This is a genomic window from Bradyrhizobium sp. JYMT SZCCT0180 (assembly GCF_018130165.1).
Lineage (GTDB): Bacteria > Pseudomonadota > Alphaproteobacteria > Rhizobiales > Xanthobacteraceae > Bradyrhizobium.
The window spans coordinates 56086-111412 of sequence record NZ_JAFCLZ010000004.1 but is presented as its reverse complement, the minus strand read 5'-3'; the positions used below and the strand labels follow the sequence as shown (position 1 = coordinate 111412).

Annotated in this window: 59 protein-coding genes and 1 tRNA gene (2 of these 60 running past the window's edge); 31 read left to right on the top strand and 29 right to left on the bottom strand. The window is 63.2% G+C overall.

What is annotated here, in order from left to right; genetic code table 11:
• The 4 genes from lptB to JQ641_RS07465 all read right to left on the bottom strand — a co-directional run.
• Positions 1-1020: the 5' portion of an LPS export ABC transporter ATP-binding protein gene (gene lptB, locus JQ641_RS07480; protein ID WP_211995365.1), read on the bottom strand. 12 nt of this gene lie to the left of the window's left edge; the window shows 1020 of its 1032 coding nt (coding positions 1-1020); it begins with the start codon at positions 1018-1020; the stop codon falls past the left edge of the window.
• Positions 1021-1209: 189 nt separating this feature from the next.
• Positions 1210-1917, bottom strand: coding sequence for an LptA/OstA family protein (locus tag JQ641_RS07475; RefSeq protein ID WP_211995364.1), 708 nt, complete (start codon positions 1915-1917; stop codon positions 1210-1212).
• Positions 1914-2657, bottom strand: coding sequence for an LPS export ABC transporter periplasmic protein LptC (lptC, locus tag JQ641_RS07470; RefSeq protein ID WP_211995363.1), 744 nt, complete (start codon positions 2655-2657; stop codon positions 1914-1916). The genes JQ641_RS07475 and lptC overlap by 4 nt, the downstream gene beginning before the upstream one ends.
• Before the next feature lie 140 nt (positions 2658-2797).
• On the bottom strand, positions 2798-3424 hold the full coding sequence (locus tag JQ641_RS07465; protein ID WP_211995362.1) for a ribonuclease D: 627 nt from the start codon (positions 3422-3424) through the stop codon (positions 2798-2800).
• Positions 3425-3587: 163 nt separating this feature from the next.
• On the opposite strand from JQ641_RS07465, the gene JQ641_RS07460 reads away from it, so the two are divergent.
• The 4 genes from JQ641_RS07460 to JQ641_RS07445 all read left to right on the top strand — a co-directional run bounded on the left by JQ641_RS07460 (position 3588) and on the right by JQ641_RS07445 (position 6615).
• Complete coding sequence (locus tag JQ641_RS07460) at positions 3588-4397, top strand: NYN domain-containing protein (protein ID WP_211995361.1); 810 nt, start codon at positions 3588-3590, stop codon at positions 4395-4397.
• Positions 4398-4480: 83 nt separating this feature from the next.
• A complete protein-coding gene (locus tag JQ641_RS07455) occupies positions 4481-4738 on the top strand; it encodes a type II toxin-antitoxin system ParD family antitoxin (protein WP_211995360.1) in 258 nt (85 codons plus the stop codon).
• Entirely contained in the window at positions 4735-5034 is a 300-nt protein-coding gene (locus JQ641_RS07450) for a type II toxin-antitoxin system RelE/ParE family toxin (protein ID WP_211995359.1), read from the top strand. Before JQ641_RS07455 ends, JQ641_RS07450 begins: the two co-directional genes overlap by 4 nt.
• Before the next feature lie 309 nt (positions 5035-5343).
• Entirely contained in the window at positions 5344-6615 is a 1272-nt protein-coding gene (locus JQ641_RS07445; protein WP_211995358.1) for an MFS transporter, read from the top strand.
• 96 nt (positions 6616-6711) lie between these two features.
• Here the strand turns inward: JQ641_RS07445 and JQ641_RS07440 are convergent.
• Positions 6712-6798, bottom strand: a tRNA-Leu gene (locus tag JQ641_RS07440).
• 225 nt (positions 6799-7023) lie between these two features.
• Between JQ641_RS07440 and JQ641_RS07435 the strand changes: the two genes are divergently transcribed.
• Positions 7024-7992 (top strand): complex I NDUFA9 subunit family protein, encoded by a 969-nt coding sequence (locus tag JQ641_RS07435; protein ID WP_211995552.1) that lies wholly within the window; start codon positions 7024-7026, stop codon positions 7990-7992.
• 138 nt (positions 7993-8130) lie between these two features.
• On the opposite strand, the gene JQ641_RS07430 is transcribed toward JQ641_RS07435, so the two are convergent.
• The gene (locus tag JQ641_RS07430; protein WP_211995357.1) at positions 8131-8937 is read right to left on the bottom strand and encodes an undecaprenyl-diphosphate phosphatase; all 807 of its coding nucleotides are present in this window, start codon (positions 8935-8937) and stop codon (positions 8131-8133) included.
• A gap of 355 nt (positions 8938-9292) precedes the next feature.
• Between JQ641_RS07430 and JQ641_RS07425 the strand changes: the two genes are divergently transcribed.
• The 3 genes from JQ641_RS07425 to JQ641_RS07415 all read left to right on the top strand — a co-directional run bounded on the left by JQ641_RS07425 (position 9293) and on the right by JQ641_RS07415 (position 12086).
• The gene (locus JQ641_RS07425; RefSeq protein ID WP_211995356.1) at positions 9293-9985 is read left to right on the top strand and encodes a glutathione S-transferase family protein; all 693 of its coding nucleotides are present in this window, start codon (positions 9293-9295) and stop codon (positions 9983-9985) included.
• Positions 9934-11118 carry a tRNA epoxyqueuosine(34) reductase QueG gene (gene queG / locus JQ641_RS07420; RefSeq protein WP_211995355.1) on the top strand — a complete coding sequence of 395 codons (1185 nt, stop codon included), beginning with the start codon at positions 9934-9936 and terminating at the stop codon, positions 11116-11118. The genes JQ641_RS07425 and queG overlap by 52 nt, the downstream gene beginning before the upstream one ends.
• Positions 11119-11288: 170 nt before the next feature.
• The gene (locus tag JQ641_RS07415; RefSeq protein WP_211995354.1) at positions 11289-12086 is read left to right on the top strand and encodes an acyl-CoA thioesterase domain-containing protein; all 798 of its coding nucleotides are present in this window, start codon (positions 11289-11291) and stop codon (positions 12084-12086) included.
• A gap of 120 nt (positions 12087-12206) precedes the next feature.
• Here JQ641_RS07415 and JQ641_RS07410 read toward each other — a convergent pair whose 3' ends face one another.
• Both JQ641_RS07410 and JQ641_RS07405 read right to left on the bottom strand, forming a co-directional pair.
• Complete coding sequence (locus JQ641_RS07410; protein ID WP_211995353.1) at positions 12207-12677, bottom strand: nuclear transport factor 2 family protein; 471 nt, start codon at positions 12675-12677, stop codon at positions 12207-12209.
• Positions 12678-12839: 162 nt separating this feature from the next.
• Positions 12840-13673 (bottom strand): alpha/beta hydrolase, encoded by an 834-nt coding sequence (locus JQ641_RS07405; RefSeq protein WP_211995352.1) that lies wholly within the window; start codon positions 13671-13673, stop codon positions 12840-12842.
• Positions 13674-13923: 250 nt separating this feature from the next.
• On the opposite strand from JQ641_RS07405, the gene infC reads away from it, so the two are divergent.
• Positions 13924-14463: a translation initiation factor IF-3 gene (gene infC, locus JQ641_RS07400; RefSeq protein WP_211995551.1), complete on the top strand. Its 540-nt coding sequence runs from the start codon at positions 13924-13926 to the stop codon at positions 14461-14463.
• Between the two features lie 70 nt (positions 14464-14533).
• Here the strand turns inward: infC and JQ641_RS07395 are convergent, their stop codons facing one another.
• Together JQ641_RS07395 and JQ641_RS07390 are read right to left on the bottom strand one after the other, a co-directional pair.
• The gene (locus tag JQ641_RS07395; protein ID WP_211995351.1) at positions 14534-15523 is read right to left on the bottom strand and encodes a Gfo/Idh/MocA family protein; all 990 of its coding nucleotides are present in this window, start codon (positions 15521-15523) and stop codon (positions 14534-14536) included.
• Positions 15524-15597: 74 nt separating this feature from the next.
• Entirely contained in the window at positions 15598-16017 is a 420-nt protein-coding gene (locus JQ641_RS07390; RefSeq protein WP_211995350.1) for a hypothetical protein, read from the bottom strand.
• 265 nt (positions 16018-16282) lie between these two features.
• Here JQ641_RS07390 and rpmI point away from each other — a divergent pair, with 265 nt between their 5' ends.
• On the top strand, positions 16283-16483 hold the full coding sequence (rpmI, locus tag JQ641_RS07385) for a 50S ribosomal protein L35 (protein WP_008539890.1): 201 nt from the start codon (positions 16283-16285) through the stop codon (positions 16481-16483).
• An 80-nt stretch (positions 16484-16563) separates the two neighbouring features.
• Positions 16564-16923, top strand: coding sequence for a 50S ribosomal protein L20 (gene rplT / locus JQ641_RS07380; RefSeq protein ID WP_192736192.1), 360 nt, complete (start codon positions 16564-16566; stop codon positions 16921-16923).
• A gap of 38 nt (positions 16924-16961) precedes the next feature.
• Here the strand turns inward: rplT and JQ641_RS07375 are convergent, their stop codons facing one another.
• The gene (locus JQ641_RS07375; RefSeq protein ID WP_211995349.1) at positions 16962-17366 is read right to left on the bottom strand and encodes a hypothetical protein; all 405 of its coding nucleotides are present in this window, start codon (positions 17364-17366) and stop codon (positions 16962-16964) included.
• 146 nt (positions 17367-17512) lie between these two features.
• Here JQ641_RS07375 and pheS point away from each other — a divergent pair, with 146 nt between their 5' ends.
• The 4 genes from pheS (at position 17513) to JQ641_RS07355 (ending at position 22487) form a co-directional block, all read left to right on the top strand.
• Positions 17513-18595 (top strand): phenylalanine--tRNA ligase subunit alpha, encoded by a 1083-nt coding sequence (gene pheS, locus JQ641_RS07370; RefSeq protein ID WP_211995348.1) that lies wholly within the window; start codon positions 17513-17515, stop codon positions 18593-18595.
• Between the two features lie 195 nt (positions 18596-18790).
• A complete protein-coding gene (locus JQ641_RS07365) occupies positions 18791-19237 on the top strand; it encodes an endonuclease domain-containing protein (protein WP_211995347.1) in 447 nt (148 codons plus the stop codon).
• Entirely contained in the window at positions 19234-21657 is a 2424-nt protein-coding gene (gene pheT, locus JQ641_RS07360) for a phenylalanine--tRNA ligase subunit beta (protein WP_211995346.1), read from the top strand. The genes JQ641_RS07365 and pheT overlap by 4 nt, the downstream gene beginning before the upstream one ends.
• Before the next feature lie 59 nt (positions 21658-21716).
• A complete protein-coding gene (locus tag JQ641_RS07355; protein WP_211995345.1) occupies positions 21717-22487 on the top strand; it encodes a sulfite exporter TauE/SafE family protein in 771 nt (256 codons plus the stop codon).
• A gap of 55 nt (positions 22488-22542) precedes the next feature.
• Here the strand turns inward: JQ641_RS07355 and JQ641_RS07350 are convergent, their stop codons facing one another.
• The 4 genes from JQ641_RS07350 to JQ641_RS07335 all read right to left on the bottom strand — a co-directional run bounded on the left by JQ641_RS07350 (position 22543) and on the right by JQ641_RS07335 (position 25570).
• Positions 22543-23055: an SRPBCC family protein gene (locus tag JQ641_RS07350; RefSeq protein ID WP_211995344.1), complete on the bottom strand. Its 513-nt coding sequence runs from the start codon at positions 23053-23055 to the stop codon at positions 22543-22545.
• Positions 23036-23395, bottom strand: a complete 360-nt coding sequence (locus JQ641_RS07345) for an ArsR/SmtB family transcription factor (protein ID WP_211995343.1) — start codon at positions 23393-23395, stop codon at positions 23036-23038. Before JQ641_RS07345 ends, JQ641_RS07350 begins: the two co-directional genes overlap by 20 nt.
• A 76-nt stretch (positions 23396-23471) precedes the next feature.
• Positions 23472-24152: a Dph6-related ATP pyrophosphatase gene (locus tag JQ641_RS07340; protein WP_211995342.1), complete on the bottom strand. Its 681-nt coding sequence runs from the start codon at positions 24150-24152 to the stop codon at positions 23472-23474.
• Entirely contained in the window at positions 24152-25570 is a 1419-nt protein-coding gene (locus tag JQ641_RS07335; RefSeq protein ID WP_211995341.1) for a flavin monoamine oxidase family protein, read from the bottom strand. The genes JQ641_RS07340 and JQ641_RS07335 overlap by 1 nt, the downstream gene beginning before the upstream one ends.
• Positions 25571-25755: 185 nt before the next feature.
• On the opposite strand from JQ641_RS07335, the gene JQ641_RS07330 reads away from it, so the two are divergent.
• Positions 25756-26748 carry a YiiX/YebB-like N1pC/P60 family cysteine hydrolase gene (locus tag JQ641_RS07330; RefSeq protein ID WP_211995340.1) on the top strand — a complete coding sequence of 331 codons (993 nt, stop codon included), beginning with the start codon at positions 25756-25758 and terminating at the stop codon, positions 26746-26748.
• Positions 26749-26913: 165 nt separating this feature from the next.
• Here the strand turns inward: JQ641_RS07330 and JQ641_RS07325 are convergent, their stop codons facing one another.
• Positions 26914-29058, bottom strand: coding sequence for a TonB-dependent receptor (locus JQ641_RS07325; RefSeq protein WP_211995339.1), 2145 nt, complete (start codon positions 29056-29058; stop codon positions 26914-26916).
• Positions 29059-29244: 186 nt separating this feature from the next.
• Between JQ641_RS07325 and nikR the strand changes: the two genes are divergently transcribed.
• Positions 29245-29694 carry a nickel-responsive transcriptional regulator NikR gene (nikR, locus tag JQ641_RS07320; protein ID WP_211995338.1) on the top strand — a complete coding sequence of 150 codons (450 nt, stop codon included), beginning with the start codon at positions 29245-29247 and terminating at the stop codon, positions 29692-29694.
• 109 nt (positions 29695-29803) lie between these two features.
• On the opposite strand, the gene JQ641_RS07315 is transcribed toward nikR, so the two are convergent.
• Both JQ641_RS07315 and JQ641_RS07310 read right to left on the bottom strand, forming a co-directional pair.
• Entirely contained in the window at positions 29804-30751 is a 948-nt protein-coding gene (locus JQ641_RS07315) for a hydroxymethylglutaryl-CoA lyase (protein ID WP_211995337.1), read from the bottom strand.
• 7 nt (positions 30752-30758) lie between these two features.
• Positions 30759-31922 (bottom strand): CaiB/BaiF CoA transferase family protein, encoded by a 1164-nt coding sequence (locus JQ641_RS07310; protein WP_211995336.1) that lies wholly within the window; start codon positions 31920-31922, stop codon positions 30759-30761.
• Positions 31923-32152: 230 nt separating this feature from the next.
• Here JQ641_RS07310 and JQ641_RS07305 point away from each other — a divergent pair, with 230 nt between their 5' ends.
• Positions 32153-32905: a sulfate transporter family protein gene (locus JQ641_RS07305; RefSeq protein ID WP_211995335.1), complete on the top strand. Its 753-nt coding sequence runs from the start codon at positions 32153-32155 to the stop codon at positions 32903-32905.
• A 164-nt stretch (positions 32906-33069) separates the two neighbouring features.
• Here JQ641_RS07305 and nth read toward each other — a convergent pair whose 3' ends face one another.
• On the bottom strand, positions 33070-33858 hold the full coding sequence (gene nth, locus JQ641_RS07300; RefSeq protein ID WP_211995334.1) for an endonuclease III: 789 nt from the start codon (positions 33856-33858) through the stop codon (positions 33070-33072).
• Positions 33859-33880: 22 nt separating this feature from the next.
• Between nth and JQ641_RS07295 the strand changes: the two genes are divergently transcribed.
• From JQ641_RS07295 to JQ641_RS07275, 5 genes are all read left to right on the top strand, one after another.
• Complete coding sequence (locus tag JQ641_RS07295) at positions 33881-34402, top strand: DUF2244 domain-containing protein (RefSeq protein WP_211995333.1); 522 nt, start codon at positions 33881-33883, stop codon at positions 34400-34402.
• Positions 34403-34457: 55 nt separating this feature from the next.
• Positions 34458-35354, top strand: coding sequence for a methylated-DNA--[protein]-cysteine S-methyltransferase (locus JQ641_RS07290; RefSeq protein ID WP_211995550.1), 897 nt, complete (start codon positions 34458-34460; stop codon positions 35352-35354).
• A 229-nt stretch (positions 35355-35583) separates the two neighbouring features.
• Positions 35584-36147: an anthrone oxygenase family protein gene (locus JQ641_RS07285; RefSeq protein ID WP_211995332.1), complete on the top strand. Its 564-nt coding sequence runs from the start codon at positions 35584-35586 to the stop codon at positions 36145-36147.
• A gap of 74 nt (positions 36148-36221) precedes the next feature.
• The gene (gene gpmI, locus JQ641_RS07280; protein ID WP_211995331.1) at positions 36222-37754 is read left to right on the top strand and encodes a 2,3-bisphosphoglycerate-independent phosphoglycerate mutase; all 1533 of its coding nucleotides are present in this window, start codon (positions 36222-36224) and stop codon (positions 37752-37754) included.
• Between the two features lie 43 nt (positions 37755-37797).
• Positions 37798-38259, top strand: a complete 462-nt coding sequence (locus JQ641_RS07275) for a GNAT family N-acetyltransferase (protein WP_211995330.1) — start codon at positions 37798-37800, stop codon at positions 38257-38259.
• A 46-nt stretch (positions 38260-38305) separates the two neighbouring features.
• Here JQ641_RS07275 and dapB read toward each other — a convergent pair whose 3' ends face one another.
• The 7 genes from dapB to dnaK all read right to left on the bottom strand — a co-directional run bounded on the left by dapB (position 38306) and on the right by dnaK (position 44910).
• Complete coding sequence (dapB, locus tag JQ641_RS07270) at positions 38306-39121, bottom strand: 4-hydroxy-tetrahydrodipicolinate reductase (RefSeq protein WP_211995329.1); 816 nt, start codon at positions 39119-39121, stop codon at positions 38306-38308.
• A 142-nt stretch (positions 39122-39263) separates the two neighbouring features.
• On the bottom strand, positions 39264-39566 hold the full coding sequence (locus JQ641_RS07265) for a DUF1330 domain-containing protein (RefSeq protein ID WP_211995328.1): 303 nt from the start codon (positions 39564-39566) through the stop codon (positions 39264-39266).
• Between the two features lie 33 nt (positions 39567-39599).
• On the bottom strand, positions 39600-40310 hold the full coding sequence (pyrF, locus tag JQ641_RS07260; protein ID WP_211995327.1) for an orotidine-5'-phosphate decarboxylase: 711 nt from the start codon (positions 40308-40310) through the stop codon (positions 39600-39602).
• A 6-nt stretch (positions 40311-40316) separates the two neighbouring features.
• Positions 40317-40895 carry an NADPH-dependent FMN reductase gene (locus JQ641_RS07255; RefSeq protein WP_211995326.1) on the bottom strand — a complete coding sequence of 193 codons (579 nt, stop codon included), beginning with the start codon at positions 40893-40895 and terminating at the stop codon, positions 40317-40319.
• Positions 40896-41032: 137 nt separating this feature from the next.
• Complete coding sequence (locus JQ641_RS07250) at positions 41033-41635, bottom strand: class I SAM-dependent methyltransferase (protein WP_192736168.1); 603 nt, start codon at positions 41633-41635, stop codon at positions 41033-41035.
• Between the two features lie 91 nt (positions 41636-41726).
• Positions 41727-42866 carry a molecular chaperone DnaJ gene (dnaJ, locus tag JQ641_RS07245; RefSeq protein ID WP_192736167.1) on the bottom strand — a complete coding sequence of 380 codons (1140 nt, stop codon included), beginning with the start codon at positions 42864-42866 and terminating at the stop codon, positions 41727-41729.
• 142 nt (positions 42867-43008) lie between these two features.
• Positions 43009-44910: a molecular chaperone DnaK gene (dnaK, locus tag JQ641_RS07240; protein WP_192736166.1), complete on the bottom strand. Its 1902-nt coding sequence runs from the start codon at positions 44908-44910 to the stop codon at positions 43009-43011.
• A 557-nt stretch (positions 44911-45467) separates the two neighbouring features.
• On the opposite strand from dnaK, the gene JQ641_RS07235 reads away from it, so the two are divergent.
• From JQ641_RS07235 to JQ641_RS07225, 3 genes are all read left to right on the top strand, one after another.
• Positions 45468-46403 carry a hypothetical protein gene (locus JQ641_RS07235; protein ID WP_211995325.1) on the top strand — a complete coding sequence of 312 codons (936 nt, stop codon included), beginning with the start codon at positions 45468-45470 and terminating at the stop codon, positions 46401-46403.
• A 113-nt stretch (positions 46404-46516) separates the two neighbouring features.
• Positions 46517-47242, top strand: a complete 726-nt coding sequence (pncA, locus tag JQ641_RS07230) for a bifunctional nicotinamidase/pyrazinamidase (RefSeq protein WP_211995324.1) — start codon at positions 46517-46519, stop codon at positions 47240-47242.
• A gap of 26 nt (positions 47243-47268) precedes the next feature.
• On the top strand, positions 47269-48120 hold the full coding sequence (locus JQ641_RS07225) for a helix-turn-helix domain-containing protein (RefSeq protein ID WP_211995323.1): 852 nt from the start codon (positions 47269-47271) through the stop codon (positions 48118-48120).
• 21 nt (positions 48121-48141) lie between these two features.
• Here JQ641_RS07225 and JQ641_RS07220 read toward each other — a convergent pair whose 3' ends face one another.
• Positions 48142-48945 carry an APH(3'') family aminoglycoside O-phosphotransferase gene (locus JQ641_RS07220; RefSeq protein ID WP_211995322.1) on the bottom strand — a complete coding sequence of 268 codons (804 nt, stop codon included), beginning with the start codon at positions 48943-48945 and terminating at the stop codon, positions 48142-48144.
• A 165-nt stretch (positions 48946-49110) separates the two neighbouring features.
• Between JQ641_RS07220 and JQ641_RS07215 the strand changes: the two genes are divergently transcribed.
• Complete coding sequence (locus JQ641_RS07215; protein ID WP_211995321.1) at positions 49111-49539, top strand: VOC family protein; 429 nt, start codon at positions 49111-49113, stop codon at positions 49537-49539.
• 187 nt (positions 49540-49726) lie between these two features.
• Here the strand turns inward: JQ641_RS07215 and grpE are convergent, their stop codons facing one another.
• Both grpE and hrcA read right to left on the bottom strand, forming a co-directional pair.
• A complete protein-coding gene (gene grpE / locus JQ641_RS07210; protein WP_211995320.1) occupies positions 49727-50323 on the bottom strand; it encodes a nucleotide exchange factor GrpE in 597 nt (198 codons plus the stop codon).
• A 183-nt stretch (positions 50324-50506) separates the two neighbouring features.
• Positions 50507-51595: a heat-inducible transcriptional repressor HrcA gene (gene hrcA, locus JQ641_RS07205; protein WP_192736160.1), complete on the bottom strand. Its 1089-nt coding sequence runs from the start codon at positions 51593-51595 to the stop codon at positions 50507-50509.
• 158 nt (positions 51596-51753) lie between these two features.
• Between hrcA and rph the strand changes: the two genes are divergently transcribed.
• The 4 genes from rph to JQ641_RS07185 all read left to right on the top strand — a co-directional run.
• On the top strand, positions 51754-52467 hold the full coding sequence (gene rph / locus JQ641_RS07200; protein ID WP_192736159.1) for a ribonuclease PH: 714 nt from the start codon (positions 51754-51756) through the stop codon (positions 52465-52467).
• An 11-nt stretch (positions 52468-52478) separates the two neighbouring features.
• Complete coding sequence (gene rdgB / locus JQ641_RS07195; RefSeq protein WP_211995319.1) at positions 52479-53108, top strand: RdgB/HAM1 family non-canonical purine NTP pyrophosphatase; 630 nt, start codon at positions 52479-52481, stop codon at positions 53106-53108.
• A complete protein-coding gene (hemW, locus tag JQ641_RS07190) occupies positions 53101-54282 on the top strand; it encodes a radical SAM family heme chaperone HemW (protein WP_249150256.1) in 1182 nt (393 codons plus the stop codon). The genes rdgB and hemW overlap by 8 nt, the downstream gene beginning before the upstream one ends.
• A gap of 213 nt (positions 54283-54495) precedes the next feature.
• A protein-coding gene (locus JQ641_RS07185) for an aminotransferase class I/II-fold pyridoxal phosphate-dependent enzyme (protein ID WP_211995318.1) crosses the window boundary here: on the top strand, positions 54496-55327 show its 5' portion. It continues 284 nt past the right edge of the window; 832 of the gene's 1116 nt are visible here — the first part of the coding sequence; its start codon is at positions 54496-54498; the stop codon falls past the right edge of the window.

The window sequence follows — 55327 nt, the reverse complement described above, 5'->3', positions numbered from 1 at the left end:
TTCCTCGCCAAGGTAAAGACGGCGTACATCCGGATCGTTGACGATGTCGTCCGGACTGCCTTCAGTCAAGATTTCCCCGGCATAGACGATGTAGGCGCGGTCGGTCAGGCCGAGCGTTTCACGCACATTGTGGTCGGTGATCAGGACGCCGATGCCGCGATTGGTGAGATGGCGCACCAGGTCCTGAATGTCGCCGACCGCGATCGGATCGATGCCGGCGAACGGCTCGTCGAGCAGCATGTAGTTCGGACGCGTCGCCAGCGCGCGCGCGATCTCGACGCGGCGGCGCTCGCCGCCGGACAGCGCGATCGACGGCGATTTACGCAAGCGCGCGATGTTGAATTCATCGAGCAGCGAATCGAGTTCGGCCTCGCGCTTCTTCCTCGAGGGTTCCACCACCTCGAGCACCGCGCGAATATTCTGTTCCACCGTGAGGCCGCGGAAGATCGACGCTTCCTGCGGCAGATAGCCGATGCCGAGCCGCGCGCGCTGATACATCGGCAGCTTCGTGACGTCATGGCCGTCGAGTTCGATGGCGCCGCGGTCGGCCTTGATCAGCCCGGTGATCATGTAGAACACCGTGGTCTTGCCGGCGCCGTTCGGCCCGAGCAAACCCACGGCCTCACCGCGGCGAACATAGATGCTGACGCCGCGCACGACCTTGCGGGTGCCAAAGCTTTTTTCCACGCTGTGCACGGCGAGATAGCCCGGCCGCTGGATCAGACGGGGCGCAGCGGCGCCATTGGTCCTGGATTGGTTCTTTGGGGCTTGGGTCTTGGGGGCCTGCGCGCGCGGGCGCGGTTCCTCGTACGGCGGTTCCACCGCGTGCTCCGGCGGCTGGGGCAATTCCAACCCGGTCAGCGGGACGGTACGCGCCATCGGCGGCGCATCGCGCACCGGGTTCGTCAGCATGTCGCCAAAGGAATCGCCGAGCGCGGTGATGTCCTCGCGCGAACGCGCAAATCCTGCCGGCCCGCGCTTTGCGGGGCGTCGACGGAACATGCCGAGTAAATCCACCATCCCGCTTCGCTTAGCCTTTCACGGTGATCCCGCGCCACCCGCCGGCGAATCGATCCGCCTGCAAAGCATGAATGAATGGATGTTCCGTGCCCAGTGGAACACCTTGCCGCGCCCGCCCAGTAGATACAGCCTCGGAACCCCGGCTTCAACCGTGCGAGCCCAAGATAATAATTAAGGCTTTGATCTGTCTTACTTTTTCCCAGGAAGCAGCATGGGCAGGCCCGGCTTCGCGCCGCCCGGCGCCGGCGCCGCTCCCGGCCCGCAGCCCTGCGAGCTCTGGTCGAACATGCCCTGTACCTTGCCGCTGTCGGATTCCACCCGCGACACACCGGTCGTCATGTCCACCTTCAGGCGGTCGCCGCGCAACACGTTCTTGCACTGGGTCAGCACGACCTGGCCACCCGGTCCGCCCGCCATGGTCATGAGATTGGCCCTGGTATCGAAGATGGCGGTGTCGCCGGTTACGATCTGATCCTTTTGCGTGATGACGACATTGCCCTTGGCTTCCAAGCGGCGGATCGACGAACTGCCGCCAGGCCCCGGAGAAGCGGCCTGCATCGGCGCGGTCTTGGCGCCCTTCGCATTGGCCGCAGGCGGCGTGGCTGGCGTCCCCCCAGCTTGATCGTAGAACACGACCAGCGTTTTCGACGTCATGGTGGTGTCGCCCTGCACGACTTTCACGTTGCCGGCAAAGGTCGCCTCTTTTTTCTTGTCGCGCATCTCCAGCGACGCGGCTTCGATCTGGATCGGCTGATCGCGGTTCTGCGAAAAGCCCTGCATCGCGTTGGGCACGCCCGACATCGCGCTTTGCGCAAGGGCGGCACCCGGCGCGATCAGCGCAAACGCCAACGCCGCCTGAGCCAGACTGCGCGAGAAAAACATCTTCATGAAAATCATTTCGTGCTGGAAGATTTGCCGGAGACGGATCGCGTCTTCGGCTGTGGAGCAACGGGTTCGGGCGCCGGCGCAGGCTGAGCGGGCGCAACGTCATCACCCAGTTTGTCCAAATTCATCACGACATTGCCTTCGAACCGCACCACCTCGCCGCTGTTGAGGATTCTGAGCCTGTCGGCGACGAGCGTTCCATTCAGCAGTTTGACGTCGACATGTTCATCCGAGGTTACCGTGCCCTTGTTGATGTCGATATAGGCCTGCGACAGGCGGGCTTCATAGCCGGTGGAGGATTGCAGGAAGATATCCTTACGCAGATCGAGCAATTGCTGCTTGCTGTCGTAATAGCCGGTGCGGGCATCCATCGTCACCGTGCTCTTGTCTTCCAGCATCACCTTGGCGCGCGGCGCCTTGAGTTCCATATGGTCGGGATCGGTCAGATCCTGGATCGCGGCCTTGGCCCAGACTTCGTACGGCCGCTGGTCGGTCGAAAAGCCGGCGAGATGCGGCGATTCCATCGTAATCTTGGTGCCGGAAACCACCAGATTGCCGATGTCGACCGGGAGCTTCGGCAACAGCATCCGGAACGGATTGAAAACCGACACGGCGACGATGCTCGCCATCGCCAGCACCACTGCCGACGGCACCGCGATCCGCAGCACCCGTACCATCCGGCTGTGGCGCGCCGCGCTGGCAAAGCGCGCCTCCATTCCGGCGACGTAGGCTGGGTTCTGTGACGAGTTCACCGCTGCTCCAGAGCGAGGTTAGCCCGCCATTGTAGCCGGGATTGCCTCACGATGCAGCCCGGACCTCGCTTTACCAGTGTGACCGAAACGGGGCGTAAACACCCCCAAGCACCCCGGGGACTGCTTCAAATCGCCCCGGTTCAGGAATGCGCGAAAATATCCTCGAGCTCCCAGCCGCCGAGGTCGAGCCTGGCCCGGGTCGGCAGGAAATCGAAACAGGCCTGCGCCAGTTCGGTGCGGCCCTCGCGCGCCAGCATGGCGTTGAGCCGTTCACGCAGGCCATGCAGATGCAGCACGTCGGAAGCCGCATAGGCGAGCTGCGCCTCGCTGAGGCTGGCCGAGCCCCAGTCGCTCGACTGCTGCTGCTTCGACAGGTCGATATTGAGCACCTCGCGCACCAGGTCCTTCAGGCCATGCCGGTCGGTATAGGTGCGGCTCAGCCGCGAGGCGATCTTGGTGCAATAGACCGGCTGCGGCATCACGCCGAAGGCGTTGTAGAGGGCGGCCAGATCAAAGCGGGCGAAGTGGAAGATCTTGATGACCTTGGGATTGGCGAGCAGCGCCTTCAGGTTCGGCGCGTCGCTGTGGTCCTTGCCGTAGTCCTTGGGGATCTGGATCACGTCGGCGGTGCCGTCGCCATTCGACATCTGCACCACGCAAAGCCGGTCGCGATGCGGGTTGAGCCCCATGGTCTCGGTATCGATCGCAACCGAATCCGTGTAGCGGGAAAGATCCGGCAGATCGCCGCGATGCAGGCGGATGGTCATGGCGTTGGGAACCTCTTCGAATCGGCAGAGCGTAAAGTCCTAAGGTAACGTCGAAATCGCCGCCAAACGAGGGTCCGGCCCGCCAAATCGCGTACTTTATGCGGCCTTTTCCAGAATCGGCGGAGTTGCGTCAATATGGCCGCGACCACAAAAGGGGGCACCGATGAAAGCCGAACAGCAGCGATTGCCCCGTTTTGCCGTGCTGATCGATGCCGACAACACCTCGCCGCTGATTGCCGGCGGCTTGTTCGAGGAAGTCGCGAAATTCGGCGAGGCCAGCGTCCGCCGTATTTGCGGTGATTTTTCCGGGCCGCACCTCAAATCATGGTCCGAGATCCTGCAAAAGCACGCCATCGATCCGTACCAGCAGTTTGCCTACACCAAGGGCAAGAATGCATCTGACATCGCGCTGGTCATCGACGCCATGGACCTGCTGCACAGCGGACGGTTCGACGGCTTTTGCCTGGTGTCATCAGACAGTGATTTTACGCGCCTTGCCTCCCGCATGCGCGAGCAAGGCGCCGATGTCTACGGATTTGGCGCCCAGAAGACGCCGGAGAGTTTCAGGCAGGCCTGCCGCCGATTTATTTACACGGAGAATCTTTTGCCGGCGGCGGCGACGACCTCCAACGCGGAGACACCATCCAAGCCGGTTTCGCTCCAGCCTCGGAGTGCCGCTATTCCAATATTGAAAAAGGCCATTTCGCAGATCGAGGGCGAGGACGGATGGGTTTCGCTGGGGCAGGTGGGCACGCAACTTTCAAACCTGTTCTCTGATTTCGACCAGCGCTCATACGGCCATAGCAAACTCATCGATCTGGTCCGGAAGACGGACGCCTTCGACGTCGAAAGGATCGATAGCGGGCATGTGCGGATCAGGGCCAAGGTCGCCAGCCGCGGTCCGAAAGGCAAGGTTCAGGTCGCGCAAGAACCAGCAAACACAAAATCGCGAAAACAACCCCATGCAAAGTAGAATGGGAGCCTGCAATCTGCTTGAAAAACGGGCAATCCAATAATAGTTATTGGCACTGAAGGCGGGAAGGCCGGAGATCAAGCATGGCGGTGAGCGCAGATTTGGGAGAGGTGCTGGAAAGCTTCGTGACTAAGCTCGTGGCATCCGGCCGCTACCATTCTAAAAGCGAAGTGCTGCGCGAAGGCGTGCGGCTCATTCAAGAACGCGAAGCAAGGTTGGCCGCGCTCGACGCGTCGATCGCGCGTGGCCTTGCTGACGCGGATGCCGGCCGGGTGAAGCCAAGTTCCGAGGTGTTTGACCGCCTGGAAGCGAAATTGGCGGTCAAACCGGATCGCAAGTGATCGTCGTCGTCACGGCCGAGGCCGAGGCCGATCTGGAGCAAATCGCGGCGTATGTCGCTGAGCAAAGCGCGCAGAGCGCGCTCACTCTGGTCCGCGAGTTGCGGGAGAGATGCGAGTCATTGCTGGACGCCCCGCGTGGCTACCCATTGGTGCCGCGCTACGAGCATCTCGGCATTCGACGCCGTCCCTTCGGCCGGTTTCTGATTTTCTACCGCGTCAGTCAGGATGCGATTGAAGTCATCCATATCCTTCACGGCGCGCGAGATTATGAGCGCCTGCTATTTCCTGAGGAATAATGCGCCACGACGCGAAAGTTCTTGCGCAGACCTATTGCAGTCTAGCTGTCGATGCACCGCGCCGGAGAGATCGAAGACTTCTAATCACATCGCCGTGACAACCAACGCAATTCTGCATTCTTTCGGAGTAATCTTTCGCTGCGTTGCTTTGCGTTTAGACAACCTCTCGCCGGATTTTAGCGCTTGATCATCGCCACCGGCCTCGGCTTGCGCCGCCCGCGTGAATCGCATCTGTCCAGCTCATATGCTCCCGGCCATGCGGCGTCCGTCCGGCGCTCCGCACGGCATCGCTCCCGACGAAAGAATGTCATGACCGAACAAATCCCGGCAGCGCCGATCGAGGAACAGTCGGAGCAGCAGCGCGGCTTTTCGCGCTACCAGTCATTCCTCATTGCGCTGCTGGCGTTCGCGCAGTTCACGATCATTCTCGACTTCATCATCATGTCGCCGCTCGGCGCCATCCTGATGCCCGCGCTAAATATTTCCGCCGGGCAATTCGGCGTGGCGGTTTCGGCCTACGCGTTCAGCGCCGGCATTTCGGGCATCCTCGCGGCCGGGTTTGCCGATCGATTCGATCGCAAGCGCCTGCTGCTGTTTTTCTACGCCGGCTTCACCTTGGGAACGCTGCTTTGCGCGCTGGCGCCGAACTATCATTTGCTTCTGCTCGGCCGAATCGTGACCGGACTGTTCGGCGGCGTGATTGGCGCCGTGGTGCTCGCCATCGTCACCGACCTGTTTCCGCTGCACCTGCGCGGCCGTGTGATGGGTTTCGTGCAAACCGCCTTCGCCGCCAGCCAGGTACTCGGCATTCCGGCCGGACTCTTTCTCGCCAACCACTGGGGCTGGCACGTCTCTTTCGGTGCGATCGTCGGCCTGTCACTCGTCGCGATGGCCGCGATCCTGCTCGTGATGCGGCCGGTGAACGCGCATCTCCAACTAAAGCAGGACAGGAACGCGTTCCGGCACCTGATCGCGACCGTCGGACAGCCGCGCTATACGCTGGCTTTCGCGGTGACGACGCTGCTGTCGACCGGCGGCTTCATGCTGATGCCATTCGGAAGCGCCTTCACCGTGCATAATCTCGGCATCGACATCCTGCATCTTCCGACCATCTATCTCGTTTCCGGCGTTTTCAGCATTTTCATCGGGCCGCTGGTCGGACGGGCGAGCGACGCGTTCGGAAAATTCCCGACCTTTGCGTTCGGCAGCGCCGTTTCGGTGGTCATGGTGCTGATCTACACGCATCTCGGCCACGTCAGCCTGACGACCGCGATCATCGTCAACGTCCTGATGTTCGTCGGCATCTTTTCACGCATGATCCCGTCGCAGGCGCTGATTTCAGCGATACCCGACGCCAGCCAGCGCGGTTCGTTCAGCGCGGTCAGCGCGTCCCTGCAGCAACTCTCCGGCGGGCTCGGATCGGTGTTCGCCGCCGCGATCATCGCGCAAAACCCGGACGGCACGCTCCGGCATTTCGATTGGCTGGGCTACGTCGTGGTCGCGACGTCGATCCTCTCGCTGATCATGATGTACTTCGTGCAGAAGTCGGTCGCTAGTCAGGCCGCGAAGCGCATGGTCTGAGGTTTGGGCGTTCCGCCAGCCGCGGCGCCCCGGCAGCGAGCGTCCGGTTTTGGGACCGGTCAGCCCGCCTTCAGCGATCTCATGGGCATGGGCAAATGGTGCCCAGGAAAGGACTCGAACCTTCACGGCCGTTAAGCCACTGGCACCTGAAGCCAGCGCGTCTACCAATTCCACCACCTGGGCCCGGGCGGGTTAGTAAGGATCAGTCGCGAGCTTGTCAAATTGATGAATTGCGGGCTGGGCCATAAAATTTTGGCCCATCGCCCTTGCGGAAAACCGGAGCCCACTTTTCCGGGGCGTTGTGCAAATATGCTGTACAGCGACAGCGGGTTGGCGTATCGCGAATCCGCTAAATTCGCCCACGATCTCTCGAATTTGACCGCAGGAATGGACCCGGCAATGGACCCGATGGCATCGAACCAGGAAACGCTCGTCACGATCTTCGGCGGATCGGGCTTTCTGGGCCGAAACGTGGTCCGGGCGCTGGCCAAGCGCGATTATCGCATCCGGGTGGCGGTGCGGCGGCCGGAGCTGGCCGGGCATCTGCAGCCGCTTGGCAGGGTCGGCCAGATCCACGCCGTACAGGCCAATTTGCGCTATCCGGCCTCGGTCGAGGCCGCCATGCGGGATTCCCAGATCGCGATCAACCTGGTCGGCATCCTGGCCGAGGGCGGCGCGCAGTCCTTTGACGCCGTGCAGGCCAAGGGTCCCGAGACGATCGCCCGGGCCGTCGCCGCCGCCGGCGGGCGGATGGTGCATGTCTCTGCGATCGGCGCCGACGAGAACTCGCCGTCGGGCTATGGCCGCTCCAAGGCCGCCGGCGAAAAGGCCGTGCTCGCTGCCGTGCCCTCCGCCACCATCCTGCGGCCGTCGGTCGTGTTTGGCCCTGAGGATCAATTCACCAACCGTTTTGCAGCGCTCGGGCGGATGTCGCCGGCGCTGCCGCTGATCGGCGGTGGGGTGACGCGGATGCAACCGGTCTATGTCGGCGACGTCGCGACCGCGGTCGCCGAGGCCGTCGATGGCAACGCAAAGCCAGGCGCGACCTATGAGCTCGGCGGGCCGGAGGTGCTGACCATGCGCGAGATCATGGAAATCATCCTTAGCATCACCGAACGCAAGCGTGCGCTGGTTTCGCTGCCGTTCGGCCTGGCGAAGCTGAACGCACTGTTCCTGCAATTCGCACCGGGCGCGCTGAAACTGACGCCGGATCAGGTCGCCATGCTGCGCTCGGACAATGTGGTGTCGGATGCGGCGAAGGTCGCAGGGCTGACGCTGGAAGGGCTCGGCATCGCACCCGATTCGTTGGAAGCGATCGCCCCGCAGTATCTCTGGCGCTTCCGCGCCGCGGGCCAGTTCCAGAGGAAGGCAGTTTAGTTCGTCGTCCCGGCGAAGGCCGGGACCCATACGCCGCGGCCAAAATTGCCGAAAAAGGAAGATAACGACCAGCGCGCAAACCCAATGTCCGCTGGTGGTTATGGGTCCCGGCCTTCGCCGGGACGACCCACGGATGAATTACCGTCCCAGCGCCAGCGCGATCAGGCCGACCGTGCCGATGATCACGCGCCACCACGCGAAAAACGTAAAGCCGTGGCGCGTAACGTACGTCAGGAAGGTCTTGACCACGATCATCGCGGTGATGAAGGAGACCACGAAGCCGATCGCGACGACGCCGATGTGGTCGGTCGTCATCTCGCCGCGGTTCTTGTAGAAATCGTAGGCGAACGCACCGATCATGGTCGGGATCGCCAGGAAGAACGAAAATTCCGCCGCCGACCGCTTGTCACCGCCGAGCAACATCGCCGCCACGATGCTGGCGCCCGAGCGCGACACGCCGGGAATCATCGCCACGCACTGCGCGATGCCGATCCACAGATACATCATGAGCGGATACCGCGTGGCGTCGTCCTCGTGCGGTTTGAGCTCGAGCTGATCGACCCACAACAGGACTGCGCCACCGACAATCAGCGAGAAACACACCACCCACGGATTGAACAGCAGTTCCTTGATGTATTTGCCGCCGATCAGGCCGACGATGACAGCCGGTAGGAACGCCACCAGCACGCCGATGACGAAGCGCCGGTCGTCGGGATTGGAGAACATCCCGAGCGCGACCCGCCACAATTTGCTGAAATAGAGCACCACGATCGCGAGAATCGCGCCGAGCTGAATCAGAACGACAAAACTCTGCCAGAAAGCGCCCTCACCGAGGCCAAAGAAGCGTTGCGCCAGCAGCAGATGGCCGGTCGAGGAAACCGGTATGAATTCCGTCACACCCTCGATGATGCCGAGAATCACCGCCCGCACTGCATCTGACATCATGATTGGGTCCGTTCCGATCGAAAAAGCCGGGCCCTTCTCGCCTATTCGAACCCATCTCGCAATCGCAAAAAAACAGCAAACACCGGTTGCCTCGTGTGCAGGCTCGGCTATAGCGTTTCGAGCGAACCGATACCGGATCGCGTAGCAATCTGTTGCGCAGATTGCGTAAACTTATCTGCGGTGAAAAGCGCGTCGAAACAAGGGATTTCGGGCTCCCTTCTGATTTCAATCGGGACCCGAATAGGCTCTAGTATCTCCGTTCGATGACGCGGCCTTGAAGAGATTGAGAGTTTCTTAAGCGCCGCGAACTAACCCCAATGATTCCTAATCTAAAGACTTCCAAGTCAAGGACTTCATGTACACGCTGCACCATCATCCGTTCTGTCCGCATTCGCGCTTCATTCGCCTGATCCTCGGCGAACACGGCCTCGATTTGCGCCTGGTGGAAGAACGGGTCTGGGAACGTCGCGAGGCGTTTCTCGCGCTCAACCCCGCGGGCACCACGCCGGTCCTGATCGCCGAAGGTTATCCCGCGATACCCGGCGTCGGCATCATCGCCGAATATCTCGACGAGGTGCATGGCCCCAGCGCCGACGAGCGGCGGATGCTGCCGGTCTCGATGGGCGAGCGCATCGAGGTGCGCCGCCTGATGGCATGGTTCAACGAGAAGTTTTTCGAGGAGGCCTCCAATCCGCTGGTGACCGAGCGCATCTACAAGCGCTTCATGAGCGAGGAGAATGGCGGCGGCGCCCCGGCGGCCGACGTGATCCGCGCGGCCAAGGTCAATGTGCGCTATCATCTGGCCTATATCGGCTGGCTGGCGCAGACCCGGAACTTCCTTGCCGGCGACCGGCTGACCTACGCGGACCTCGCCGCCGCGGCGCATCTTTCGGCGATCGATTATCTGGGCGACGTGCCATGGAGCGAGGACGACGCGGCAAAGGCGTGGTACGCGCGGGTGAAATCCCGCCCGTCGTTCCGCCCGTTGCTGAGCGAATGGCTGGCCGGCGTACCGGCGTCGCAGAGCTACGTGGACCTCGACTTCTGAACAAGGCCGTCAAGCTCTCCGGCGAAGACCTCAAGGCCGCGCTGGCGCATGAAGCGCGCGCGCTCGGCTTCGATAGCATCGGCGTCACCGGTCCCGAAGCGATCGCTCAGGCCGGCATGCATTTTCGCGAATTCCTTCAGACCGGCGCCCATGGCGACATGGACTGGCTCGCCGCCAGCCCCGAGCGCCGCACCGATCCGCGCGTGTTGTGGCCCGGCGTGCGCTCGGTGATCATGCTCGGCGTCAATTACGGGCCAGATGAAAATCCGCTGCACATTCTCGAAAAGCGCACGCGCGGTGCGATCTCGGTCTATGCGCAAGGTGACGACTATCACGATTTGATCAAGAAGCGCCTCAAGGCGCTCGCGCGATGGCTGGTCGCGATGTCGGGCGACGAAGTCAAAGTGTTCGTCGATACCGCGGCCGTGATGGAAAAGCCGCTGGCGCAGGCGGCTGGATTGGGCTGGCAGGGCAAGCACACCAATCTGGTGTCGCGCGAATTTGGATCATGGCTGTTTCTCGGCGCGATCTACACCGCCTCCGACCTGCCGCGCGATGAGGCGGACGCCGATCGTTGCGGCTCCTGCCGCGCGTGCCAGGACATCTGCCCGACCGCAGCATTCCCGGCGCCCTACAAGCTCGACGCGCGCCGCTGCATTTCCTATCTCACGATCGAAAACAAGGGCCCGATCCCGCGCGAATTCCGTAAGGCGATCGGCAACCGCATCTATGGCTGCGACGATTGCCTCGCGATATGCCCGTGGAACAAGTTCGCGCAACAAGGGCGCGAGACAAAACTCGCCGCCCGCACGGAATTGCGCGCACCGCCACTTTCGGAATTGGCCCGGCTCGACGACGGCGCGTTTCGCGCGCTGTTTGCGAAATCGCCGGTCAAGCGTATCGGGCGCGACCGCTTCATTCGCAATGTGCTGATTGCGGTCGGCAACTCCGGCGATGCATCACTGGCGCATGAGGCGGAACGACTGCTTGACGACGAAAGCGCGCTGGTGCGGGGCGCGGCGGCCTGGGCGCTGTCGCAGCTGATGCCACCGGAAGCCTTTGCCGCACTGGCGAACCGCGCAGCAGCCGGCGAGACCGACGCAGGCGTTCGCGCGGAATGGGTGGATAGCTGACGGTGCCAGTTCCTCATCCTGAGGAGCGGCGACTTCGCCGCGTCTCGAAGGATGCAGGCCCGTCTGTGGCCTCATGGTTCGAGACGCGCGAAGACGCGCTCCTCACCATGAGGGTCATCGTTCCGTGCACTCTTGATTTTATCGCGCGGTTTCCGTCATGTTCGCCGGTCATGACAAACCAGCCCTTCTTCGCCAAAAACGGCGACGCCTTCATCCCCAATCCAGTTTCGAACGGTCCGTGGGACCCGAGCTCGATGCATGGTCGCGTCGTGGTCGGCCTTCTGGCCCACGTGATCGAGGAGCGCCACGGCTCCGACGAGTTCGTGCCGGCACGGCTGACGGTCGACATGTTCCGCCTGCCGGACATCCACACACCGGTGGAGGTCACCACGCGGCTGATCCGCGAGGGCCTGCGGATCAAGGTGGTGGAAGCCGAGTTTTTCTCCGGCACCACCCGAATGGCGCGCGCGTCCTGCCAGTTGTTGCGCCGGACGGAAAATGCGCCGGGCAATGTCTGGTCGCCGTCGAACTGGGACGCGCCGCTGCCCGAAACGATCCCGGCGCCGACCGACCCCAAGCTCGGCATGAACGGCAAATGGACGACCAGGCCGATCGCAGGCCACATGGGCTCGCTCGGCCCGCGGCGATTGTGGATGAGCGAGGTCCGTGAGCTGGTCGAGGGCGTGCCGGTGTCGCCCTTCGTCCATGTCGCCACCGGCGCGGATTTTGCGAGCCCGTTTGCCAATGCGGGCGATAAGGGCCTCGGCTACATCAACAGCGACGTCACATTGTATCTGCACCGGCTGCCGGTGACGCGATGGATCGGCTTCGACGTCGTCAACCATCACGCCAGCGACGGCGTCGCCATCGGCGAGTGCTGGCTCTATGACGAAAAAGGCCCGATCGGCACGTCGACGGTGGCCGCATTGGCGCAGAAGAAGCCGATGACGAACGTGCCGCCGCCGTAATTCCTCCCGTCGTTCCCCGATGCGCAATTGCGCATCTGAGGGCATCGCGCAGCGATGAACCCGGGACCTCGAGATTCCGGGTTCGATGCTTTGCATCGCCCCGGAATGACGGCTGCGCCGTCACTCCACCAAATGCCGCGCCATCTCGGGCCGCGCCTTCAGCGCGGCGCCCTGCTTGGCGACGATCTTGGCGATGCGCTCCGGCGCGAAATTCAGCTGGACGAAAGCCGGCGCGGTGTTGGCGACCTCGTGGTATTCGAGAATCCTGCCGTCGCGCAGCCGCATGATCGACACGCCCTCGAACATCGCCCGCGCGCCCTTGGCGTCCGGCAGCGTCGAGCGGTAGCTGAACGTATAGCGCGCATAGAGCGTCTTGCCGTCGCTGACGGGGCTATGCATGTCCCAGCGAAAATCGGTGGCCGTGCGATAGAACCAGTCGTCGATCAGCTCGGCGATTTTAACGCGGCCGGCGAAGGCGCCGTAGAACACGTCGTGATAGACGCCGTCCTCGGTGAACAATTCGGCGAATGCCTTGCCGTTGTGCTGTTCGACGCCGTCGCAGAACGCGCGCAGCAGCTCCGATGTGTTCATGGGGTTTTCTCCCGGCCTATCCTTGTCATGCCCCGCGAAGGCGGGGCATCCAGTATTCCAGAGAGCGTGAGATGAATCGAGATGTCCCGGCGTACTGGATCGTCCGCTCCAGTGCGCAATTGCGCACAAGGCGGACGATGACACCGTAGTTGTGGTGAGAACTTACCCGATCTCCGCCACCGCGGCGATCATCCGCGCAATATCCTGCGGCCGCGACAGGCGGTGATCGCCGTCCTGGATCATGGTCAGCACCACGTCCTCGCTCGGCAGCCGCTGCGCCAATGCGAACGCGTGCTGCCACGGCACGTCAGGATCCTGCGCGCCCTGCAGGATGCGGACGGGGCAACCGACCTCGATGGCGCTGCCGAGCAGGAGGTGATTGCGGCCGTCCTCGATCAGCGCCCGCGTGATCGGGTAGGGCGCGCCGTCGCCATATTGTGACGGCCGCATCCAGACACCCTTGGTCTGGATCTCCTGCTGAATTTCGGGCGTAAAGTTGTTCCACATCAACTGCTCGGTGAAGTCGGGCGCCGGTGCGATCAGCACCAGTCCCGCCAAGCTCGCCTGGCTCGCTTGCGATGCCGGGCTCGCTTGCGATGCCGCCGGGCTCGCTTCCCGCTTTGCGATCTCGCGCGCCAGCAGCAGCGCCATCCAGCCGCCCATCGACGAGCCGATCACGACCTGGGGGCCGCGACAAAACCGCGCGAACACGGCAACGCTCTCCTCCAGCCAGCGCCCGATGGTGCCGTCGATGAAGGCGCCGCCGGATTCGCCATGGCCGGAATAGTCGAACCGGACGCAGGCGCGACCCTGTTCGGCGGCCCAGGCATCCAGCGCCAGCGCCTTGGTGCCCTTCATGTCGGAGTTGAACCCACCCAGCCAGATCAGGCCGGGAGTACCTCCGGCCCGGGCCCGCACCGCGATTTTGCGCTTGTCCTCGCCGCTACCCACCTCGATGAAGGCCGGTTCCTGATCGTTTACCGCTGAATTGGTCATGGATTCGCTACTCTTGCCCGCTGCTTTGTCGGCGAGCCCATCTCTTGGGTCAACCACCGGTCAACTGCGCGCAAACGCACAGGCAATCTCGGGGCTGTCCTTGCAGAACCTGCCGCTGCGCTATATTTGCCGGGCGTGACCAAAATGCCTCGCATTTGACGGTTTTCGAGCGCAGACAGCGAGTTCGCTTGCTCAGCGCCGCGTATTGCTTCAAAATATAGCCTTCCTTCACAGCATTGGAGAATTACCCATTCGCCGTCCCAACAGAGCCCCGCCCGCTGCAGCCAAAGACGGGCCGCGCACCAATGATGAAATCCGCAACGCGCAGATCCAGCTGATCGATCAGAACGGCACCAACCACGGAACGGTCGAGACCGTGGTGGCCGTCAAGATGGCCGTTGAGGCCGGCATGGATCTTGTCGAGATTTCGCCGAACAATAATCCTCCCGTTTGCAAGATCATGGACTACGGGAAGTTCAAATATTCCGCGCAGAAAAAAGCCGCTGAGGCCCGCAAGAAGCAGAAGGTCGTCGAGATCAAGGAGATCAAGCTGCGGCCGATGATCGACGATCACGATTACGACGTGAAGATGCGCGCGATGCAGCGGTTCTTCGAGGAAGGCGACAAGGTCAAGATCACCTTGCGTTACCGCGGCCGCGAAATGGCCCACCAGGAGATCGGCACCAAGCTCCTGGACAAGGTCAAGGCCGACGTCGCCGAGTTCGCCAAGGTCGAGCAGGACGCGCGATTCGAGGGCCGCCAGGTCGTTATGGTGCTGGCACCGCGCTGATCGGCAATACGCGTTCAATCGATAGCGAAACACGCCCTTGGAATTGATCCGGGGGCGTTTTCAATTGGCGTCACGCCTCGACTTCCACATCCCGGCGTTCTCGGCCCGAGATCATGGCGGCATCGATGCACGCAATGATGTGCCGGCCGTAGGCGCCGGTAACAGGCACATCCGCGTCATGAACGATCGCAGCCGCCATCGCCTGCCATTCCCTGACGACGGCGTTCTGCATCCAGGCAGGATCATGGGAGTTCGGAACGTCGGTCCACTTTCCATTCTGTCCGATGGCAACCCCGCGATCGAAGTCGATGCGCAGCGTTCCGCGCTCGCAGACGAGGTCTATGTCGAAAGTTCCGCCACCGTCCCGGAAGCCGATGCTGGCCACCTGGGCGAACCGGCCGTCGGTAAAGCGCAGCAGCATCATGGCGCTGTCATCGGCTTTTTGATCGTGAAACGACGTGCTGACCGCGGCCGAAACCGACCCGACCCGGCCATTCATCAGCCAGACGAGCTGGTCCAGCGCATGGATCCCGGCGGTCAGCAGCATGCCGCCGCCGGTTAAGGGATCGAGGTGCCAGCCACGGCGGTTCTGCTCCATCCAGATTTTCTGCAGCAAACTCGACCCCGTCACGGGCCTGCCGAGTTCACCGCGATCCAGGATTTCGCGCGCGACGAGGCAGGGCCACACGAAATGCATGATCTGCCCGACCATCAATTTGCGCCGGCCGGTTTCGGCGGCCGCGATGATGCGGCTGCATTCGGCCACCGACAGCGCCATCGGCTTTTCCAGCAACACGTGCTTGCCGGCCTGCAGCGCGGCCACCGCCAGCTCGCAATGCAAATGATGCGGGGCCGTGATCGCGACGGCGTCGACCGACTTGTCAGCCAGCATTGCGCGCCAATCGCCATATGGCCTGCCGCCATGTTCGGCGGCGAAAACTTCGGCGAGCGCCAGTTCCTCAGCGCACACCGCGACGATGCTGACATCCGGAACGGCCGCAATCGCACGCGCATGAAAGGCGCCGAAAAATCCGGCGCCCAGAATACCTACTCCCAGCATCAGACGTCCCTTGATCGAGCCGCGTCGTTCGCGCGTGTCGTCAAGCTACAGCCAATGCGGCGGATACGGCAAAGTCAGCTGCGCGTGGCCTGCCAGGTACCGCTGCAGCGATCGCCGGTGATGATGCCGCTCCATGAGCCGGCGCCGCTGGTGCCGGCGAGCCGGCCGCCGCCGCTGGCCTTGGATGCGCCAACCGACACATTGACGGCAACCGCGCCGCCACGGCTGACCGAGCCGGAGACCCTGCCGCCGCCTGCCGATGACACCCGGGTTCCCGTCACTTGGAACGGGACGCTGTAGCCGGAACTGCAATTGCCCCGCTTGGTGGCGAACACCACGTTCCAGGTGCCGTTGTAGGCGCCTGAGGCCCTGGCCGCGTCGGCGGAGGAGGGCACCGCGGTCACGGCAAGCGCCGCGAACACGGGGAGCCAGCGCAGGGTCGAAAAGCGGGAAAAGGCGGGGAGGCGGCAAATGGAACGATGAAATCTGGTCATTTTGGTCCTGCCAGGGCTGAGACTGGGATCACATCAACGACTACGTCACAGCACAGGGTTTACCGGTTCAACGTTGCAAACATGCGTCTGGTCTGCCATAAGCCCAGCCTTCATCGCCCGGCTGATTAAGGGCTGCCGTGTCGATGACCCCGTGCGGGTGGTTTCGTTTTCGAAAAAACCTGAGCACTATCAACGCTCTAACGAGCATTTTAAGCCGCAGAAGCGTCCCTCGGGGCGCGTTTTCCTGTGGCCATAGGAGAGCCAAATGCCCAAGCTGAAGACCAAGTCAGGCGCTAAAAAGCGCTTCAAGGTGACTGCCACCGGCAAAGTGATGCACGCCCAGCGCGGCAAGCGCCACGGCATGATCAAGCGGACGAAGAAGCAGATTCGTCAGCTCCGCGGCACGCGCGTGCTGTTCAAGACCGACGGCGACAACGTCAAGAAGTACTTCTTGCCGAACGCCTGATCGCGCTCGCATTTCCGATTTAGCCGGCCGCGTGCGCGCGGCAATCCGTCACCTGATTTCAGATTTTAAGGATAGCAGTCATGTCTCGCGTCAAACGCGGTGTGACCTCTCACGCCAAGCACAAGAAAGTCTACAAGGCCGCCAAGGGCTTTTCCGGCCGCCGCAAGAACACCATCCGCGCCGCCAAGGCCGCGGTCGAAAAGGCCGGGCAATATGCCTTCCGTGACCGCAAGCGCAAGAAGCGCACGTTCCGCGCGCTTTGGATCCAGCGCATCAATGCTGCGGTCCGCCCCTTCGGCATGACCTACAGCGTCTTTATCAACGGCCTCTCGAAGTCGGGCATCACGGTGGACCGCAAGGTGCTGTCGGATCTCGCCATCACCGAGCCGGCGGCGTTCCAGGCGATCGCTGAAAAGGCCAAGGCTGCGCTCGCAGCCTGAGGTTCCAAGGTACCTGAAACGGCACCCGACTTGAGGCGTCAGCGAGCCCGTGCAGGGCTCGCGGCTTTCAGTGCTCGCTGCGAGTAGCGCTGGGCGACTTTCGCCCGGCAGAATGCCGCGAACGAAATATACATCGTTCCCTCTTCGTGGCTGAACTTGCGGTCGCAGGCATCCTTTTCGCGCTGATAGGCCTTTTTCTGCTGCGCCTTGAGGCGGGCGAGGAAGTCGCCCTCGCATCTCTCTTCAACGGCGTCGGTGAGCCCGACGTCGCCGGTAGCCCCGCCTGAGCAGGCCGAGGCGATTTGCATGGCACGGTTGCAGCTCGCCGTCTTCATCGCCGTCACGACGTCGTCCCTGGACTTCGCCGGACAATCTTCGGCAGCGGCAGGTGCGGCAAACGACAGAACGAGGGCCAGAACGGCCACTCCAGGTCCAAAACGCATCAATTGCTCCTTCTCGAACTCACCCGTGAGTAGAGCGTGCGGGATCAAGGGTTCAAATGCCCCCTGCTCCAGTTACGGGCTTTTTGCTTGACGTTTCAGCCCGGGAGCGGCGACAACCGGCGGCCTTTTGCGAAAGAGATTTGACCGTGTCCGACCTCACCACACTCGAACAGACCATCCTCACCGATATCGCCGGCGCCGCCGACGAAGCCGCGCTCGAAGCGGTGCGCGTTGCCGCGCTCGGCAAGAAGGGATCGATCTCGGCGCTGCTGGCAACGCTCGGCAAAATGGCGCCGGACGAACGCAAGACCCAGGGCGCCGCGATCAACGTCGCCAAGGACAAGGTCACGCAGGCGCTGACCGCGCGCCGCGATATCCTCAAATCGGCAGCGCTCGACGCCCGCCTCGCTTCCGAGACCATCGACGTCACGCTGCCGCTGCGCGACGCGGTGGCCGAGCAGGGCCGCATCCATCCGCTGAGCCAGGTGATGGATGAGCTGACATCGATCTTCGCCGACATGGGATTTGCGATCGCCGAAGGTCCGGATATCGAGACCGACGACTACAACTTCACCAAGCTGAATTTCCCCGAAGGCCATCCGGCGCGGGAGATGCACGACACGTTCTTCTTCAATCCGAAGGAAGACAATTCGCGCATGCTGCTCCGCACCCACACCTCGCCGGTGCAGGTGCGCACCATGCTGAACCAGAAGCCGCCGATCCGCGTGGTCTGCCCGGGCCGCACCTATCGCATCGATTCCGACGCGACGCATACGCCGCAGTTCCACCAGGTCGAAGGCCTCGTCATCGACAAGGGCTCGCATCTCGGCCACCTCAAATGGATCCTGCACGAGTTCTGCAAGGCGTTCTTCGAGGTCGATCACATCAACATGCGGTTCCGGCCGTCGTTCTTCCCGTTCACCGAGCCCTCGCTCGAGGTCGACATCCAGTGCCGGCGCGACAAGGGTGAAATCCGGTTCGGCGAAGGCGAGGACTGGCTGGAGATTCTCGGCTGCGGCATGGTGCATCCGAACGTGCTGCGCGCCTGCGGCATCGATCCCGACGTCTATCAGGGCTTCGCCTGGGGCATGGGCATCGATCGCATCGCGATGCTCAAATATGGCATGTCCGATCTCAGGCAGCTGTTCGACAGCGACGTGCGCTGGCTCAGCCATTACGGCTTCAAGCCCCTCGACATCCCGACGCTGGCGGGAGGATTGAGCACGTGACTCCCATAGGGACCGCCGTCGCGGAGAGAGCCCCCACCCTAACCCTCCCCCGCAAGCGGGAGAGGGAATGGACCGCGCTTGGGGTAAATAGCGAGCGTCTCAGTGATACGAATCGCGCCGCGCGACAGGTCAAGACCCCCTCTCCCGCTTGCGGGGGAGGGTTGGGGTGGGGGTCTCTCCACGCCGGAGGTGTCTATGGTTGATCCAGAAAATCCCACTTGGAACGTCTCGAAGAAACTCCGCACGCACGCGCGCGAACTCAGAAAGAATTCCACCGACGCTGAACGAATCCTCTGGTCCGAACTCCGCGATAACAGGCTGAACGGAACAGGCTTCCGGCGCCAGGTGCCGATCAAAAACTACATCATCGACTTCGCCTGTCATTCGGCCAGGTTAGCTATCGAGCTCGATGGCGGGCAACATTATTCGGATAAGGGCGAGCAGGCTGACGCCGCACGCTCAGCCGTTATCGAAGCGAGAGGCTTCAAGGTCCTCCGATTCAGCAACCTCGACGTCATGACGAATCGCGCAGGCGTCCTTGAAACAATTGCCGCCGCCGTCGCGGAGAGAGCCCCCACCCCAACCCTCCCCCGAAAGCGGGAGAGGGAGCCGACCATCCGCGTGGAGAAAAAGCAGCCATGAAATTCACGCTCTCCTGGCTGAAGGAACATCTCGACACCGACGAACCCCTGGAAAAGCTCGCCGACAAGCTCACCATGATCGGGCTTGAGGTCGAGCAGATCGAGGACAAAGCGAAGGCGCTGGCGCCGTTCTCGATTGCGCGGGTGATTTCGGCCGAGCAGCATCCGAATGCGGATCGCCTGCGCGTTTGCATGGTCGATACCGGCGCAAAAAACGAACAAGGCTTGGGCGCACCGGTGCAGGTGGTCTGCGGCGCGCCGAACGCGCGCGCCGGCCTGATCAGCGTGTTCTCGCCTCCGGGCACGTTCATTCCCGGCAAGAACATCACGCTTGGCGTCGGCACCATCAGAGGCGTCGAGAGCCGCGGCATGCTGTGCTCGGCGGCCGAACTGCAGATTTCCGAAGACCATGACGGCATCATGGAGCTGCCGGCCGATGCGCCCGTCGGTACGCCCTACGCGCAATGGGCCGGGCTCGGCGATCCCATGATCGAGATCAACCTGACGCCGAACCGGCAGGATTGCACCGGCGTGCATGGCATCGCCCGCGATCTTTCCGCCGCCGACATGGGCAAGTTCAGGGATCCCGGTATCCGCCCGATCAAGGGTGAGTTCCCCTGTCCGGTGACGGTGACGGTGGAAGACGCCACGCTGTGCCCGGGATTTGCGCTGCGGCTGGTGCGCGGCGTCAAGAACGGCCCGTCGCCCGAATGGCTGCAGAAGCGCCTGACCTCGATCGGACTGCGTCCGATCAACACGCTGGTCGATATCACCAATTTCATGACCTATGACCGCGCCCGGCCGCTGCATGTGTTCGACGCCAAAAAGGTGACAGGCAATCTCACCGTGCGCCGCGCGCGCGACGGCGAGAGCCTTCTGGCGCTCGACGGCCGCACCTACACGCTCGATCCCGGCATCTGCGTGATCGCGGACGAGCATGGCGTGGAGTCACTGGCCGGCATCATGGGCGGCGAAGCCTCCGGCTGCGACGAGAACACCACCGACGTGCTGATCGAATCGGCGCTGTGGAACGAGATCAACATCGCACAGACCGGCCGCAAGCTCGGCGTCAATTCGGACGCGCGCTATCGCTTCGAACGCGGGGTCGATCCGGCCTTCATGGTGCCTGGGCTCGAGCTCGCGACCAAAATGGTGATGGAACTGTGCGGCGGCACGCCGTCGGAGAACGTCGTTGTCGGCAACCCCTTCGGCGAAGATCGCGTGATCGACTTCCCGCTCAGCGAGGTCAAGCGCCTCGCCGCCATCGAAGTGCCGCTGGTCGAGATGAAGCGCATCCTCAGCCATCTCGGCTTCATGGTGGCCGGCAGCGGTCCGGTCGTGAAGATCGCTGTGCCATCCTGGCGTACGGATATCGGAGGCAAGGCCGATATCGTCGAGGAGATCGTGCGCATCGTCGGCGTCGACAAGGTGCCGATGACGCCGTTCGAGCGCGGTGACGCGCCGCGCAAGCCGGTGCTCACCACGATCCAGCTCCGCACCCGCCGCGCCAAGCGCGCACTGGCCGCCCGCGGCATGGTCGAGGCGGTGACGTGGTCGTTCATTTCAAAACCTGCGGCCGAATTGTTCAGCGGCGGACAGGCCGAGCTCGCGCTCGCCAATCCGATCGCATCTGATCTCTCCGACATGCGCCCGAGCCTGCTGCCCGGCCTGATCGCCGCCGCGCAGGCCAATGCCAATCGCGGCTCGTCCGATGTCGCGCTGTTCGAGGTCGGCCAGGTCTTCAAGGGCGACAAGCCGGAAGACCAGCTGGTCGCGGCTTCCGGCGTGCGCCACGGCTTTGCCTCGGCAAAGGGCATGGGACGGCACTGGTCCGGCTCGGCGGAGGTCGATGCGCTCGACGCCAAGGCCGACGCGTTCGCGGTGCTCGCGGCTGCCGGCGCGCCGATGCAGGCGCTGCAGATCGTACCTGGTGGTGCGAGCTGGCTGCATCCGGGACGTTCCGGCACCATCCAGATCGGTCCGCAAAACGTGCTCGGCTATTTCGGCGAGCTGCATCCGCGCACGCTGGAGGCGCTCGGCGCCGACGGGCCGCTGATCGCGTTCGAAGTGATCCTCGATCGCGTTCCCGACGCCAAGCAGAAGCCGACCCGCGCCAAGCCGGTGCTGGAACTTTCCGCGTTCCAGCCGGTGTCGCGCGATTTTGCCTTCATCGTCGATCGCGCCGTCAAGGCGGGCGATATCGTGCGCGCCGCGCAGGGTATCGACAAGAAGCTGATCACTGCTGTCACCGTGTTCGACGTCTACGAGGGCAAGGGCATCGACGAGGCCAAGAAGTCGGTCGCGATTGCCGTGACCATCCAGCCGCGCGAAAAGACGCTCACCGACCAGGAGATCGACGCGGTGGCGGCGAAGATCGTGGCCGAGGTGACCAAGAAGACCGGCGGCACCTTGCGCGCTTGATGCCGAACGGCGTGAGCGGTTCGGACATCACGCCCAAAAACACGTTCTAGAAACAGAACATGAGCCTCGAAGGCCTGATCCCCGCCAGCGTCAGCCTCACCGCCGCAATCGCGATCTGCGCGATTGCGTTCGTGTCCGGCTTGGCGCGCGGGTTTTCCGGTTTCGGCTCCGCGCTGATCTTCATGCCGCTGGCGAGCAGCATGGCGGCGCCGCAGCTGGTAGCGGCACTGCTGCTGATCATCGACTTCATCGCAGCCGCGCCGCTGGTCCCGAACGCGTGGAAACAGGCCGATCGCCGGGCAACCGCGGTGATGGTGTTCGGCGCCCTGATCGGCGTTCCCATCGGCACCTATTTCCTGAGCCGGCTCGAGCCGGTCACCACCCGCTGGATCATTTCCGCCTTCGTGTTTGCGCTGCTCTTGCTGCTGCTTTCCGGCTGGCGCTACCGGGGCAAGGACCACGCAAGTATTTCGGTCGGCATCGGCGGCGTATCCGGCTTTTGCAGCGGGCTGGCGCAGACCGGCGGGCCTCCGATCGTCGGCTATTGGCTCGGCCGGCCGATCGCCTCCAACATCGCACGGGCGAACATCCTGCTGTTCTTCGGCGCCTCGGATTTGTTCTCGGTCGTCAGCTACAGCCTGACCGGGCTGATCACGATGGAAGCGATCAAGTTTTCGCTGGTGGTCGGACCAATCTACGGCATCGGCGTCTGGCTCGGCGCCTCCCTGTTCGGCCGCGCCAGCGAGTCATTGTTCCGCGCGATCTGCTACGCACTGATCGCGATGGCCGTGATCGCCGGCCTGCCGCTGCTGGATGGCGTGCTGCGCTAACGGCCGCACGATTCCAAATTCTGCGTCGTCCCGGCGAACGCCGGGACGACGAAATTTATTCCAGCACTAGATCGCCATCGCGTTCGACGTGCTGCGCCAGTTTATCGAGGGTCTGATACCCGAATTCGACCGCGCCGAATCCGATCCCCGCGTCGCGCTGAGCCTTCGTCGGATGCAACTGCCGCAAAGTGATGACGGTCTTGCCATCGCTCTGCTCATCGAACGTGATGGTGGTGCGGAATATGCCGGGATCGTTGTCTTTGTCGGCGCCATGATCGATCTCGATCAAATGCGGCCTCTCGATGCGCCGGAACTGCATCCGGTTCGTATATCGCTTGCCGTCGGGCGCGATCATATCGAACCGCCATTCGCCGTTGACGCGGATATCCATTGACTTTGTCTCGACCTTAAAGCCGGCCGGACCAAACCATTGGGGGAGATGACGCGGATCAGTCCAGGCGGAGAAAACGAGCTCTCGCGGCGCGTTGATCACGCGCGAGAGGACGATCTCCCGATCGAGAGCCCAAGTGGACAGCGGCGCATCATTTTCACTTGCGTTTGCGGACATTGGACTTCTCCCTTTTCTTCAGTTTCTCGACGTACATTTCCAGTCGATCCAGTCGTTGCTCCCAGATCTCTCTTTGGGTCGCCAACCAGACCTCGACCGTTGCGAGAGCTTCCGTCTGCAATGAGCACATCCTGACGCGACCGGTCTTCTCGGACGTCACGAGGCCGCTGCTCTCCAGAATGCGGATGTGTTTCATCAGGCTCGGCAGCGCCATTTCGAACGGCTTCGCCAGCTCTCCGACGGATGCCTCGCCATCACATAGTCGCATGACGATCGCCCGACGGGTCGCGTCGGACAGGGCCCCGAAAACGTGGTCGAGCTGCGTTGATTGGTTAGCCATAAAGCTAACTATAGTGGGGACACAGAGGCGTGTCAATAACGGTTAGCCATACGGCTAACTAATGGTGAGCATAGCTTTATGAGTTCGCGGTCTGGATCACCAGATCGCAATAGGCGTAGCCGTCGCGCTCGACGTGCTCACCGGTGCTGACGGAAAGACGATGCGAGAACATCGGTCCCGCCACCACGCAGGTGTGGAATTCGCCGTTCTCGCCGCAAGGATCGACGCTATCAGGCAGGTCCGCCAACAGTTGCGTATCGAATTTGCGGCCCGCGAATTCGGCCGCGAGCTTTTTCATGTCGACGGTCGCAAGATAGGCTTCCAGACCACATTCCATCATCGCCCGCGCCAGTTCGGGCGTCGGCCGGTCCCAGAGCGGAAAGATTGGTGTGATGCCGGTGCCGGCGAGTTTCGCTTCGCGATAGGCCCGGATATCGCGCAAGAACAAGTCGCCGAAGATCATATGCGTGACGCCGTCGGCGACCGCTTGCGCGACCGCTTCGCCCATCCGGGCCTCATAGATCTCGTTCGGGCAAGGATAGGGGATCGGCACGATCCGTTGCGGCAGGCCTGCGGCTTCGCATTGCGCCTGCAGGATCTCCTGCCGCACGCCGTGGATCGAAACGCGGCCGAACGTCTCCGTCACGGTGGTCAGCGCGCCCACCACATCGAATTCGCCCGCGCGCCGCGCTTCGTGCAGCGCAAACGCGCTGTCCTTGCCGCTCGACCAGGAGATCAGCGCCTTCGGTCGCGCCATCAGTTGAACTGCGAGGATGGCATTGCCGCTTTCGGCTCCGGGGCGCGGCGCCGCTGCTTCGGTGGCGGCGCCGCCGGTTCGGGATCTCTCAACGCGCCGATCCTGCGCAACGCCGCTTCGGCGGCGCGCTCGCCGCTTTCCCAGGCTCCGTCGATCGTGCCCCACAAGGTCTCATGCGTGGCTTCGCCGGCCAGGTACATGCAGCCGAACGGCTCGGTCAGAACCTTTCGCGACGCCTGCGCGCCCGGCCCGGCCGCGGACATCGCGCCGAGCGCGAATGGCGCGGCGTTCCAGCGCGTCGCACTCGACTTCTTCACCGCCGCCGCAATCTCGCTGCCGTACAGCTTGGTCAACCACTCCACCGCAAACGCGATCATGGCCTTCTCGCCCTGCGCGGAGAGATCGCGGCCGAACGAGCCTGCGACGTCGATCGAACACAGCGAAGATGACCCCATATTGGCGTACAGCAAGGCGGTGCGCGTCGAGTTGCTCTGCTCGATGATGATGTCGTCGCGGGCGAGCCCCAGCGGATTGCCCGGCATTTGCAGCGCGATGCGGTCATAGCTGCCGAGGCTCAGTTTGGCGGCGGCATCCAGCGTGCGTTTGGGGATGTCGGGCGTGAATTTGATGTTGCCCGCCGCCAGCACGTTGCTCGAGACCGTCACGACGGCGGCGCGCGCGACGATCTTGCCGGACGGCGTTTCCACCGCAACGTCGCGGCTGCCCCAGGAAATTCGGTTCGCGGGCGTCGACAGCGCCAACGGCACCTGCTCGCCGAGTTTCGTGATCAGCGTACCGAGCCCCTGACGGCAGGCGATCGCGGTGTTGCGATCCTGCGCGCGGACCTTGTCGACAACGGAGATATCCTTCAGGTCCTTGCCGGCGAAATTGGCGCCGAGCACGAATTCGGCGGTGCCGGCCCAGTCGCCGAGGTCCTTCGGCAGCGCCGAGGCGCAGGAGACGTCGAGCCGGCGCGAAGCCTCGTCGATGGCGCGGTTGGCGCGCACCAAAGCTGCAAGAAACTCCTCGGTCTCGCCGGCGCGGGCGTTGCGGCGGCCGATACGGATTTTCTGGCCCGACGGCGCGGTGATGATCTCGAGCCCGGCGGATCGCGCCAGCTTGATCATCGGGTTGGTTTCGGGATTGTGCATCCAGCGTGCGCCGCGATCGTACGGCACCTCGAAGGTGGTGGTGTCGGTCTGGCAGCGCCCGCCGATCTGGCCCGCCGCTTCCACCACGATCACCTTGCGGTTCGCTGCCATGATCCGCCGCGCCGCAGCAATGCCGGCGGCGCCGGCGCCGATCACGACAATGTCAGCCTCGCGGGGCAGCGGCGCGGCCCCTGCCCGCCCACCGAAAACCGGCATCGCCGCCAGGCCAGCGGACGCCGAGAGGAAATCGCGGCGAGTCATTGTCATGTCATGGTTTCCGGGGCCTTGAAGCAAAGAGAACAGCTAGCGAACTCTGCCGCATCTCACCGTGCGCAGCAACACTCATGGTAAATCAATCATGATTGACCGGCTTCACGCATGAACTAAATTGAAACGGCTTGCGACCATGCTAATGGAACATAAAAGCGGTCAAAGAACCGCGGGGGGATTTCATGGGCGTAATGCTCGATACGATTGGCCAGTTGATTGCGGGCTACCTGCAGAAGGAAGTCCCGGGCTATGAACCGTTCACGCCCAGTGACCCCGAGCATCTGCGCGGCGTCATCGAGCCCGGCGACGTGCTGCTGGTCGAAGGCAACAACCGCATTTCCGGCATCATCAAATACCTCACGCAATCGACCTGGTCGCACGCCGCGCTCTATGTCGGCCCGATCGACGGCGCGACGGAACCGGACGGCGAACCGCACGTCCTGATCGAGGCCAATATCGGCGAAGGCGTGACCTCGGCGCCGCTGTCGAAATATTATCCCTATCACACCCGCCTCTGCCGTCCGGTCGGACTGTCCTATGAGGACCGCATCACGGTGTGCCGCTACGCCATCAACCGGATCGGCTTCGGCTACGACACCAAGAACATCGTCGACCTGGCGCGATATCTGTTCCCGCTGCCGGTGCCGCAGCGCTGGCGGCGGCGCCTGATCGCGTTCGGTTCCGGCGATCCAACCAAAATCATCTGCTCGGCGCTGATCGCGCAGGCGTTCGACGCCGTGCGATATCCGATCCTGCCCAAGATCACGCGCGCCGCCTCGCGAAAGGCCCGGCGCGAAATTCTCCACATTCGCGATTCGTCGCTCTACATGCCGCGCGATTTCGATATCTCGCCCTATTTCGAAGTCGTCAAACCCACCATCGTGCATGGCTTCGACTATCTGGCCTTGCATTGGGCCGACAAGCAGAAGCCGCTCCAGGAGGTAGCGGGCGAATTCGGTGTGTTTCCAGAAGTCGGGTCGCCGTCGCTTGTTCCTGAAGAGATTGACGAAGCGGCGCCGCTTCCGGTTTCGGCTGAAGAAGTGATCGAGGTCGCGGTAGCGACCATGGTCGAACGCGTGACCGTGTCGGAGCATTACCTCGCCGTGGAGTACGTCCAGGTCCGCTCGCCGGAACGCCGCGCCCGACGGCGCGGCAAGGCATTCGAGGCGGCGTAAGTTCTAACGCATATTCCAGTTGGCTTCATCCTTCGAGACGCCGCTTTGCGGCTCCTCAGGATGAGGTCTACTTGCTCAGGATGACGTCTTAGACCCTCATGGTGAGGAGCGCGGCAAAGCCGCGCGTCTCGAACCACGAGGCCCGATTGGCGGCATCGGAATGCGCTAGAATCTCCCCGCCAACGTCAGTCGCACCGCCAGCGGCTCTGCCGGATGCACATGGCGGTCCGCAACACCGTCGATCGGCTCGCCCGGCAACCGCGACAGATAATAATACTCAATCTGGTTGGTCTTCGCGTTGAACAGATTGAGCACGTCGAGCTGCAGGCGTATGCCGCTGTCGAATCGGTAGCCCGCCCGCGCATTGAAGATCAGGGATGACAGCGAACGCACGCTGTCGTCCTCGATCAGCGGACGCGGTCCGAAATAGCGTCCCTTCAGCGCGCCGAACCAGCCCGTCTCATGGCCGAAGGTGACGGCGCCACTCGCAATCCAGGCCGGTGCACCGGGGATGCGATCGCCCGCGGCATCGAAGTCGGTAAAGCGGGCGCGTGTATACGCAACATCCAGATCGAACGTCAGCCAGGGCACCGGCTTGTACTTGTTGGTCCACTCCACGCCGACCCGGCGGCTCGGCCGGCTGGCCTCGGTGGTGCCGGCATCGCCGACGAACAGCAACTCGGAATCGAAGTCGAGCATGAAGACCGCGACCGAACTTGTGAGGCCTTCGACCGCCTTGGTACGGATTCCGAGTTCGGCGCCTTTCGACCGCACCAGCAGCGGCACGCGATCCTGCGGCGTTACCTTGTCGACCGGATCGACCGTGATCGTCGCACCACGGATGTCGTTGGAGTGCAGGCCGTAGCCGGCATTGCCGAAAAACTCCGTCTTGTACCAGGGCCCAAGCACGATGCCGGCCTTCGGGCTCGCCATCGAAGCCTGCGCATTGCCGGAGTTTTCAGGCGTGTCGCTCCGAACGCTGCCGGCAAAGACATCCTCGCGAATGCCGACAGTGGTACGCAGCCAGTCTGTCCAGCGCGTGGTGCTGTCCATCCAGACGCCGACATTGCCTTCCCTTACGCGGTCCTCGCGCACGGTTGAAAGCCAGCCTCGCTGCTGCGTCTTGAACAGGCCGACATGGATATCGTCATAACGGCTTTGCAGACCGACGCGCGTTTGGGTCTCTAGCCCGCCGAGGCGCCAATCGAAGGCGTGCCGTGCATCGAAGCCGCCGAGGGTGCGGCTGTCGAGCTGGTTGAACTGGTCGCCATTGACGGGGTCGTCGAGGAAATAGGTGAAGTTGTTGTAGAGCTGCAGGTTGGATCGGACGACATAGGCATTGATCTTGCTCTGCCCGTATTCGCTCGAATGCGCAAAATTGCCGGACAGGCTGAAGCGGCTGGCCACGCCGCCGTCGGTCGGATCGAGCGTACCGAAGCGGCCGATCACGCCCTGGTCGATGGCGCGCTGCGCGACCTGGTCGGTCGAATTCCAGGCGTTGGAATAGGCCATGGCCGTCAGCGTCAATCCGTCGGTCGCGGTACCCTGGCTGTAGCGCATGACGCCGTTGATCTTGCGCACATCGTCCGGCACGTCCCATGGACCGTTGTACTTGACCCCTTCGATGGCGGAGAGCAGCGTGCCCGCACCGACCGTGACTGAACCGGCGGCCACCCCGCGCCGATATCCGAAGCTGCCAACGGTGAGCTCCGCCAGATTTTTCGGCAGTCTGGTGAGGTAGTCGATTTCGACCGACCCGGCGGAGCTGAAGTCGCCGACATCGGCAAAATACGGACCCTTGCGGACATTCAGCGACTGGATCAGCTCAGGGATCAGAAAGTTGATATCGGCGTAGCCTTGTCCGTGGCCATGCGTCGGCATGTTGACGGGCATGCCGTCTACCTTGATGGACAGATCAGTTCCGTGGTCAAGGTTGAAGCCGCGCAGAAAATACTGGTTGGCTTTGCCCTCTCCGGAATGCTGGGTGATAATCAGCCCGGGCACGGCCTCCAGCGCCTCCCCGGGCCGCAGAAACGGAACGGCATTCACTTCCGCGCCGCTGATGCGCACGGCGCTGGCGGCGGTGGGCTGCAAGGCAGCAACGCCATCGGATGACGTATCAGGCGCCACGCCGCTGGCGCCCGCAATTGCCGGCTGGTTCGAGTTGATGGCCGTTCTGTTCCGCGCGCCACGATTTTGCGACGGTTTTGACCGGGCGGCCCGCTTGGGCGTCGGGTCTGATGCGGTGATGGTGACAGGCGGGAGCTGGCCAGGTTGAGCCGCCCGCTCTTGTGCCTCGGCCGGGAGCATCAGGACAGCAGAAGAAGCCGTAGCGGAAAATACCCGCAACAAGACTCTACGCACCGCCTTGCCCCCGCATGATAACTGCTACAGTCCGAGAACGACTGCGCTACACCTAACCCGGCCCCTCACGCTAGCAAGCCCGGTATGACGATACAATAAGAATATCATACTGCCGAAACCACGGAATCCCAGATGCAACGGATCACCATCACGATCGAAGACGATCTGCTCGCCGAGATCGACGCCGCAGCCGAAGCGCGCGGCTACCAGAACCGCTCCGAGATCATCCGCGACCTCGCCCGATCAGGCCTGCAGCAAAGCGCCGAGGACGCCGCGCCGTCAGGGCAATGCGTCGCCGCGCTGGTTTATGTCTACGACCACGCCGCGCGCGACCTCTCGAAACGGCTGGTGCAGAATTTCCACGGCCATCACGATCTGTCGCTGGCGACGCTGCACGTCCATCTCGACGACGACAGCTGCATGGAGGTGACGGCCCTGAAGGGCGCCTCCGGCGAGGTCCGGCATTTCGCCGACCACATCATCGCCGAGCGCGGCGTACGCTACGGCCGCGTGGTGATGATCCCGACAGCAGCGGCGGACAAGAAGCCGAAGGCGCGTAAGCACGCCCACAAGCACGACTAGGAGTGAGGACCGTAGGGTGGGCAAAGCAAAGCGTGCCCACCATTCAGAGCGCGGCACTAGATGGTGGGCACGGCGCAAGCGCGCCTTTGCCCACCCTACAAGTTCTAAGTCACGCCGCCTTGGCCGCCGTTCCGCACGGCAATCCAGCACGCGCCATGCCGCCATAGAGCTGCTCGTCCGGCATTTCCGATTTCAGGATTCCGCGCACCGCGACCAGTTTTTCGATATCGATGCCGGTGGCAAAACCCTTGCTCTCGCACAGGAACACGAGATCCTCGAACACGACATTGCCGGTCGCGCCCGGTGCGAACGGGCAGCCGCCGAGGCCCCCCAGCGATCCGTCGAGCACCCGCGCGCCGGCATCGAGCGCTGCCGAGGCGTTGGCGATGCCCATGCCGCGGGTATCGTGCAGATGAATGCAGACGGGTTTTGATCCCGCGATCTTCACCACGGCCGCCGTTAGTTCGCCGACCTGCCTCGGCCCGGCATAGCCGACCGTATCGGCGACCGCGACCATGTCGACACCGGCCTCGAACAGCTTTTCTGCAATCCTGATCACTTCCTTCGGATCGACGGCACCGACGATCGAACAGCCCAGCGCCATCGAGATCGCAGCATTCACGACAGGCTTATGCGCAGTGGCGTCGCGCAATTCACAAAGCCGCTTGACGTTGGCGATCGCGGATTCTCTGCTGCGATTGGCATTGGCCTGGCTGTGTTCTTCGGTCGCCGAGACCACGGTGGCGACTTCAGCCACGCCTGATGCCAGCGCCTCGTTGACGCCGCGCTCGTTCAGCGTCAGCGCGATGCCATAGGCGCCCGGCAGCGACGCGATGGTCGCGATAATGTCGCGCACATCGGTGAATTGCGGAAAGGTTTTCGCGGGCAGGAACGAGCCGACCTCGAAATGGCGCACGCCAGCGGCATATTCGTCGCGGATCCAGCGCTGCTTGGCGGCAGTGGACGGAAACTTCTTCACCAGCTGCAGCCCGTCGCGCAGGCCCACTTCGCGCAGAATGATCTTGTTGTCGGGATAGACGTCCTGAAGACGGGTCATGGCAGCCTCACGCAGCGTTATCGGTTGAAGTTTGTTTGTTCAGTTCGGCTCTCACAGCCTCGGTGTCGGCGCCAAGCACAGGAACATGCAGCCCTTCGCCGATATTGCCGCCGTTCCATTCCACCGGCAATGCGGGCACGCGGAACGGCGCGCCATCGGCGTTGAAATTGTTGACGAGCCCGCCGGGGCGCAGCACATGCGGGTCTTGCAGCAAATCCTCAGGCCGGTTGATCGGCGAGAAGCAGATGTTCAGCGCGTCAAGCCTGGCTGACAGCTCGGTGACGTTCCAGCCTTTGACCATTTCGGCGACGCGCGGAATGATCCGGTCCCGCGCCATGATCCGCTCCGTTGTGTTGGTCAAGGTCGGATCATCCAGAAATTCGATTAGCCCAAATTCGCGGCAGAAACTCTGCCAGTGACCTTCGGTGACCACGCCGATGAAGATGCGGCCACCACCGGCGGTGTCGAAGATATCGTAGATCGGCCAGGCATGTTCGCGCTCCGGCATCGAGCGCGGCTTGCGGCCGGTCATTTCATACTCGACCATGTGCTGCGCGACGAGAAACAGGCAGTTCTCGAACAGCCCTATCCTGATATCGGCGCCGTCCTTGTTGCCACCGCGCTTCTGGTAGAGCGCGGCGAGAATCGCGATCACGCCGAACATGCCGCCCATGATGTCGTTGGCGGAAGAACCGACCCGCTGTGGTTTGGTTTGCGTCCCGGTCATCGCGGCGAGCCCCGACATCATCTGCACGACCTCGTCGAGCGCCGGACGATGCTCATAGGGGCCGGACAAGAATCCCTTGTGGCCGGCCACGATCAGATGCGGATGCTTGCGGCGCAACTCCTCGGTTCCGAGGCCCTGCTTTTCAAGCGCACCGTCGCGAAAATTCTCCACGAACACGTCGGCGCTAGCGAGCAGCCGGTCCATGGTCTCGCGATCCTCCGCCCTGGAGAGATCGAGCACGACGCTGCGCTTGCCGCGGTTGAACAGCGGGAAGAACGAGACCCCCATGCCCCCTAAGCTGCGGGTCTTGTCGCCGACCGGCGGTTCGACCTTGATCACCTCGGCGCCGAGTTGCGCGAGGATCATGCCGCAGGTCGGACCCATCACCATATGGGTCATCTCAATGACCCTCACGCCCTCAAGCGGCAGTCCCGTCCCGGTCATGGCTTCTCCCTTGCGCCCTGTCTTGGGGATCAGACTAAGCCCTCAGGACTTGCCGGGAAAACATAATCTGCCTGATCGTGCCGTCACGGCTGCATAACGCAAATGCACGGGCGGGATCGCTGCCGGCGTTCCTAACTCGGGTCTGCCCAGGTCTTCTGCACAGGTCTTGCCGAAGCCCGATTGCATCTCTACCTCTCGCGAGGGTTTTTTCGCGAGAAACAGAGGCCATCATGCTGGACGCCGCCGTCAAGGCGCTTTCCCAAATCCTGTCGCCGCCGATGCGCACCATTCTGTGGCGCTCGATCGGGCTGGCGCTGGTGCTGATCACCGTGCTGGCAATCGGACTGCAGCGACTGCTGAGCTGGTTCGCCGAATATGGCGAGGTCTGGGCAGAAGGCCTGCTCGGGCCAGGCTTCCACACGCCGCTGAACATCCTGGCCTGGATCGTCTCGATCGCGGCCGGGCTCGGCGTCGTGCTCGGCGGCATCTTCCTGATGCCGGCGATCACCTCGCTGGTCGCCAGCGTATTCGTCGACGACGTCGCCGACCATGTCGAGCGCGAGCATTATCCGGCAGACAAGCCCGGCTCCGCGCTGCCGCTTGGGGTCGCTATCCCCGAAGGCATCAAGACGGCGTTGCTGACCATCCTGGTCTATCTGATCGCACTGCCCTTCGTGCTGTTCGCCGGGGCCGGCTTCCTGATTTTCTTCTTCGCCACCGCCTGGCTCTTGGGCCGGGAATATTTCGAGCTCGCGGCGATGCGTTTCCGCTCGCCCGCCGAAGCCAAGGCGATGCGCAAGGACAATGCGGCGACCGTGTTCACCGCGGGGCTCTTCATCGCGGCCTTTGTCTCGATCCCGATCGTCAACCTGGCGACGCCGCTGTTCGGCATGGCCTTCATGGTCCACATGCATAAGCGCTTGAGCGGCTCCCGGCCGGAGCTGATCGAGCCTTCGCGGCGCACCGGGATGCCGGTGGTCTAACCCCTCATGGTGACGAGCGCGGCTTCGCGCGTCTCGAACCATGAGGCCCCGATCTCGCCCGTGGCCATCCTTCGAGACGCCGCTTTGCGGCTCCCTCGGTGAGCGCAAAAGCGCTCATCCGGGGATGAGGGCGAGCAAGCGGGGCGAGGTAAGAACCACAAACCTCACACCGTCTTCTCCGGCCACCTGCAGAGATCGTTGATCAAACACACATCGCAGCGCGGCTTGCGCGCGAGGCAAATGTAGCGGCCGTGCAGGATCAGCCAGTGGTGGGCGTGCAGCATGAACTCGGACGGGATGATCTTTTCCAGTCCGAGCTCGACCTCGAGCACGTTGTTGCCGGGCGCCATTCCCGTGCGGTTGCCGAGCCGGAACACGTGGGTATCCACCGCCATCGTATGCTCGCCGAAGGCCATGTTGAGCACGACATTGGCCGTCTTGCGGCCGGCGCCGGGCAGCGACTCGATCTCGGCGCGGGTGCGCGGCACCTCACTGCCGAACTCGGCGATCAGTTTTTCCGACAACGCGATGACGTTCTTGGCCTTGTTCCGATAAAGCCCGATGGTCTTGATGTAGTCGCGCACGGTGTCCTCGCCGAGCGCCAGCATCTTCTCGGGCGTGTCGGCCACCGCGAACATGGGGCGCGTCGCGCGGTTGACGCCGGCGTCGGTCGCCTGCGCCGACAGCACCACGGCGACCAGCAGCGTGTAGGGGTTGAGATGTTCGAGCTCGCCCTTCGGCTCCGGATTGGCGTTCCGAAAGCGGCTGAACGCCTCGTGCACCTCGGCCGAGGTCCAGGGTTTTGGCTTTGCTGTTCGCTTCGCCACGGGCTTGGCGGACGCTTCGGCCGGCTTCCTGGCCGTGGCCTTTTTGGCTGTTTTCCTTGCGGTTTTGCTTGGCACAGATGGAACGCTTGGTTTTTTGGCAGCTTTAGCGCGGATGATTTTGGCCATGATCCGGGTATACTGACCCGCGATGACCGCAAGCAACGACTTTGATCGGGATGTTGACCAGCCGAAGCTGTTTTCGGCGCGACTGACGCCGCATCGTTCGCTCAACCGCACCGGCTTCCTGGTGCTGATGGCGTTCCTTTGCGCGGTGAGCTTTGTCGCGGGCGTCGCGTTCCTGTTGATGGGCGCCTGGCCGGTGTTCGGATTCTTCGGGCTCGATGTGCTCGTGATCTACTGGGCGTTCCGGGTCAATTTCCGCAGCGCCAATGCGTCGGAGGAAATCACGGTGACGCCGTCGGAGCTGCGGGTGCGCCGGGTCAGCCATCGCGGCCATGTGGTGGAATGGGTGCTCAATCCGCTCTGGGTGCGGCTGGACCAGACCGGCGATCCCGAATTCGGCATCGAGCGGCTTTATCTGGTCTCGCGCGGCCGCCGCGTCTCGGTCGGGTATTTTTTGGGGCCGGACGAAAAGGCAAGCTTTGCCAAGGCTTTACTGGCCGCGCTACAAGCCGCCAAACGCGGCATCACGTATAATCCCATAACGTGAATCCGTATCGGAAATCGGGTGGTTTGGAGGTCGGATGAGCCCTAAATCTGATCCCATGATGACACTTGCCATACATGACCAGCGCCTGGCCAAGCCGGGCCCCCAGAACGCCGCGCTGCGCGACTATGATTCCGTGCGCCGCGCCATCGCCTTCATCTCGGAACATTGGCGCGCGCAGCCGACCATCGAAGCGATGGCGGATGCCGCCTCGGTGACCCCTGATGAATTGCACCTTCTGTTCCGCCGCTGGGCCGGGCTGACGCCAAAGGACTTCATGCAGGCGCTGACGCTCGATCACGCCAAGGGATTGTTGCGCGACTCGGCGAGCGTGCTCGACGCCGCGCTCGACTCGGGGCTGTCGGGTCCGGGCCGCTTGCACGATCTGTTCGTGACGCATGAGGCAATGTCGCCGGGCGAATGGAAGAACGGCGGCGCCGGCATGACGCTGCGCTACGGATTCCATCCCTCGCCGTTCGGCACCGCCATTGTGATCGCCAGCGGCCGCGGCCTTGCGGGGCTTGCCTTCGCCGATCCCGGCGAGGAGCCGGCATCTTTCGCCGACATGAAGCGGCGCTGGCCGAACGCGACCTATGTCGAGGATCGTGACGGCACGGCCGGCCTCGCGCAGCGCATCTTCGACACCAAGTTGTGGCGGCCGGACCAGCCGCTGCGCGTGGTCCTGATCGGTACCGACTTCGAGGTGCGGGTGTGGGAGACCTTGCTGAAGATCCCGATGGGCCGCGCGGTCTGCTATTCCGACATCGCCAACAAGATCAAGAATCCAAAAGCCTCTCGCGCTGTTGGTGCCGCGGTCGGCCGCAACCCGGTATCGTTCGTGGTGCCCTGCCATCGCGCACTCGGCAAGGGCGGCGCGCTCACCGGCTATCACTGGGGCATCACCCGCAAGCAGGCGATGCTGGGCTGGGAAGCCGGCCAGGTCGGGCTGCACTAGACTGGTAGATTCGTAGGATGGGTGGAGCCAACGGGTCGCGCGAATGCGCGCCCGATGACAGGCTCCGCGATACCCATCAAGAGCTTGCGACGAAGCTGATGGGTTTCGCTCCGCTCTACCCATCCTACGCTGTCACTCGCGTGAGATGTGCGCATGTAAAAAATGTGAGGTGACAGGCCGCGACGCAAACCCTAGCATCGCCTGATCAGGATGGTGACCGCGGATTTTCATGACAATGCAATTCCTGCGGCTGTCCTGTCTTGCACTCTCGGTTCTTGCCGCTGCGCTGGTCGCCGGATTCTTCTACGCCTATCATTGCTCTGTCATGCCGGGTCTCGCCGCGACCGATGCGGTATCGGCGATCAAGGCGATGCAGGGGATCAACGCGGTCGTTCGTAACGCCGTTTTCGCGTTCAGCTTTTTCGGGACGTTGGCGTTCGGAACTCTCGCTATCCTTTTGCTGATCGGTGCGGGCGGCTGGCCGCTGGCGCTCGCCCTTCTCGGCACAGCCATTTATGGCCTCGGCGCATTCTTCGTGACGCTGCGTTTCAGCGTGCCGTTGAACGAAGGTCTTGCAACCGTCGTACCGACCACGGAGAACGCCGCCGCGATCTGGCGGGCCTATCTTGAACCCTGGATGTTCTGGAATGCGCTGCGCATGGTCATGTCCGCGCTGACGCTGGCGGCATTCACGGCAAGCCTCGTCATGCTGATCGCACGCGCGCCGGGCGGCGGCCTCCGATTCCCCATGGCTGATATGTCGGCCAAGCAGAGCACCCGGCCGGAACACTGACGGCGGGCGTCGATTGACGATCGCGTATCGATCGCTCACAACCACGCCCGGGGTAAACAGCGAAAGGCCCGTCGATGCAGAAGCGCCGCCCGGTGATGCTAGCGATATTGGATGGTTGGGGTTGGCGGGAGGATCCGGCCGACAATGCTGTTCGGCAGGCCAGGACACCTAATTTCGATCGCCTGTGGAACGCGGGCCCGCGCGCCTTCCTGAGAACGTCGGGACGGGATGTCGGGCTACCCGATGGGCAGATGGGCAATTCCGAAGTCGGGCACCTGAACATCGGCGCGGGCCGCGTGGTGATGCAGGACCTGCCGCGGATCAACGACGCCATTACGTCCGGCGAAATCAAATCCGCGACGGCGCTCACCGCCCTGGTCCAGTCGCTGAAGCAGAGCGGCGGCACCTGTCATCTGATCGGCCTGGTGTCACCGGGCGGCGTCCATTCCCATCAGGACCACGTCGCCGCACTGGCCAAGATCCTCGCCGAGCATGGCGTGCCGGCGGTCGTACACGCACTCACGGACGGACGCGATACGCCGCCGCGATCGGGAGCCGATGATTTGAAGCGGCTGGCCGCGGCGCTGCCGCCACAGGTTCCGATCGCAACCGTCGTCGGGCGATACTATGCGATGGACCGCGACAAACGCTGGGAACGCGTTGGCAAAGCCTATGACGCCATCGTCGAGGCCGAAGGCCCGCATTTTGCCGACGCGCAATCGGCAATGTCAGATGCCTATGCGCATGATGTCACCGACGAGTTCGTCGTGCCGTCGGTGATCGGCAATTACGCGGGCATCAAAGATGGCGACGGCGTGCTGAGCTTCAACTTTCGCGCCGACCGCGTCCGCGAGATTCTCGGTGCGATGCTCGATCCGTCGTTTGACGGCTTCAAGCGCAGACGCAGCGTCCGGTACGCCGGCGCGGTTGGAATGACGCAATACAGCTCTGATCTGGACCGGCTGATGCAGACGATATTTCCGCCGCAGGCGTTTCCAAACATCCTGGGCGAAGTCACGTCAGCGGCAAACCGGACGCAAGTGCGGATGGCCGAAACGGAGAAATATCCGCACGTCACCTATTTTCTCAACGGTGGACGGGAAGAGCCTTTTCCCGGCGAAGACCGCATCATGGTGCCCTCGCCCAAGGTCGCGACCTATGACCTGCAGCCGGAAATGTCGGCTGTCGAGCTGACGGCGAAGGCCGTGGAGGCAATCGACTCGGGCAAGTACGATTTGATCGTGCTGAACTACGCCAATCCGGACATGGTCGGCCACACGGGAGACCTCAAGGCTGCAATCAAAGCGGTCGAAACCGTCGATACCGCGCTCGGGAAAATCTCGGAGGCGATCGAGCGATCCGGCGGCGCGCTGCTGGTGACCGCCGACCACGGCAACTGCGAAATGATGCGCGACCCCGCAACCGGCGGTCCGCATACGGCTCACACGACCAACCCGGTGCCCCTGCTGCTGCAGGGCGGCGGCGGCGCGACATTGGCGGAAGGCCGGCTGGCGGATATTGCGCCGACACTGCTCGACCTGATGCAATTGCCGAAACCGGCCGACATGACCGGCATGTCGTTGCTGCGGCCGAACAAGCAAGGCTAGGGCACGGAATCGCTCATGCGACCTTGGGGAGCGGAGTCGACCGATGGAATGCACAATCCGGCCGGCGCGTGAGGGTGACGCCAACGAAATAAGCGCGGTCATTATCCGTACACTGCGCGAAACCAATGCGAAGGACTATTCGAGTGAGATCATCGAGAGGATCGAGCACAGCTTTAGTCCAAGCGCCGTGCTTGAGCTGCTCGGAAAGCGCACCGTCTTTGTCGCCGCGATTGGTGGTCGCGTAGTTGGAACAGCAAGCCTCGATGGAAGCGTAGTCCGCACGGTCTTCGTGTCCCCTGACGTTCAGGCCCGGGGGATCGGCAAGCTGCTGATGGCCGAGGTCGAGCGCACGGCACGCGAGAGAAACATCCCCACGTTGGCTGTCCCCTCTTCAATCAGCGCCGAGACGTTCTACGGGCAGCTCGGGTTCAGGGCCGTGCGCGATAGCTACTATGGTGAAGAGCGCACGATCATCATGGAGCGGTCATTGCAGGACCGTCCGTAGGTCCGGTCGGCTAATTCAGGCTTCGCATTCGGCGCGTCGTCGAATTTCAGAAGTCGCCGAGGCCCAGCACGTCGGCCATCGAATACAGGCCGGGCGTCTTGCCCTGCGCCCACAACGCCGCCTTGACCGCGCCTTGCGCAAACATGGTGCGGTCCTCGGCGCGGTGGGTAAGCTCGATGCGCTCCATCGCACCGGCGAAGATCACGCTGTGTTCGCCGGTGACGGTGCCGCCGCGCAGCGCCGCAAAACCGATGTCGCCGGCCTTGCGCGCGCCGGTAATACCGTCGCGTCCGCGCGCCGAGTGCAGGTGCAGGTCGATGCCGCGGCCCGCGGCGGCGGCCTCACCCAGCATCAGTGCGGTGCCCGACGGCGCATCGACCTTGGCCTTGTGATGCATCTCCAGGATCTCGATATCGAAATCGGTATCGAGCGATTGCGCGACGCGCTTGACCAGCGCCGCCAGCAAGTTGACGCCGAGGCTCATATTGCCTGACTGCACGACGATGGCGCGGGACGTCACGCTCTTGATCACGGCCATGTCGGAGCTCGACAACCCCGTGGTTCCGACCACGTGCACCAGCTTCCGTTCGGCGGCGATTGCCACATTGGCGATGGTGGCGGCGGGAACCGTGAAATCGAGAATGCCGTCGGCGTTCGCCGTCAGCGCCCAGAGATCGGCGGAGAGCTTGACGCCATTTTCGGGCAGGCCGGCGAGCATGCCGGAATCCTTGCCCAGCAGCTCCGAACCCGGCGCTTCGAGCGCACCGGCAAGCACCGCACCTGACGTTTCCGAAATGACGCGCGTCAGCGCCCGGCCCATCCGGCCGCCGGCTCCAGCTACGATCAAACGCATGTCGGCCATGGCTTCACCTCTTCATGGGGTATAGCTGGGGCGGACCGCTACGGCAACTTCCCGTCATTGCGAGCGAAGCGAAGCAATCCATCTGTCCGCATGGAAAGCATGGATTGCTTCGTCGCTGTGCTCCTCGCAATGACGGAAGCCCTCAAGGCTGCGGGCCGTCATAGCCTTCGATCACGATCAGCTCGGCAATCGAGTGCGGCTGCCGAACCTTGATGTTGGCCTGGTATTCCGGTGAATTGTAGCAGGCCATCGCCGCGTCGTAGCTGTCGAACTCGATCACCACGTTGCGCGAGCGGCTTTGGCCCTCGACGCCGGTGAACTTGCCGCCGCGGACGACGTAGCGCCCGCCGAACTTCTTGAAGATCGCGAGATTGGCCGCCGCATAGGGCTTGTAGCCCTCGTCATTGTTCACGTCGACGCGACCGATCCAGTATCCCTTGGCCATGTTGTTCTCCCGTTTCTTGTCTCGCTGAATTGATTACGCCAGCGCCTGCGCGATTTCGGTTTGAATGGCATCCGCGGCGGCTTTGGGGTCGGCGGCCTCGGTGACCGGCCGTCCCACCACCAGATAATCCGCCCCGGCGGCAATGGCGCGCGCCGGTGTCATGATGCGTTTCTGGTCGCCGGACGCCGAGCCCGCGGGCCGGATGCCCGGCGTCACCAGGTTCATCTGGTGGCCGACGATCTTGCGCAGGGAAGCCGCCTCTTCCGGCGAACTCACCAGCCCGTCGACGCCGAGCACCTGCGCCTGCTGCGCCCGCGCCTCGACCAGATCGGAGACGTTGAGCCGATAGCCGGCGGCATGCAGATCGCCGTCGTCATAGGAAGTCAGCACGGTGACCGCGAGGATTTTCAGGCTCGAGCCCTCGCGCGCCTCGACGGCGGCTTTCATGGTCTGCGGATAGGCGTGCACGGTGAGAAAGGTCGCACCGAGTTTTGCGACACTCTCGACGCCGCGTGCAACGGTGTTGCCGATATCGTGCAGCTTGAGATCGACGAACACCTTCTTACCCGCGCCGGACAATTGACGGACCAGCGGCAGACCGCCGGCATAGGCGAGCTGATAGCCGATCTTGTAGAACGTCACGCTGTCGCCGAGCCGCGCCACCATCGCTTCGGCCTCGGCGACGCCGGGCAGATCGAGCGCCACAATCAACCGGTCTTTCGGAGCGATACTGGCAGGCTGCATGTCACCTCACATCATGCGTTGGGAATGGTCGATCAGCTGCCGCACCAGCGCTTGCAGCGCCTCGACATCGGCAGGATGTTTCAGACGGTCCATCTCGTCATAGGCCTGGTCCGCGAACGACAATGCGAGCTGGTTCGGAACCACGCTGGCGTGACACGCCGTCAGAATCAGGCGCAGCGCCGCCAGCGCGCGCGTGCCGCCGAGCCGTCCGCCCGAAGCGGAAGCGATCGCAAACACGGCGCCGCGAAACACCTGGCCGCGGGTTTCATGCAGGTCCTGCACCCGGCTGATCCAGTCGATGGTGTTTTTCACCAGCGCCGGCACCGACGAATTATATTCCGGCGTCACGATCAGGACGCCATGATGGGCGCCGATCATGCGCTTCAGATTGACCGCGTGCTTCGGCACGCCGGACTTCGCCTGCAGGTCGCCGTCATAGATCGGCAAGGGAAAATCCGACAGCGAGATGCGGGTGACTTCGGCGCCGGATAGCGCCAGCTCATGGCTGGCAGCGGCCGCCAGCCTCGCATTGAGCGAGCCTGATCGAAGCGATCCCGGGATCACGAGGATTTTCAGCGCGGACATATTTTATAAATCGCGGTTCGGGCCAATCCCGCCGCGCAGACGCGGGCGAGCATTTTCGTCGAAAATGCTCTTAACTAATATCTTGCGCGTATTCTATGCGCAAAACCGGCTTCCACTTTTGCGGAATACGCGCAGTCTTAGCCCTTGCGATACACCCAGACCCGGGCGGGCGGAAGGTTCATCCAGATCCGCTCGGAAGCTTCTGTGGACACGCCGGGCAGCGATTTCGGGATCGGCGGCGCAACCGAATAGGTGAACTGCACAAAGGGCGCACCAGGTGCCAGCGCCGTAAAGGCGTCGCGGATCAATTTGAGGCGCGTCAGCATCGGCTTTGTGACCAGCGGCAGGCCGGAGACCACGGCCGAGGCCGGCACGTCGAGAACCTTCAACAGCGAGTCGCGAAGTTTGTAGGCGTCGCCCTGCACCACCTTGGCGTGCGGATAACGGTCGCGCAGCAGCGCGCAGAAGCCCGGATTATATTCAACCAGCACGAGACGCTTCTGATCGACGCCATGTTCGATCAGCGCGTTGGTGATCGCGCCGGTGCCGGGGCCAAGTTCGACGACCGGTCCTTTCGAATCGACGTCGACATATTGCGCCATGGTGCGCGCGAGCAGCTTGCTGGACGGCATCACCGCGCCCATGTGCAGCGGCTTTTCGATCCATGAACGGAGAAAACGCACCTCGTCGTCAAGACGGAGAGGTTTCTTCAACGCACGCACGGACGATTGCAGAGGCATGTCGCTACCAGGCGGGACCGCGAACGGCGGTTATGTCAGAAAACAGTCATAAAGAGGTATAGGTCGCAGCTCTTATGGTCAAGCAAAAGGCTCACTGCGGGGCAGCGCGGCTACCGAAGAAGTCCTTGACCTTAGTAAAGAAACCCGCCGCCTCCGGCTGGGTCGCACCCGACGACAGCTTTTCGAACTCGGCCAGCAATTCCTGCTGCTTCTTGGTCAGATTCTGCGGCGTTTCGACCATCACCTGCACATACATGTCGCCGGTCTGGCGCGAACGGAGCACCGGCATGCCTTTTGATGCGATGCGGAATCGCCGGCCGGACTGTGTTCCCGACGGCACCTTCACCTTGGTCTTGCCCTTGTCGATGGTCGGCACCTCGAATTCGCCGCCAAGGGCTGCCGCCACCATCGAGATCGGGACCCGGCAATGCAGGTCGGCGCCGTCGCGCTGGAAGAATTCGTGGGTCGCCAGCGACAGGAAAATATAGAGATCGCCGGGCGGTCCACCGCGGACGCCGGCTTCGCCCTCGCCGGCGAGGCGAATGCGGGTGCCGTCTTCGACGCCTTGCGGAATGTTGACCGACAGGGTCCGGTCGCGCGTCACCCGGCCCGAGCCCGCGCAGGAGGGACAGGGGTCTTCGATCATCTGGCCGCGGCCCTGACAGCCCGGACAGGTTCGTTCCAGCGTGAAGAAGCCCTGGGCCTGCCGCACCCTTCCCTGCCCGCCGCACAGCGAACAGGTCTTCGGCTTGGTGCCGGCCTTGGCGCCGGTGCCGGAACAGGATTCGCAGGTGACCGAAACCGGAATCTCGATCTGGGCGGTCTTGCCGAGGAAGGCTTCCTCCAGCGTGATTTCCATATTGTAGCGCAGGTCGGCGCCGCGCTCGCGGCCACCGCCACCGCGCCCGCGTTGTCCGGCCATGCCGAACAGATCCTCGAAAATATCCGAGAATGACGAGGCGAAGCCGGCGCCGAATCCGGGCCCGCCGCCACCCATGCCCTGCTCGAACGCCGCATGGCCGTAGCGGTCATAGGCGGCGCGCTTGTCGCCGTCCTTGAGGACCTCATAGGCTTCGTTGATTTCCTTGAACTTCACTTCGCTGGAAGCATCGCCCGGATTCTTGTCCGGGTGCCATTTCATCGCGAGCTTGCGAAAGGCCGCCTTGAGCTTGCCATCGTCCGCTGACCGCTCGACTTCCAGGGTTTCGTAATAGCAGCGCTTGGTGGACATCCGTCAGTTCCGTCCGAATTTCGTCTTCATGCCGCAAGGGTGCATCGTTGAGGATGCCGCCTTGCGCTTAACGAAAAATGACCCCCACCCATCGAGACGCAGCAGGCGCTCTTTGGTGTGAGGGTCATGATCGAAAGCCCGCTTACGCCGACTTCTTGTTGTTCTTGTCGTCGTCGACCTCGGTGAACTCCGCGTCGACGACGTCATCCTTGGCCGCATCCTTCTTGGCGTCGGCTTCGGCCTGCTGCTTGTACATGGCCTCGCCGAGCTTCATCGAAGCCTGCGCCAGCGTGTTGGTCTTGGCCTTGATCGCCTCGGCATCGTCGCCCTTCAGCGCTTCCTTGAGGTCGCTGACGGCGTCCTCGATGGAACGGCGCTCGCTCTCCTCGACCTTCGAACCGTGTTCGGCCAGCGCCTTCTCGGTGGAATGCACGAGAGAGTCGGCATGGTTCTTGGCGTCGACCGCCTCGCGGCGCTTCTTGTCCTCGGCCGCATTGGCCTCGGCGTCCTTGACCATCTTCTGGATGTCGGCGTCCGACAGGCCGCCGGAGGCCTGAATCCGGATCTGCTGTTCCTTGCCGGTCGCCTTGTCCTTGGCCGAGACGTTGACGATGCCGTTGGCGTCGATGTCGAACGTCACCTCGATCTGCGGCATGCCGCGCGGCGACGGCGGAATGCCCATCAGGTCGAACTGGCCGAGCACCTTGTTGTCGGCCGCCATTTCACGCTCGCCCTGGAAGACGCGGATGGTGACGGCGCTCTGGTTGTCCTCGGCGGTCGAGAACACCTGGCTCTTCTTGGTCGGGATCGTGGTGTTGCGATCGATGATGCGGGTGAACACGCCACCCAGCGTCTCGATGCCGAGCGACAGCGGGGTCACGTCGAGCAGCAGCACGTCCTTGACGTCGCCCTGCAGCACGCCGGCCTGGATCGCCGCACCGATGGCGACGACTTCGTCCGGGTTGACGCCCTTGTGCGGCTCCTTGCCGAACAGCTGCTTCACCACTTCCTGAACCTTCGGCATGCGCGTCATGCCGCCGACCAGCACCACTTCGCCGATCTCGGCGGCGGTGAGGCCCGCATCCTTCAGCGCCTTGCGGCACGGCTCGATGGTCTTCTGGACGAGATCGTCGACCAGCGCCTCGAACTTGGAGCGGGTCAGCTTCATCGTCAGATGCTTCGGACCGGTCTGATCGGCCGTGATGAACGGCAGGTTGATTTCGGTCTGCGTGGTCGAGGACAATTCGATCTTGGCCTTTTCGGCGGCCTCTTTCAGGCGCTGCAAGGCAAGCTTGTCGTTGCGCAGGTTGATGCCCTGCTCCTTCTGGAACTCATCGGCCAGATAGCTGACGAGCCGCATGTCGAAGTCTTCACCACCGAGGAACGTGTCGCCGTTGGTGGACTTCACCTCGAACACGCCGTCGCCGATCTCGAGAATCGAGACGTCGAAGGTGCCGCCGCCGAGGTCGTACACCGCAATGGTGCCGGTCTTGGTCTTGTCGAGGCCGTAGGCGAGAGCGGCCGCGGTCGGCTCGTTGATGATGCGCAGCACTTCAAGGCCGGCGATCTTGCCGGCGTCCTTGGTGGCCTGACGTTGCGCGTCGTTGAAATAGGCGGGAACCGTGATGACGGCCTGCTCGACCTTCTGGCCGAGATGGGCTTCCGCGGTCTCTTTCATCTTCTGCAGAATGAAAGCGGAGACCTGCGAGGGCGAATAGGTTTTGCTGTCGGCTTCGACCCAGGCGTCGCCGTTCGAAGCTTTCACGATTTTATAGGGGACGAGCTTCTTGTCCTTCTCGACCATCGGGTCGTCATAGCGGCGGCCGACGAGGCGCTTGACCGCAAAGAAGGTGCGCTCGGGATTGGTCACCGCCTGACGCTTGGCAGGCTGGCCGACGAGGCGCTCGCCATCATCGCTGAAAGCGACGATCGACGGCGTCGTGCGCATGCCCTCTGCGTTCTCGATGACTTTAGCTGTCTTGCCATCCATTACGGCGACGCACGAATTGGTGGTGCCGAGATCGATCCCAATGACCTTTCCCATGGTCCTCATATCCTTCTTTTTGCGGCAGGTTGGCTGGGCCCTGGACGGCGCACCTAACCGAACCCCCAACGATCAATTACTCGCGATATTGCGACGGTGAGCCTCATATAGGAGGGGGGGTCCTGCCCGCAAGGACCGAACGCAACCTTAGGGCCTGAAAATGCTGACGTTTGAAAGATTGTGTCAGCTCAGGGCAAGTCAAGGTTCAGGCCGCAAGCCGTGTTAACAAATCGGCAAGGAGGTGAGCGCGCACTCATCACCACGTCCGAAAATCAGCCCGGTTCATGATCGCCGCCAGCGCGGTATTTGGCCGCTGCGTGGACCTGACCGGCGGTCCGCCACGCCGCCGAAATTGCCCGAAAACGTTTCGTGAGCGGGCGATATCGCGCGAAAATCCGGTGTTTCGGATCACGATGAGGGAACGGACGCCGCCCCTGCCCTGTTGCAGGGACATCAAAACCGCTAAAAGCGGGCCGACTGAACCCACGCCCTCGAACCCTTGAGGGCTGCGCTGGCCGACCATTGAGCCGCCTCAAAGTAAACCCGGTAGACCCTTCATGAAGCCTGTTCGATACCTCGCTGCGTTTGTCCTTACCATCGCCGCGACCTGCGCCGCGCTCGCCGCCGACCCGGTTTTTCCGCCAGGCGCGCGGGTCGGCATGACGCCGCTGGTCGGCCTCGTCAAAGCCAGATCATTCGTCGGCTTCGAGACCGAGGATCAGGGCGTCAAGGTGCTGGTGGCGGACCTGCCCGCCGAGGCCTATGGCGAGGTCGCCAATGCTTTCAAGGCAAATCCCGGCGGCACCGGCGGCATCAAGCCGGAGAGCATCGAGACGGCGGCGGGGCTCGCTTATTACACCGCCGAGAACGCCAAGGACGGCGCCACCAATGTCCGGCGCTACTCGATGATCGTGCCGGGTCCGACCTTCTCCGGCTACGTCGCCGTGCAGGTGCCGGAGAACGCTTCCAGGATCTACACCGATGACGCCATCCGCCAGATGTTCGCATCTGCCGTGATCCGGAACGAAGTCCCGGTCGATGAGCAACTCGGCCTGATGCCGTTCAGGATGTCCGAACTCAGCAATTTCAAGACGGTCCGCACGCTGGCGCCGGGCGCGGCCCTGATCATTGCCGATGGCGACGAAAAAAGCGGTTTTGAAACCGCGCCCTTCATGATCGTCGGCCTGGTTGGATCGGCGCCCGCGCAGCCCGACGACCGCGGTCGTTTTGCCCAGCAGATGGCGACGACGATTCCCGGCGTACGCGACGGGCGGATCACGATGTCGGAGGCGGTCCGCATCGACGGCCAGCCCGGATACGAAACCCGCATCGAAGCCACCAGCGGCAAGGACAATACGCCGGTGACGATCGTGCAATGGTTGCGGTTCGGCGGCCAGAATTCGCTGCGCATCATCGGCAGCTCGCCGCGCGACGGCTGGACCACCGCGTTCACGCGTTTCCGCGCCGTGCGTGACGGAATTCGCCCGCGCTAAACATGACCCGTCCGGTGCCGAAGATTCAGCCGCACGCCGCCGCCTAAAGCCGCTTTACGCTCTGCCTGCGACCTGATTTGCTGGTGTTGACCTCTTTGACAGGGAGATGCACCATGTTTCATCGCAGGCAAATTCTCGCGGGCTTTGGCAAAACGTTGGGCACGGCGGCAATGGCGACCATTCTTTCGAAGGCAGCTTTGGCCGCATCGATCAAACCCGACAATGCGTCGGCGTTGCTGGTGATCGACGTTCAGAACTGCTTCCTGCCGGGCGGCAGCCTTGCGGTGAAAGATGGCGACCAGGTCGTTCCCGTCATCAACCGCATCGCCAAGAGTTTTGCCAACGTCGTGCTCACGCAGGACTGGCACACCGCTAGCCATGTCTCGTTCGCCACCACGCATTCCGGCAAGAAGCCGTTCGAGACGATCGACCTGCCCTACGGCAAGCAGGTGCTGTGGCCCGACCACTGCGTGCAGGGCACCGAAGGCGCGGCGTTGTCAAAGGACCTCTCGATCGCCCATGCCGGCCTCGTCATCCGCAAGGGTTCCAACAAGGACGTCGACAGCTATTCGGCCTTCACCGAAGCCGATGGCAACACCACGACGGGGCTTGCCGCCTATTTGAAGGCGCGCAAGGTGGAACGCGTGTTCCTCGCGGGCCTCGCTACTGATTTTTGCGTGGCATGGAGCGCGCTCGACGCCCGCAAGGCCGGCTTTGAAACCTATGTCGTCGAAGACGCCTGCCGCGGCATCGATACCCAGGGCTCGCTCGCGAAAGCCTGGGCAGATATGGGCGCAGCCGGCGTCAAGCGCATCCAGTCCAGCGACATCGCAGCATAAAACATTCTCGCGCGCGGAGAGCGGCGATGCCGGATCTAGGCGCACCCCTCGCGTTCGAGATGATCCGCCGTGCACCCTCACAGCGCACGGCGGGCCTGATCACGGGAATGACGGGTTACCGCGAGCATGCGCTTGGCCGGTTTTCGCAGCGTGAAGCCGCGCATCTGATTGTGCCGCTGATCATCAGCCTCGGCAGCCCGTTCCTGATCGCGCTCGCCCGGGAGCCCGATGCGGCCGACCGCCAGCCCAGCTTCGCCGCGGGCCTCTACGCCGGGCCTGTTCATATCGGGTCCGATGGCGGGGCGGAATGCGTCCAGGTCGATTTCACGCCGCTCGGCGCTTATCGCTTCTTCGGCGGCGCCGTTGTCGATCTCGTCGCGCGAATGGTCGATATGTCGGACGTGCTGGGCCGCGAGGGGCGCGACTTGCGCGAACGGCTGGGCGCGACGTCCGGATGGCAACGTCGCTTCGACCTGGTCGAGGATTTTGTCGCCGATCGCGCCTGCCATGCAGCTTCACCCGAAATCGAATTCGCCTATCACCGGCTGGCGCGCAGCCGGGGAGGCGTGCGGATTGCCGCGCTCGCACAGGACATCGGCTGGAGCCGCAAGCATCTGGTCAACCGCTTTCGTTCCGAACTCGGACTGGCGCCGAAACCGATTGCCCGCCTGATGCGCTTCCATGAGGCTTGCCGGCTGGCGCGAACGGAAACCCGCGGCGGCTGGGCCGGGATTGCCGCCGAGACCGGCTACGCCGATCAGGCCCATCTCGTCCGTGAATTTTCCGCCCTCGCCGGCGAGACGCCGACGGCCTGGGCGCGGCGGCTGGCGCTGATCGACAGCCGCCTGACGCGGCCGAGCGAAGCGCTGGATGCCTAGAGCCTGATCTGGAAAGTGGGCTTAGGCCCAGGTCAGCGGATCGAGCTTGAGGTAAAAGGCGAGCCGCTCCCTGTCCGGTGCCCGGACCCCAAGGGTGTCGAACAGGATCGCGAAGGCCTGCGCCTCATCCTCTCGCGACTCCCAGCTTTCGCGCGCATTGGCCAGCATCAGCGTGAGATCGACGTAGCGATCGGCCGTTCCGAGGCGGCCCAGATCGATCACGCCGGTGCATTGGAAGGTCTTCGGGTCGACCATGATGTTCGGCATGCAGGCATCGCCGTGACAGACCGCGCGGCCAGTCGCTTCCTGCTGGAGCCGGATTGGCAGCTCATCGGCAATTTTCGCCAGCAGCATTGCTGCCGGAACGCTCTGGTCGTCCTCCGACAGAAACTCTGGATTGACGGCATTGCGGGCGACGACATCCGCAGCACGATCGAACATGAGCGACAAGCCACGATCGAACGGGCAACGGTCGACCGCAAGCTCGTGGAGAGTTCCTATCTGGCGCGCGATCGATGGCCAGGCCTTGAGCAGATCGGCTCCCGAGAGTTCGCTCGCCGGAGTGCCCGGGACAGTACTCATCTCCAGGCGTGAACCGGCCTCGGCTTCGCGCCAGTCGACAACCTCGGGGCTGGCGAAGCCCTGCCCTTTGAGCCAGGCCAGCCGGTCGCGCTCGCCGATGAGGTCCGTTGAACGTTCGGCCGGCGCTATCTTGGCGTAGACGAGGCCATCCTCCCGCCGATAGATGCGATCGCCCGATTCTCCGGTCCTGACAGGAACCCAATCAAAGCGCCGGCGGTCTAGCAACGCGTAAGCCCAGTCCAACTGCGGCTCTCCCTCGATCGGTCGTGCTCCAAATGGATGCTTGCTGCAGCCGGGGCATCCAGGTCGCGGAGCTTCGTCGCGGCGCCCCCTGGTAACAAATCTTCAAGCAGGGGACGCAGCGCCTGCTGCATAATCGGCGCCGCCGCCATCATCAAGGAGTTTGCCGTGACCAATAGCAATGACGCGCAGCGCATCTATCCGACGATGCGCTGCAGGGATGCCGAGGCGATGATCCGCTGGCTCAAGGACGTGCTTGGTTTCACCGAGCATGTCGTTTACCGCACCGACGGCGTGGTACAGCACGCGCAACTTGCCTGCGGCGCTTCGCTGCTGATGCTCGGCCAGGCCCGCGACGATGAATACGGCAGACTGGTTGGCGACATCTCTGGCCGCCGCACCGACGCGCTTTATGTCGCCGTCGAGGATCCCGACGCGCTGTGCGCCAAGGTAAAGGCCTCAGGCGCGAAAATCGAAATGGAACTGCACAACACCGACTACGGCAGCCGCGATTTCGCCTGCCGGGATCCCGAAGGCAACCTCTGGAGTTTTGGCACCTACTGGCCCAAGGCGCATGAGAAGCCGATGGACGCGTAGGTCCTGGTCGGCGCCGGGCGACTCCAAGACCCTCATGGTGAGGAGCGCGTCTTCGCGCGTCTCGAACCATGTGGCCCGACTGGGGCCTGCATCCTTCGAGACACCGCTTCGCGGCTCCCTCGGTGAGCGCTAATGCGCTCATCCGGGGATGAGGAGCTAACATAGAGCGATTTACGCTGCGTCCGCCTCAGGTCGTAATGTCGGCGGCAGGCGCCGCCTTGGCGCCGCCCTTGGACACGCCGACCAGCGCCGGACGCAGCACGCGCTCGCCGATCATGAAGCCGGCCTGCACCACCTGCACCACGGTGCCTGCCGGCACCGACGTGTCAGGGACTTCGTACATCGCCTGCTGGAAGTTCGGATTGAACTTTTCGCCGGACGGATCGAACTTCTTGACGCCGTTTTTCTCCAGCGTGTTGAGCAGCGACCGCTCGGTCAGCTCGACGCCTTCGATGAACGCCTTCAGCGCCGGGTCGGCCGAGGCCTTCATTTCCTCGGGAACCGCATCCAGCGCGCGTTGCAGATTGTCGGCGATGTCGAGAATGTCGCGCGCGAAGCCGGTGATGCCGTAAGCCCGCGCATCGGCAACTTCCTTGGCGGTGCGTTTGCGCAGATTTTCCATCTCCGCCAGCGTGCGCAGCATCTTGTCGCGCGCTTCAGCCGCTTCCTTCGTCAACGCCTCGACCGATCCTTCTTCGGGATCATCAGGCATGATGTAGGGCTTTGAGACCACGGGCTCGCTCGGCGCCGCCGCGTCATCATTCGGCCGGTTGGGATCGGTCATAAGTCTGCCTTCTCAAAAGAACCGTTCGGTTAAATGGGGATTTGCTGCCCGGGATATCGTGCTTTAGCGGGCGAAAATCAAGCGTTCCATGGCGTTTTCGAGCGATGCCTGATCCGGGGTGGGCCGGGGTTGGCGCCAAGAAGGGCAGTCAAAACAACAAAGCGAAGCTTTTTTCGGGCCGGATCAACCACCGAGCATGCGGCTGACGATGCGCGCGGCATAGTCCACCGTCGGAATCACCCTTGCATAGTTGAGCCGCGTCGGCCCGATCACGCCGAGCACCCCAACGATGCGGCCGGCGGCGTCGCTATAGGGCGCGATGATGGTGGAGGAACCGGACAGCGAGAATAGCTTGTTCTCCGATCCGATGAAGATCCGCACGCCCTCGGCACGCTCGGCACGACCGAGCAGATCGATGACGCCGCGCTTGGTCTCGAGATCGTCGAACAGCGATTTCACGCGCTCCAGATCTTCCAGCGCATGCAGATCCTCGAGCAGATTGGCGTGACCGCGCACGATCAATTGGCGGTCCTCGCTTTCGCCGCCGGACCAGCTCGCAATGCCGGCCGCGATGATCTTCTGCGTCAGCTGATCGAGTTCGGCGCGGCTTTGCGTCAGCGCGGTTTCGAGTTCGAGGCGCGATTCGGCAAGCGTACGGCCGCGAATCCGGGAATTGAGGAAATTGCTGGCTTCCGTCAGCGCCGATGAGGGAACGCCGGGCGGCAGGGTCAGCACGCGGTTTTCGACCTGGCCGTCTTCGCTGACCAGCACCACCAGCGCGCGTTCCGGCTCCAGCCGCACGAATTCGATGTGCTTCAGCCGCGAATTGGATTTCGCTGTCAGCACCACCGCAGCAGCGCGGGTCAGGCCCGACAACCGCGTCAGGGCTTCGCCGAGCGCCGCCTCGACCGATTGCGCGCGGCCGACGGAGGCAAGCTGGGTCTGGATCGACTGCCGCTCGTCTTCGGTGAGATCGCCGACCTGCATCAGGGCGTCGACGAAGAAACGCAGGCCGAGTTCCGTGGGCAGACGGCCGGCCGAGGTATGCGGCGCGTAGATCAGGCCGAGCTGTTCGAGGTCCGACATCACATTCCGCACCGAGGCCGGCGACAGCGGCATCGCGATCAGGCGCGAAATGTTGCGCGAACCGACCGGCTCGCCGGTAGCGAGATAACTCTCGACGATTTGACGAAAAATGTCGCGCGAACGCTCATTGAGCTGGGCCAGCCCGGCATTCGGCGCAATCAGGCCAATCGGATCGTGGTGGGCCACCAATTACTCCCTCGACTTGACCTCTAATCTGTCTATCCGGAGGGCCGGTGACAAGCACGCATTATACCCCAAAGAGGTACCAAAGGCCTTGCCGCTGCCCGCTCCCCCTCCTACAAGCACCGCGAACCGCTTTTGCTTGATTTTTCGGAGGATTTCCCATGCGGCCAAGCCGCCGTGCGCCCGATGAGCTGCGCCCCGTGTCGCTGGAACGCGGCGTCGTCAAATACGCCGAAGGTTCCTGCATGGTGAAATTCGGCGATACCCATGTGCTGGTCACGGCCACGCTGGAAGAGCGCCTGCCGCCATGGCTCAAGGGTCAGGGCCGCGGCTGGGTCACCGCTGAATACGGCATGCTGCCCCGCGCCACCCTGGAACGCACCCGCCGCGAGGCCGCGGCCGGCAAGCAGGGCGGCCGCACCGTCGAAATCCAGCGCCTGATCGGGCGCTCCTTGCGTGCGGCGGTCGACCTCGAAGCGCTTGGCGAGCGGCAGATCACGGTCGATTGCGACGTGATCCAGGCCGATGGCGGCACCCGCACTGCCTCGATAACAGGCGCCTGGGTGGCGCTGGCCGACTGCATCTCGTGGATGAAGAACCGCAACATGTTGAAAGCCAATGTGCTCCGCGACAATGTCGCGGCGATCTCCTGCGGCATCTATCAGGGAACACCGGTGCTGGACCTTGATTACGCCGAGGATTCCGAGGCCGATACCGACGCCAATTTCGTCATGACCGGCGACGGCCGCATCATCGAGGTGCAGGGCACCGCGGAGAAAACGCCGTTCTCGCAGGACGAGTTCCTGGCGCTGATGGCGCTGGCGCGCAAGGGCGTCGCGCGTCTGGTGGACTTGCAAAAGATGGCCGTCGCGTAGTCTGATTGATCATGCACCGTCGAATCACAGGCCGCCTCGTGATCGCGACCCACAATCCCGGCAAGCTTGCCGAGATGCGCGAATTGCTGGCGCCGCATGGCGTCGAGGCGATCTCCGCGGGCGAACTCGGCCTCGATGAGCCCGAGGAGACCGGCGAGACGTTTCGGGCTAATGCCGCGATCAAGGCGATCGCGGCCGCGAAAGCCGCGCAGCTTCCGGCCTTCGCCGATGATTCCGGCCTCGTGGTAGATGCGCTGGACGGCGCACCCGGAATCTATTCGGCGCGCTGGGCCGGCAAACCTGCGGATTTTCTGGCGGCGATGACGCGGGTCGAACGCCTGTTGCAGGAGCGCGGCGCCAAAACGCCAGACAGACGCAAGGCGCATTTCGTGTCCGCGCTGTGCGTCGCCTGGCCCGACGGCCACGTCGAAGAGGTCGAGGCGCGGGTCGATGGAACCCTGGTGTGGCCACCGCGCGGCACCGAGGGTTTCGGTTACGATCCCTCGTTCCTGCCCGATGGACACGGCCGCACCTTTGGCGAGATGGCCAGCATCGAGAAGCACGGCCTGCCGCCGCTGGGGCTCGGCCTGTCGCATCGCGCCCGCGCCTTCGTCAAACTGGCGGAGATCTGCCTTGGCTAGCTTCGAGCGCCCCGAGATCCTCAAGACCGGCAAAGCGGCTTTCGGCGTTTATGTGCACTGGCCATTCTGCCTGTCGAAATGCCCGTATTGCGATTTCAACAGCCATGTCCGCCACGCCCCGATCGACGAGGCGCGGTTCGTCAGTGCCTTTGCGCGCGAGATCGAAACATCCGCCGAGCGCGCGCCGGGACGCGAGGTGACCTCGATCTTCCTTGGCGGCGGCACGCCGTCGCTGATGCAGCCGCAGACCGTGGGCGCGATCCTGGATGCAATCGGCAAGCACTGGCGCGTCGCTGGTGATGTCGAAGTGACGCTGGAGGCCAACCCCACCAGCGTCGAGGCGACGCGGTTTCGCGGCTATCGCGCGGCCGGCGTCAACCGGGTGTCGCTCGGCGTGCAGGCGCTGGACGATGCGTCATTGAAAGCATTGGGCCGCCTGCACAGCGCGCGCGAGGCGCTGGATGCGGTGGCGATCGCGCGGCAATCCTTCGACCGTTACTCGTTCGACCTGATCTACGCCCGCCCCGACCAGACGCCGCAGATGTGGGCCGACGAACTGAAGCTGGCGATTTCGGAAGCCGCTGAACATCTGTCGCTCTATCAGCTCACGATCGAGGAAGGCACACCGTTCTTCGGACTGCACGCCGCAGGAAAATTGAAGACGCCGGATGAGGCCGTTGCCCGTGCGCTCTATGACGTGACGCAGGATGTTTGCGCCGCGCAGGGTCTTCCTTCCTACGAGATTTCCAACCACGCGCGGCCGGGCGCGGAGTGCAAACACAATCTCGTCTATTGGCGCGGCGAGGAATATGCCGGCATCGGCCCAGGCGCGCATGGCCGCCTCGACATCGATGGCGAAAGACACGCGATCGCGACCGAAAAACGTCCCGAGGCCTGGCTGATGCGGGTCGAGACCAACGGTCACGGTTTTATTACCGACGATGTCCTCAACTCGGAAGAACGCGCCGACGAATTTTTGCTGATGGGGTTGCGGCTTGCGGAAGGCATCGACCCCAAGCGCTACGCCGCGCTGTCGGGCCGCACCCTCGATCCCGGCCGGATCGCCGTGCTGCGCGAAGAAGGCGCGATCATCGTCGACACCGATGGAAGGCTGCGGGTGACGCAGGCCGGTTTTCCGGTGCTTGATGCGGTTGTCGCGGATCTCGCGGCGTAAATTCTCTCGCGTCGCAGACGGCTTTCTCTAACAACAACGGCCGCGGAGTATGGGTCCCCCGATGTGCAATTGCACATCTGAGCTCAAGGCCGGGACGACGTGTGGAGAGAGCTCGCCGCGTAACGGTTTGATAAGGCAATGCACAGGGATTTGGGCGGCGCCCGCCCCGCTGTGGTACATTGCGCTGAAAGATTTACCCCAACCGCCATTTGCATGACGATCGTGAACGACCGGACCATCACCCCGCCGATCCATGATCCCGAGCTCGACCGCCGCGTTAAGAGCGCCGGCGCGAGCAAGACGGTTTATGCGCTGGTCACATCAGAGACCGAGGCCGCCAAGAATCTCATTTTCGGCAATGCCGTCGCCGGCCCCGACGCTGCGCGGCGTCATCATCTCGAACAATTCCGCGACGCCTGGACCGGCAAGCAGTTCGCCTCGCATGAAGCCTTCATCGAACGCTGGATGAGTTGGGCGGCGCCCGTGGTCGCGATCGATGCGGCCGGTTTTCCCTGGCGCTATCCGACCGCCGGCGGCAGCGAGGCGCTGTTTCACGTCATCACCGCCTACGGCAATCGCGCCCGCGTCGAAAAATTCAATCCCGAGGTGCACGTCTTCGCCGGCGAGTATGAGGGCTACAAGGCCTATGCCGAAGCCTGCGGGATCGCCGTGATCGAGCATCCGCGTAGCCAATGGCAGGCGATCGGCCGCACGCTGCCCACAGATGCCCTGTTCTGCCTGAGCCAGCCGTCGGCGATCGACGGCAATGTCTGGCCGCACGCCAATGATTTTCTGGCGCTGCTCGCCGCCGCCGAAAAACCCCGTGTGCTGCTCGACGTCACCTATGTCGGCTCGATTGCCGAACCGCCTACCGCAAAAATTGCCGCCGACAGTCCGGCGGTGCAGGCGCTGGCCTTCAGCCTGTCAAAACCGTTCGGGGTCTATTACGACCGCATCGGTGGCGTGATCTGCCGTCACGCCATGCCGAGCCTGTTCGGCAATCAATGGTTCAAGAATCTCACCTCGCTGCAGCTCGGCTTGACCT

Coding starts and splice junctions, on each gene's coding strand:
- JQ641_RS07405 (WP_211995352.1), bottom strand. CDS start 13,673: ATGACCAATTCAGCGGTAAACGATCAGGAACCGGCCTTCATCGAGGTG.
- JQ641_RS07265 (WP_211995328.1), bottom strand. CDS start 39,566: ATGGCCAAGGGATACTGGATCGGTCGCGTCGACGTGAACAATGACGAG.
- JQ641_RS07390 (WP_211995350.1), bottom strand. CDS start 16,017: ATGACCAGATTTCATCGTTCCATTTGCCGCCTCCCCGCCTTTTCCCGC.
- JQ641_RS07225 (WP_211995323.1), top strand. CDS start 47,269: ATGCCGGATCTAGGCGCACCCCTCGCGTTCGAGATGATCCGCCGTGCA.
- queG (WP_211995355.1), top strand. CDS start 9,934: ATGGCTGGCCGGCGTACCGGCGTCGCAGAGCTACGTGGACCTCGACTT.
- JQ641_RS07460 (WP_211995361.1), top strand. CDS start 3,588: ATGAAAGCCGAACAGCAGCGATTGCCCCGTTTTGCCGTGCTGATCGAT.
- JQ641_RS07430 (WP_211995357.1), bottom strand. CDS start 8,937: ATGATGTCAGATGCAGTGCGGGCGGTGATTCTCGGCATCATCGAGGGT.
- JQ641_RS07250 (WP_192736168.1), bottom strand. CDS start 41,635: ATGCCTCTGCAATCGTCCGTGCGTGCGTTGAAGAAACCTCTCCGTCTT.
- JQ641_RS07315 (WP_211995337.1), bottom strand. CDS start 30,751: ATGACCCGTCTTCAGGACGTCTATCCCGACAACAAGATCATTCTGCGC.
- JQ641_RS07355 (WP_211995345.1), top strand. CDS start 21,717: ATGAGCCTCGAAGGCCTGATCCCCGCCAGCGTCAGCCTCACCGCCGCA.
- nth (WP_211995334.1), bottom strand. CDS start 33,858: ATGGCCAAAATCATCCGCGCTAAAGCTGCCAAAAAACCAAGCGTTCCA.
- JQ641_RS07445 (WP_211995358.1), top strand. CDS start 5,344: ATGACCGAACAAATCCCGGCAGCGCCGATCGAGGAACAGTCGGAGCAG.
- pncA (WP_211995324.1), top strand. CDS start 46,517: ATGTTTCATCGCAGGCAAATTCTCGCGGGCTTTGGCAAAACGTTGGGC.
- JQ641_RS07410 (WP_211995353.1), bottom strand. CDS start 12,677: ATGAACACATCGGAGCTGCTGCGCGCGTTCTGCGACGGCGTCGAACAG.
- JQ641_RS07345 (WP_211995343.1), bottom strand. CDS start 23,395: ATGGCTAACCAATCAACGCAGCTCGACCACGTTTTCGGGGCCCTGTCC.
- JQ641_RS07335 (WP_211995341.1), bottom strand. CDS start 25,570: ATGACAATGACTCGCCGCGATTTCCTCTCGGCGTCCGCTGGCCTGGCG.
- rplT (WP_192736192.1), top strand. CDS start 16,564: ATGTCTCGCGTCAAACGCGGTGTGACCTCTCACGCCAAGCACAAGAAA.
- dapB (WP_211995329.1), bottom strand. CDS start 39,121: ATGGCCGACATGCGTTTGATCGTAGCTGGAGCCGGCGGCCGGATGGGC.
- JQ641_RS07325 (WP_211995339.1), bottom strand. CDS start 29,058: ATGCTCCCGGCCGAGGCACAAGAGCGGGCGGCTCAACCTGGCCAGCTC.
- JQ641_RS07310 (WP_211995336.1), bottom strand. CDS start 31,922: ATGACCGGGACGGGACTGCCGCTTGAGGGCGTGAGGGTCATTGAGATG.
- rdgB (WP_211995319.1), top strand. CDS start 52,479: ATGCACCGTCGAATCACAGGCCGCCTCGTGATCGCGACCCACAATCCC.
- JQ641_RS07425 (WP_211995356.1), top strand. CDS start 9,293: ATGTACACGCTGCACCATCATCCGTTCTGTCCGCATTCGCGCTTCATT.
- JQ641_RS07295 (WP_211995333.1), top strand. CDS start 33,881: ATGACCGCAAGCAACGACTTTGATCGGGATGTTGACCAGCCGAAGCTG.
- JQ641_RS07395 (WP_211995351.1), bottom strand. CDS start 15,523: ATGCTGGGAGTAGGTATTCTGGGCGCCGGATTTTTCGGCGCCTTTCAT.
- dnaK (WP_192736166.1), bottom strand. CDS start 44,910: ATGGGAAAGGTCATTGGGATCGATCTCGGCACCACCAATTCGTGCGTC.
- nikR (WP_211995338.1), top strand. CDS start 29,245: ATGCAACGGATCACCATCACGATCGAAGACGATCTGCTCGCCGAGATC.
- JQ641_RS07285 (WP_211995332.1), top strand. CDS start 35,584: ATGACAATGCAATTCCTGCGGCTGTCCTGTCTTGCACTCTCGGTTCTT.
- rph (WP_192736159.1), top strand. CDS start 51,754: ATGCGGCCAAGCCGCCGTGCGCCCGATGAGCTGCGCCCCGTGTCGCTG.
- JQ641_RS07465 (WP_211995362.1), bottom strand. CDS start 3,424: ATGACCATCCGCCTGCATCGCGGCGATCTGCCGGATCTTTCCCGCTAC.
- JQ641_RS07340 (WP_211995342.1), bottom strand. CDS start 24,152: ATGGCGCGACCGAAGGCGCTGATCTCCTGGTCGAGCGGCAAGGACAGC.
- JQ641_RS07415 (WP_211995354.1), top strand. CDS start 11,289: ATGACAAACCAGCCCTTCTTCGCCAAAAACGGCGACGCCTTCATCCCC.
- JQ641_RS07255 (WP_211995326.1), bottom strand. CDS start 40,895: ATGTCCGCGCTGAAAATCCTCGTGATCCCGGGATCGCTTCGATCAGGC.
- grpE (WP_211995320.1), bottom strand. CDS start 50,323: ATGACCGATCCCAACCGGCCGAATGATGACGCGGCGGCGCCGAGCGAG.
- JQ641_RS07475 (WP_211995364.1), bottom strand. CDS start 1,917: ATGATTTTCATGAAGATGTTTTTCTCGCGCAGTCTGGCTCAGGCGGCG.
- rpmI (WP_008539890.1), top strand. CDS start 16,283: ATGCCCAAGCTGAAGACCAAGTCAGGCGCTAAAAAGCGCTTCAAGGTG.
- JQ641_RS07350 (WP_211995344.1), bottom strand. CDS start 23,055: ATGTCCGCAAACGCAAGTGAAAATGATGCGCCGCTGTCCACTTGGGCT.
- JQ641_RS07235 (WP_211995325.1), top strand. CDS start 45,468: ATGAAGCCTGTTCGATACCTCGCTGCGTTTGTCCTTACCATCGCCGCG.
- pyrF (WP_211995327.1), bottom strand. CDS start 40,310: ATGCAGCCTGCCAGTATCGCTCCGAAAGACCGGTTGATTGTGGCGCTC.
- JQ641_RS07305 (WP_211995335.1), top strand. CDS start 32,153: ATGCTGGACGCCGCCGTCAAGGCGCTTTCCCAAATCCTGTCGCCGCCG.
- JQ641_RS07375 (WP_211995349.1), bottom strand. CDS start 17,366: ATGCGTTTTGGACCTGGAGTGGCCGTTCTGGCCCTCGTTCTGTCGTTT.
- JQ641_RS07330 (WP_211995340.1), top strand. CDS start 25,756: ATGGGCGTAATGCTCGATACGATTGGCCAGTTGATTGCGGGCTACCTG.
- JQ641_RS07365 (WP_211995347.1), top strand. CDS start 18,791: ATGGTTGATCCAGAAAATCCCACTTGGAACGTCTCGAAGAAACTCCGC.
- JQ641_RS07275 (WP_211995330.1), top strand. CDS start 37,798: ATGGAATGCACAATCCGGCCGGCGCGTGAGGGTGACGCCAACGAAATA.
- gpmI (WP_211995331.1), top strand. CDS start 36,222: ATGCAGAAGCGCCGCCCGGTGATGCTAGCGATATTGGATGGTTGGGGT.
- JQ641_RS07435 (WP_211995552.1), top strand. CDS start 7,024: ATGGCATCGAACCAGGAAACGCTCGTCACGATCTTCGGCGGATCGGGC.
- pheT (WP_211995346.1), top strand. CDS start 19,234: ATGAAATTCACGCTCTCCTGGCTGAAGGAACATCTCGACACCGACGAA.
- JQ641_RS07290 (WP_211995550.1), top strand. CDS start 34,458: ATGATGACACTTGCCATACATGACCAGCGCCTGGCCAAGCCGGGCCCC.
- dnaJ (WP_192736167.1), bottom strand. CDS start 42,866: ATGTCCACCAAGCGCTGCTATTACGAAACCCTGGAAGTCGAGCGGTCA.
- JQ641_RS07455 (WP_211995360.1), top strand. CDS start 4,481: ATGGCGGTGAGCGCAGATTTGGGAGAGGTGCTGGAAAGCTTCGTGACT.